Origin of the sequence: Sphingomonas sp. PP-CC-1A-547 (assembly GCF_003610375.1) — a bacterium.
GTDB lineage: Bacteria > Pseudomonadota > Alphaproteobacteria > Sphingomonadales > Sphingomonadaceae > Sphingomonas.
In genome coordinates, this window is sequence record NZ_RAPZ01000012.1 from 57672 (window position 1) to 114545 (window position 56874).

At 65.6% G+C, this 56874-nt stretch carries 53 protein-coding genes and 1 tRNA gene (2 of these 54 running past the window's edge); 26 read left to right on the plus strand and 28 right to left on the minus strand.

Annotated elements, in window-relative coordinates:
• Window positions 1-69: the start of a hypothetical protein gene (locus tag C8J39_RS11225; protein WP_120300588.1), read on the minus strand. The gene continues 909 nt to the left of window position 1, outside the view; the window shows 69 of its 978 coding nt (coding positions 1-69); the start codon lies at window positions 67-69; its stop codon lies beyond the left edge, outside the window.
• A gap of 359 nt (window positions 70-428) precedes the next feature.
• Window positions 429-1442 carry a zinc-binding alcohol dehydrogenase family protein gene (locus C8J39_RS11230; RefSeq protein ID WP_120300589.1) on the minus strand — a complete coding sequence of 338 codons (1014 nt, stop codon included), beginning with the start codon at window positions 1440-1442 and terminating at the stop codon, window positions 429-431.
• A 152-nt stretch (window positions 1443-1594) separates the two neighbouring features.
• On the opposite strand from C8J39_RS11230, the gene C8J39_RS11235 reads away from it, so the two are divergent.
• From C8J39_RS11235 to C8J39_RS11245, 4 genes are all read left to right on the plus strand, one after another.
• A complete protein-coding gene (locus C8J39_RS11235; RefSeq protein ID WP_056066683.1) occupies window positions 1595-2806 on the plus strand; it encodes a toxic anion resistance protein in 1212 nt (403 codons plus the stop codon).
• Window positions 2807-2811: 5 nt separating this feature from the next.
• Window positions 2812-3519, plus strand: coding sequence for a hypothetical protein (locus C8J39_RS11240; protein ID WP_243650058.1), 708 nt, complete (start codon window positions 2812-2814; stop codon window positions 3517-3519).
• 4 nt (window positions 3520-3523) lie between these two features.
• Entirely contained in the window at window positions 3524-3694 is a 171-nt protein-coding gene (locus C8J39_RS18770; RefSeq protein ID WP_165895237.1) for a hypothetical protein, read from the plus strand.
• A gap of 230 nt (window positions 3695-3924) precedes the next feature.
• Window positions 3925-5058 (plus strand): hypothetical protein, encoded by a 1134-nt coding sequence (locus C8J39_RS11245; protein WP_243650057.1) that lies wholly within the window; start codon window positions 3925-3927, stop codon window positions 5056-5058.
• Between the two features lie 6 nt (window positions 5059-5064).
• On the opposite strand, the gene C8J39_RS11250 is transcribed toward C8J39_RS11245, so the two are convergent.
• The 3 genes from C8J39_RS11250 to ubiA are packed head-to-tail and all read right to left on the minus strand — an operon-like array spanning window position 5065 to window position 8170.
• Window positions 5065-5829, minus strand: a complete 765-nt coding sequence (locus C8J39_RS11250) for a 3'(2'),5'-bisphosphate nucleotidase CysQ (RefSeq protein ID WP_120300590.1) — start codon at window positions 5827-5829, stop codon at window positions 5065-5067.
• A gap of 43 nt (window positions 5830-5872) precedes the next feature.
• On the minus strand, window positions 5873-7219 hold the full coding sequence (locus C8J39_RS11255; RefSeq protein ID WP_120300591.1) for a TldD/PmbA family protein: 1347 nt from the start codon (window positions 7217-7219) through the stop codon (window positions 5873-5875).
• Between the two features lie 9 nt (window positions 7220-7228).
• Window positions 7229-8170: a 4-hydroxybenzoate octaprenyltransferase gene (ubiA, locus tag C8J39_RS11260; protein WP_120300592.1), complete on the minus strand. Its 942-nt coding sequence runs from the start codon at window positions 8168-8170 to the stop codon at window positions 7229-7231.
• Between the two features lie 83 nt (window positions 8171-8253).
• On the opposite strand from ubiA, the gene C8J39_RS18775 reads away from it, so the two are divergent.
• The 3 genes from C8J39_RS18775 (at window position 8254) to C8J39_RS11270 (ending at window position 10973) form a co-directional block, all read left to right on the plus strand.
• Window positions 8254-8415, plus strand: a complete 162-nt coding sequence (locus C8J39_RS18775; RefSeq protein WP_165895236.1) for a hypothetical protein — start codon at window positions 8254-8256, stop codon at window positions 8413-8415.
• Window positions 8416-8776: 361 nt separating this feature from the next.
• Window positions 8777-9526: a 16S rRNA (uracil(1498)-N(3))-methyltransferase gene (locus C8J39_RS11265; protein ID WP_120300593.1), complete on the plus strand. Its 750-nt coding sequence runs from the start codon at window positions 8777-8779 to the stop codon at window positions 9524-9526.
• A 73-nt stretch (window positions 9527-9599) separates the two neighbouring features.
• On the plus strand, window positions 9600-10973 hold the full coding sequence (locus tag C8J39_RS11270; RefSeq protein WP_120300594.1) for a glutamate--cysteine ligase: 1374 nt from the start codon (window positions 9600-9602) through the stop codon (window positions 10971-10973).
• 113 nt (window positions 10974-11086) lie between these two features.
• Here the strand turns inward: C8J39_RS11270 and C8J39_RS11275 are convergent, their stop codons facing one another.
• Window positions 11087-12361: an isoprenylcysteine carboxylmethyltransferase family protein gene (locus C8J39_RS11275; RefSeq protein WP_120300595.1), complete on the minus strand. Its 1275-nt coding sequence runs from the start codon at window positions 12359-12361 to the stop codon at window positions 11087-11089.
• A 592-nt stretch (window positions 12362-12953) separates the two neighbouring features.
• Window positions 12954-13703 (minus strand): RMD1 family protein, encoded by a 750-nt coding sequence (locus C8J39_RS11280; protein WP_243650056.1) that lies wholly within the window; start codon window positions 13701-13703, stop codon window positions 12954-12956.
• Window positions 13704-13974: 271 nt separating this feature from the next.
• Here C8J39_RS11280 and C8J39_RS11285 point away from each other — a divergent pair, with 271 nt between their 5' ends.
• The 3 genes from C8J39_RS11285 (at window position 13975) to C8J39_RS11295 (ending at window position 16205) form a co-directional block, all read left to right on the plus strand.
• Complete coding sequence (locus C8J39_RS11285; RefSeq protein WP_120300597.1) at window positions 13975-14664, plus strand: DUF2490 domain-containing protein; 690 nt, start codon at window positions 13975-13977, stop codon at window positions 14662-14664.
• Window positions 14665-14794: 130 nt separating this feature from the next.
• Complete coding sequence (locus C8J39_RS11290; protein ID WP_120300598.1) at window positions 14795-15892, plus strand: alpha/beta fold hydrolase; 1098 nt, start codon at window positions 14795-14797, stop codon at window positions 15890-15892.
• A gap of 94 nt (window positions 15893-15986) precedes the next feature.
• Entirely contained in the window at window positions 15987-16205 is a 219-nt protein-coding gene (locus C8J39_RS11295) for a hypothetical protein (RefSeq protein ID WP_120300599.1), read from the plus strand.
• Between the two features lie 103 nt (window positions 16206-16308).
• On the opposite strand, the gene C8J39_RS11300 is transcribed toward C8J39_RS11295, so the two are convergent.
• Together C8J39_RS11300 and C8J39_RS11305 are read right to left on the minus strand one after the other, a co-directional pair.
• On the minus strand, window positions 16309-16812 hold the full coding sequence (locus C8J39_RS11300; protein ID WP_120300600.1) for a TIGR02594 family protein: 504 nt from the start codon (window positions 16810-16812) through the stop codon (window positions 16309-16311).
• 61 nt (window positions 16813-16873) lie between these two features.
• Window positions 16874-17434 (minus strand): GDSL-type esterase/lipase family protein, encoded by a 561-nt coding sequence (locus C8J39_RS11305; RefSeq protein WP_165895235.1) that lies wholly within the window; start codon window positions 17432-17434, stop codon window positions 16874-16876.
• A gap of 147 nt (window positions 17435-17581) precedes the next feature.
• On the opposite strand from C8J39_RS11305, the gene C8J39_RS11310 reads away from it, so the two are divergent.
• The gene (locus C8J39_RS11310; RefSeq protein ID WP_120300602.1) at window positions 17582-18070 is read left to right on the plus strand and encodes a metallophosphoesterase family protein; all 489 of its coding nucleotides are present in this window, start codon (window positions 17582-17584) and stop codon (window positions 18068-18070) included.
• 53 nt (window positions 18071-18123) lie between these two features.
• On the opposite strand, the gene C8J39_RS11315 is transcribed toward C8J39_RS11310, so the two are convergent.
• Window positions 18124-19011 carry a LysR family transcriptional regulator gene (locus C8J39_RS11315; RefSeq protein WP_120300603.1) on the minus strand — a complete coding sequence of 296 codons (888 nt, stop codon included), beginning with the start codon at window positions 19009-19011 and terminating at the stop codon, window positions 18124-18126.
• Window positions 19012-19106: 95 nt separating this feature from the next.
• On the opposite strand from C8J39_RS11315, the gene C8J39_RS11320 reads away from it, so the two are divergent.
• Complete coding sequence (locus C8J39_RS11320) at window positions 19107-20210, plus strand: aldo/keto reductase (RefSeq protein ID WP_120300918.1); 1104 nt, start codon at window positions 19107-19109, stop codon at window positions 20208-20210.
• Window positions 20211-20337: 127 nt separating this feature from the next.
• On the plus strand, window positions 20338-21279 hold the full coding sequence (locus C8J39_RS11325; RefSeq protein WP_120300604.1) for an NAD(P)/FAD-dependent oxidoreductase: 942 nt from the start codon (window positions 20338-20340) through the stop codon (window positions 21277-21279).
• Window positions 21280-21396: 117 nt separating this feature from the next.
• Here C8J39_RS11325 and C8J39_RS11330 read toward each other — a convergent pair whose 3' ends face one another.
• Window positions 21397-21765, minus strand: a complete 369-nt coding sequence (locus C8J39_RS11330) for a MerC domain-containing protein (RefSeq protein WP_165895234.1) — start codon at window positions 21763-21765, stop codon at window positions 21397-21399.
• A 110-nt stretch (window positions 21766-21875) separates the two neighbouring features.
• Here C8J39_RS11330 and C8J39_RS11335 point away from each other — a divergent pair, with 110 nt between their 5' ends.
• From C8J39_RS11335 to C8J39_RS11365, 7 genes are all read left to right on the plus strand, one after another.
• On the plus strand, window positions 21876-23093 hold the full coding sequence (locus C8J39_RS11335) for a GTP-binding protein (RefSeq protein ID WP_183037986.1): 1218 nt from the start codon (window positions 21876-21878) through the stop codon (window positions 23091-23093).
• Window positions 23093-23734, plus strand: a complete 642-nt coding sequence (locus tag C8J39_RS11340) for a DUF1826 domain-containing protein (RefSeq protein WP_120300606.1) — start codon at window positions 23093-23095, stop codon at window positions 23732-23734. The genes C8J39_RS11335 and C8J39_RS11340 overlap by 1 nt, the downstream gene beginning before the upstream one ends.
• Before the next feature lie 84 nt (window positions 23735-23818).
• The gene (locus C8J39_RS11345; protein WP_120300607.1) at window positions 23819-24607 is read left to right on the plus strand and encodes a phosphatase PAP2 family protein; all 789 of its coding nucleotides are present in this window, start codon (window positions 23819-23821) and stop codon (window positions 24605-24607) included.
• Window positions 24608-24617: 10 nt separating this feature from the next.
• Window positions 24618-26189 carry an alkaline phosphatase gene (locus tag C8J39_RS11350; RefSeq protein WP_120300608.1) on the plus strand — a complete coding sequence of 524 codons (1572 nt, stop codon included), beginning with the start codon at window positions 24618-24620 and terminating at the stop codon, window positions 26187-26189.
• A 195-nt stretch (window positions 26190-26384) separates the two neighbouring features.
• On the plus strand, window positions 26385-28667 hold the full coding sequence (locus tag C8J39_RS11355; protein WP_183037987.1) for a TonB-dependent receptor: 2283 nt from the start codon (window positions 26385-26387) through the stop codon (window positions 28665-28667).
• Window positions 28668-29144: 477 nt separating this feature from the next.
• Window positions 29145-31859: a PAS domain S-box protein gene (locus C8J39_RS19220; protein WP_310793831.1), complete on the plus strand. Its 2715-nt coding sequence runs from the start codon at window positions 29145-29147 to the stop codon at window positions 31857-31859.
• A 212-nt stretch (window positions 31860-32071) separates the two neighbouring features.
• Window positions 32072-34561: a PAS domain S-box protein gene (locus tag C8J39_RS11365; protein ID WP_404969338.1), complete on the plus strand. Its 2490-nt coding sequence runs from the start codon at window positions 32072-32074 to the stop codon at window positions 34559-34561.
• 18 nt (window positions 34562-34579) lie between these two features.
• Here C8J39_RS11365 and C8J39_RS11370 read toward each other — a convergent pair whose 3' ends face one another.
• Entirely contained in the window at window positions 34580-35260 is a 681-nt protein-coding gene (locus C8J39_RS11370; protein WP_120300610.1) for a haloacid dehalogenase type II, read from the minus strand.
• A gap of 196 nt (window positions 35261-35456) precedes the next feature.
• Here C8J39_RS11370 and C8J39_RS11375 point away from each other — a divergent pair, with 196 nt between their 5' ends.
• Window positions 35457-36161: an SDR family NAD(P)-dependent oxidoreductase gene (locus C8J39_RS11375; RefSeq protein ID WP_120300611.1), complete on the plus strand. Its 705-nt coding sequence runs from the start codon at window positions 35457-35459 to the stop codon at window positions 36159-36161.
• 62 nt (window positions 36162-36223) lie between these two features.
• Entirely contained in the window at window positions 36224-36406 is a 183-nt protein-coding gene (locus C8J39_RS11380) for a hypothetical protein (RefSeq protein ID WP_259457538.1), read from the plus strand.
• A 56-nt stretch (window positions 36407-36462) separates the two neighbouring features.
• Here the strand turns inward: C8J39_RS11380 and C8J39_RS11385 are convergent, their stop codons facing one another.
• Window positions 36463-37284, minus strand: coding sequence for a DUF4198 domain-containing protein (locus tag C8J39_RS11385; RefSeq protein ID WP_120300612.1), 822 nt, complete (start codon window positions 37282-37284; stop codon window positions 36463-36465).
• A gap of 79 nt (window positions 37285-37363) precedes the next feature.
• On the opposite strand from C8J39_RS11385, the gene C8J39_RS11390 reads away from it, so the two are divergent.
• Window positions 37364-39652 (plus strand): TonB-dependent hemoglobin/transferrin/lactoferrin family receptor, encoded by a 2289-nt coding sequence (locus tag C8J39_RS11390; protein WP_243650052.1) that lies wholly within the window; start codon window positions 37364-37366, stop codon window positions 39650-39652.
• Window positions 39653-39660: 8 nt separating this feature from the next.
• Window positions 39661-40626 (plus strand): DUF6607 family protein, encoded by a 966-nt coding sequence (locus C8J39_RS11395; RefSeq protein WP_120300613.1) that lies wholly within the window; start codon window positions 39661-39663, stop codon window positions 40624-40626.
• Between the two features lie 153 nt (window positions 40627-40779).
• Here C8J39_RS11395 and C8J39_RS11400 read toward each other — a convergent pair whose 3' ends face one another.
• The 3 genes from C8J39_RS11400 to C8J39_RS11410 all read right to left on the minus strand — a co-directional run bounded on the left by C8J39_RS11400 (window position 40780) and on the right by C8J39_RS11410 (window position 43454).
• A complete protein-coding gene (locus C8J39_RS11400) occupies window positions 40780-42066 on the minus strand; it encodes a glycoside hydrolase family 130 protein (RefSeq protein WP_120300923.1) in 1287 nt (428 codons plus the stop codon).
• Between the two features lie 177 nt (window positions 42067-42243).
• The gene (locus tag C8J39_RS11405; protein WP_120300614.1) at window positions 42244-43044 is read right to left on the minus strand and encodes a class I SAM-dependent methyltransferase; all 801 of its coding nucleotides are present in this window, start codon (window positions 43042-43044) and stop codon (window positions 42244-42246) included.
• A gap of 319 nt (window positions 43045-43363) precedes the next feature.
• A tRNA-Ser gene (locus tag C8J39_RS11410) sits at window positions 43364-43454 on the minus strand.
• A gap of 88 nt (window positions 43455-43542) precedes the next feature.
• Between C8J39_RS11410 and C8J39_RS11415 the strand changes: the two genes are divergently transcribed.
• Window positions 43543-44400: a peptidylprolyl isomerase gene (locus C8J39_RS11415; RefSeq protein WP_120300615.1), complete on the plus strand. Its 858-nt coding sequence runs from the start codon at window positions 43543-43545 to the stop codon at window positions 44398-44400.
• Here C8J39_RS11415 and C8J39_RS11420 read toward each other — a convergent pair.
• From C8J39_RS11420 to C8J39_RS11470, 11 genes are all read right to left on the minus strand, one after another.
• Window positions 44397-45251, minus strand: coding sequence for a pirin family protein (locus C8J39_RS11420; protein WP_120300616.1), 855 nt, complete (start codon window positions 45249-45251; stop codon window positions 44397-44399). The genes C8J39_RS11415 and C8J39_RS11420 overlap by 4 nt on opposite strands.
• A gap of 1 nt (window position 45252) precedes the next feature.
• Window positions 45253-45825 (minus strand): NADPH-dependent FMN reductase, encoded by a 573-nt coding sequence (locus C8J39_RS11425; RefSeq protein ID WP_120300617.1) that lies wholly within the window; start codon window positions 45823-45825, stop codon window positions 45253-45255.
• Window positions 45826-45835: 10 nt separating this feature from the next.
• Window positions 45836-46630: a class III extradiol ring-cleavage dioxygenase gene (locus C8J39_RS11430; RefSeq protein WP_120300618.1), complete on the minus strand. Its 795-nt coding sequence runs from the start codon at window positions 46628-46630 to the stop codon at window positions 45836-45838.
• A gap of 76 nt (window positions 46631-46706) precedes the next feature.
• Entirely contained in the window at window positions 46707-47765 is a 1059-nt protein-coding gene (locus tag C8J39_RS11435) for a spore photoproduct lyase family protein (protein WP_120300619.1), read from the minus strand.
• Between the two features lie 36 nt (window positions 47766-47801).
• Window positions 47802-48335 carry a response regulator transcription factor gene (locus tag C8J39_RS11440; protein WP_056490014.1) on the minus strand — a complete coding sequence of 178 codons (534 nt, stop codon included), beginning with the start codon at window positions 48333-48335 and terminating at the stop codon, window positions 47802-47804.
• A gap of 8 nt (window positions 48336-48343) precedes the next feature.
• A complete protein-coding gene (locus C8J39_RS11445) occupies window positions 48344-49657 on the minus strand; it encodes an ATP-binding protein (RefSeq protein WP_120300620.1) in 1314 nt (437 codons plus the stop codon).
• Entirely contained in the window at window positions 49654-50370 is a 717-nt protein-coding gene (locus C8J39_RS11450) for an SURF1 family protein (protein ID WP_120300621.1), read from the minus strand. The genes C8J39_RS11445 and C8J39_RS11450 overlap by 4 nt, the downstream gene beginning before the upstream one ends.
• Window positions 50370-50753, minus strand: a complete 384-nt coding sequence (cyoD, locus tag C8J39_RS11455) for a cytochrome o ubiquinol oxidase subunit IV (RefSeq protein ID WP_056063531.1) — start codon at window positions 50751-50753, stop codon at window positions 50370-50372. The genes C8J39_RS11450 and cyoD overlap by 1 nt, the downstream gene beginning before the upstream one ends.
• Window positions 50750-51388, minus strand: coding sequence for a cytochrome o ubiquinol oxidase subunit III (gene cyoC, locus C8J39_RS11460; RefSeq protein ID WP_243650051.1), 639 nt, complete (start codon window positions 51386-51388; stop codon window positions 50750-50752). Before cyoC ends, cyoD begins: the two co-directional genes overlap by 4 nt.
• A gap of 4 nt (window positions 51389-51392) precedes the next feature.
• On the minus strand, window positions 51393-53393 hold the full coding sequence (gene cyoB, locus C8J39_RS11465) for a cytochrome o ubiquinol oxidase subunit I (protein ID WP_120300623.1): 2001 nt from the start codon (window positions 53391-53393) through the stop codon (window positions 51393-51395).
• 10 nt (window positions 53394-53403) lie between these two features.
• The gene (locus C8J39_RS11470) at window positions 53404-54630 is read right to left on the minus strand and encodes a ubiquinol oxidase subunit II (protein WP_120300624.1); all 1227 of its coding nucleotides are present in this window, start codon (window positions 54628-54630) and stop codon (window positions 53404-53406) included.
• 213 nt (window positions 54631-54843) lie between these two features.
• Here C8J39_RS11470 and C8J39_RS11475 point away from each other — a divergent pair, with 213 nt between their 5' ends.
• A complete protein-coding gene (locus tag C8J39_RS11475) occupies window positions 54844-56175 on the plus strand; it encodes an MFS transporter (protein ID WP_120300625.1) in 1332 nt (443 codons plus the stop codon).
• A gap of 295 nt (window positions 56176-56470) precedes the next feature.
• Here C8J39_RS11475 and C8J39_RS11480 read toward each other — a convergent pair whose 3' ends face one another.
• A protein-coding gene (locus tag C8J39_RS11480) for an MFS transporter (protein WP_120300626.1) crosses the window boundary here: on the minus strand, window positions 56471-56874 show its 3' portion. 772 nt of this gene lie beyond the right edge of the window; only the last 404 of its 1176 coding nucleotides appear in the window; the start codon falls outside the window, past its right edge; it ends in the stop codon at window positions 56471-56473.

Here is a 56874-nt window from a genome sequence, read left to right on the forward strand (position 1 = left end):
GGCTGGTGGGGGACGATTCGTCGCTGCCGCGGGGAGGAGGGCGAGCGCGAGGATCAGCGGGCGGAGCATGGTGAGCAGCGTATCGCGTGTTTGCCGGGGCGCCAGAGCGGATATTGCAATCCTCCCCCGCCAGGGGGAGGTGTCGCCGAAGGGGACGGAGGGGGAGGACACGAATCCGGCGTGGTCGCTTGCCGCCCCCTCCGTCAGGCTACGCCTGCCACCTCCCCCTTGCGGGGGAGGATCGTTAGGTGGCGGCGACCTGCAACGCTCCACCTTCTATTCTACCCACCCCGGCGGAGGCCGGGGCCCAGTTGAAAAGGTGGCAATAACGAGGTGCCGCCATCCGTTAGCAACGTCCCCCAACTGGGCCCCGGCCTTCGCCGGGGGGGTGGCCTAGGTTAACGGAACGCTCTGGAAAGTCGGAAGGCTCAGAACCCCTCCAGCACGATTTTCCCCTTGGCCGTATGGCTCTCGATCCGCTCATGCGCCTTCCGCAAATTCGCCGCGTCGATCCGCCCGAAATTCTCCGCGAGCGTCGTCCGGATCGTCCCCGCATCCACCAGCCGCGCGACCTCGTCGAGCAACACCCCCTGCTCGCCCATGTCCGCGGTCTGGAACAGCGAGCGCGTGTACATCAGCTCCCAGTGCACCGAGATCGACTTCTGCTTGAGCGGGACGATGTCGAGCGTCTTCGGATCGTCGATCAGCGCCAGCCGGCCCTGCGGCGCCAGCAGCTCGCCGATCTCGGCGATGTGTTCGTCGGTATGCGTCGTGGAGAACACGAACCCCGGCGTTCCCAGCCCGAGCGCCTCGACCTGCGCGGCGAGCGGCTTACGGTGGTCGATCACATGATGCGCGCCGAGCTCCTCGACCCAGCCACGCGTCTCGTCGCGCGAGGCGGTGGCGATCACGGTCAGGTCGGTGAGCTGCCGCGCGAGCTGGATCGTGATCGAGCCGACCCCGCCTGCCCCGCCGATGATCAGAATCGCGTTCGCCGCACCGGGAACGGGTTTGCGCACATCGAGCCGGTCGAACAGCGTCTCCCACGCGGTGACCGAGGTCAGCGGCAGCGCCGCCGCCTGCGCCCAGTCGAGCGACGTCGGCTTGTGGCCGACGATACGCTCGTCGACGAGGTGATACTCCGAATTGGTACCCGGCCGGTCGATCGCGCCTGCGTAGAACACGTCATCGCCGATTTTGAACCCGGTCACGTCCGGACCGATCGCGACGACGACGCCCGATGCGTCCCAGCCGAGCACCTGCGGCTTGCCGTCGGGATCTTCGCGACGCTGGCGGATCTTGGTGTCGACCGGGTTGACCGACACCGCCTTCACTTCGACCAGCAGGTCGCGGCCGGTCGCCTCGGGCTTGGGGAGATCGAATTCGACGAGCGACTGCGGATCGTCGATCGGGAGCGACTTGGTATAGCCGATGGCGCGCATGCTGGAACTCCTGTGATGTCACCGACAAGCTGTCCACGCGGCCGCCCGGTTTCAAGGAGAACTGTTGGCAAGCCTGAGTGTATTATCTATATACGCCACTTGAACGCGGGGCGGGTTGCAGCCACGATGCCCCACCGAACGGAGACACGAGCATGGCGACGACCCCGAACACGCTGACGGAAGAGCCGGGCCTGGTGCTGACCCCGCCCGATCCGGTGCCCACGGTCGCGGCCGCGAAGGCATCCGGCCTCGTGCCCGTCGATGCCGGCGTGAAATCGCAGCTGGAGGAGCGCGTGTCGGGCTTCGTCACCGATCTCGTCGCGCAGGACGTCAATTCGCCCGAATTCGGCAAGCGCGTCGACGCGATCACTGCGATGGGCGCGAAGGAAATCCGCGACGCCGCCGGCCAGTCGAACCGCTTCCTCGATCGCCCGGTCAAGGCGATGGATCAGGAGACCGGCGTCGGCAAGGACCTGGCCGAGCTGCGCCGGGTCGTCGAGGATCTCGATCCCGGCAAGAAGGGCAACCTCACCGCGCCGCAGAAGCTGTTCGGGATCATCCCGTTCGGTGGCAAGATGCGCAATTATTTCGACGGCTATAAGTCGTCGCAGACGCACATCGCGCAGATCCTGAAGAGCCTCGGTTCGGGCAAGGACGAGTTGCTGATGGACAATGCCGCGATCGATACCGAGCGCGCGAACCTGTGGGCGGCGATGGGGCGGCTTGAGCAGATGATCCATCTGTCGAAGACGATGGACGCCAAGCTGGAGGACGTCGCCAACGACCTCGACCACAGCGATCCCGCCAAGGCGAAGGCGATCCGCGAGACCGCGCTGTTCTACACGCGCCAGCGCACGCAGGACCTGCTGACGCAGATGGCGGTCACCGTGCAGGGCTATCTCGCGCTCGACCTGGTCAAGAAGAACAATGTCGAGCTGGTGAAGGGCGTAGATCGCGCCTCGACCACGACCGTGTCCGCGCTGCGCACCGCGGTGACGGTGGCGCAGGCGCTGACCAACCAGAAGCTGGTGCTGGAGCAGATCACCGCGCTCAACACGACCACCGCGAACATCATCGATTCGACCGGCAAGCTGCTCAAATCGCAGACCGCGCAGATCCATGAGCAGGCGGCGTCGGCGACGATCCCGCTGGAGACGCTGCAGCGCGCGTTTCAGAATATCTACGACACGATGGACGCGATCGACGTGTTCAAGCTGAAGGCGCTCGATTCGATGAAGGTCACCGTCGGCGCGCTGTCGAACGAGGTCGACAAGTCGCGTGGCTATATCGCGCGGGCTGAAGGGGCGACGCAGGGGCAACTTGGCGGACCGTCCGCCAGCCCGTTCAAGCTGGAGGCGATGTAACCCTCGTGAGCGAAGTCGACGACGCCATCGCCAGCGCCCGCGCCTCCTGGTCGCGCATTTCCGACGACCGGACGGGCACCGTCATCGCACGCTCGCCATCGCGGGGGCGGGCACGGCAGACGCAGGCGATCGGCAAGCGACTGACCCGGATCGCGGTCGCTGACGTCGCGATCCTGATCGCGGCGATGGTGATCGGCTGGATCGTGCCGCTCGGGATCGGCGGCGCGATGCTGGTGATGGCGCTGCTGGTCGCGGCCACGGTGTTGTTCGCGGTCTGGCCGGCGGAACGCGCACCCACACCCGAGCGGCTCGCGGCAGTCGACATCCGTGCCCTCCCCGCGCAGACCGAACGCTGGCTCGAAGCACAGCGCCCCGCCCTCCCCGCACCCGCGATGACGCTGGTCGACCGGATCGGCCTGCGCCTCGAAACACTGACCCCGCAACTCGCGACGCTCGACGCGAACACGCAGGAAGCGGTCGATGTGCGGAAGCTGATCGGTGAGCAGCTCCCCGCCTTCGTCAAGGATTACGAGAAGGTGCCGGCGTCGCTCCGCACCACCCCGCGCAACGGCCGCACGCCCGACGCCGAACTGGTCGACGGCCTGAAGCTGATCGAACAGGAAATCGGCGAAATGACCGCCCGCCTCGCGCAGAGCGACCTCGACAACCTGTCGACCCGCGGCCGCTTCCTGGAGATGAAATACAAGGATTGAGGCGGTGAAGCGCACGCGGCTCAGCGTCTGCCGCAGGAAGGCACGCTTCGTCTCCGAAGCCGACGCGCTCGTCGTGGCGCAGACCGGACGCGTACCGCTCAGGGCCTATCGGTGCGACCGCTGCCTACAGTTCCACCTGACCAGTCGAACGAAGGGCAAGCGCATGCTCGGGTAGCTGGCAATTCGCGGATCGAGCGGTGTTTCAATGAGAAGCGCTCGTCTGGCTTGCAGCGACCTCGACAATCTCACGACGCGCGCGTTTCGGAAATAAGATCGAATACGAGAAAGACGGCGCGCAGTAGCGCAAGCGCGTGCCATGAACTGCAATCAGACCCGATGAATTTAGACTTTGATCGTTGATCCGAATCATGCACGATGTCGCCGGATAGATCCGGAGGCTGGACCATGATCGGGTTGCTTTTCGTGCTGGCGATGCAGGCTGCTACACCCGACATCATCGTGTCGGGCAAACGTCTGGACGAAGCATACCAGGTCTGCGTCGAGCAAGGCTGCCCGCCGCTTCGCGATGCGCAGGTCTCGATCGCGTTTGCCGAACAGCAATTCCGCCAAGGCGCCTATCAGCGGGCCAGGCGGACACTCGCTGCCGCGGTTGCGCGCAACAAGCAAAATGCCGCGATCGCGCCAAAGCCGGTTGCGGCGCTATATGAAGCCTATGCGACGGTGTCGCTGCACGACGGCGAAATGGATGTCTTCAAGAAAGCGGTAGGTGGCCAAGTTCGCACGCTGCGCGAGAATTTACCGCGCGACGATCCCGCGGTGACTGCCGCCGCGTTCGCCACCGGCGACATGTGGCTGGCACTGCGCGACGGACGCACGGCCGAGCTTTCCTATCGCGCGGTCGAACGGCAGGCGCTTGCCGACGGCAACGCGACGTTGGCGATGCTGGCGACATTGCGTCGCGCCGAACTGGCCAACGCGCGGAACGATCCCGCCGGGGCCGCCCGCCTTCTCGCCGAAGCCGAGGCAAGACCCGCCGCGACCGACCCCGCGCTTCGATCGGTGTCGCGGGTGGTCCGCTTGCGACTGGCAGCGCAACGTGCCGATGATGGTCAAGTCGACCGGTTGGTGCGGGAGATCGGCCACGACACGACGACCCGACCGGTGCTGATCTGGGGCCCTCCCTATGAACCAACGGCAGAGGCGGCGGCACGGGACGCCGCCGCCAAATTCGACCTCAGGAACCCGGTGCCGGCCAGCTCGTCCGATGTCGGCTCGATCCAGTGGGTCGATATCGGGTTCTGGATCAAGCCCGATGGCAAGACCGACGATGCCGAGATCCTACGCGGATCGCGGTCGACGGGGTGGGCGGGGTATCTGGTCAAGCAGGTATCCGCGCGCCGCTATACGGGTACGGACGGAGCGGCGGGCGCGCGCGGCGTCTACAGGGTCGAGCGGTTCTCGCTGCGCGGCACGTATCAAACGCCTACCGGCAGTCTGATCAATAGACGGGCCGGCCCCGGCGAACTGGAGGTGCTCGACCTGACGCTGCCGGATACGACGATAACGGCAAGTCGCTGACCGGCACTAGCCGTTGATCGCGCGGGCCCGGTCCGCCAGGCGCTGGACTGCCGATGCATGTATTCCCGGCGTCGAGACAAGTACGCCGAACGCCTGCGGGCGCGGCTTGTTGAACACCAGCGGTGCACCGAGTGCATCGGTCACCACCGCACCCGCTTCGCTCGCGACGAGGATAGCGGCGGCGATGTCCCATTCGTTGCCCCAGCGCAGCGTGGCGACGAGGTCGGCTTCGTTGGCGGCTACCATGGCTATGCGCAGGGCGATCGAGTTGGGTTTGTGGACCATGACGAGGTCTCGGTCGGCTTTGGGGAGGGCGTCGACGGGCGTGCGGCTGCCGGGGAAGTCGGTGCGGTTGCCGGCTTTCAGCGTGACGCCGTTGCGGGTAGCGCCCTGCCCTATGACCGCGTGCCAGCGTTCGTCGCGGGAGGGGGCTTCGAGGATGCCGATCACGGGCTTGCCGCGGTCGACCAGCGCGACCGAGACGCACCAGCCGGGACGGGCGCGGATATAGTCTCGCGTTCCGTCGATCGGGTCGACCACCCAGAGCAGGTCGTGGGCGAGGCGGTCGGCGTTGTCGGCGGTTTCTTCGGACAGCCAGCCGGCCTCGGGGAGCAAAGTCGACAGGCGCGCCTTGAGCATCCGGTCGATTGCGATGTCGAGTTCGCAGACCGGGCTGCCGGGGGTCTTTTCCCAGCGCTGGAAATCAGTGTCGAAGCGGTCGAGCGCCATCGCGCCAGCCTCCGCGGCGATACTCGCGACGGCGTCAGCCATCGCGCGCAGCCACTCAGGGGACCGCTCGGGCGCGCGCCGCCGGTCAGCCACTCGCCACCGTCATGCCCTCCACGCGCAGCGTCGGCACGTTGACGCCGTAGCGGAATTCGAGGTCGTTGGCGGGGGTCATCGCGAGGAACATGTCCTTGACGTTGCCGGCGATCGTGAACTCGGCGACCGGCGTGGTGATCTGGCCGTTCTCGATGCGGAAGCCGGCGGCGCCACGGCTGTAATCGCCGGTCACGCCGTTCGCCCCGCCGCCCATCAATTCGGTGACGTAGACGCCCGACTCAATGTCCGCGATGAGCGTTTCGAGCGGCACATGGCCCGGCTCCATGAAGACGTTGCTGGTCGATACGCCGGGGCCGCCGCCGACACCGCGCGCGGCATGGCCGGTAGGTTCGAGGCCGAGTTGCCGCGCCGAGGCGGAGTCGAGCAGCCAGCGTTCGAGCATGCCGTCCTCGATGATGTCGCTTGGCGAGACAGGCAGGCCTTCGCCGTCGAATGGGCGCGAGCGCAGGCCGTGCGGGCGGTGCGGATCGTCGCGGATCGTGATGCCGTGCGCGAAGACCTGGCTGCCGAGCGAATCGAGCAGGAAGCTAGTCTTCCGCGTGATCGCCTGGCCGGAGATCGCGCCGAGCATGTGGCCGACCAGCGATCCGCCGACGCGGCGGTCGTAGACGATCGTCGTGGCGCCGCTGACGAGGCGACCGGGGTTGAGGCGCGCGACGGCTTGTTCGCCGGCGCGGCGGCCGATCGCTTCGGGCGATTCGAGATGCGCGCGGAGGCGGGCGCTGCTGTGCGCGTAATCGCGCTGCATGCCGCCGCCCTCGCCCGCGAGCACGCTGGCCGACACGCCATAGCCGGTCGCGGCGTAGGCGCCGGCGAAACCGTGGCTGGTGGCCAATGCCCAGACGCTGCGCGAGGCGCTGGCGCCGCCGCCTTCGCTGTTCGAAACGCCGGGGACCGCTCGGGCGGCGTCTTCGGCTTCGAGCGCTGCATCGCGGAGTTGCTCGGGGCTGGCTTCGCCGCCGTCGTCGAGGCCTAGCATTGGGGTGATGCCGTGGAGGAGGCGGTCGGCGGGGGCCAGGCCGGCCCAAGGATCTTCCGGCGCCTCGCGTGCCATCGCCACCGCGCGTTCGACCAACGCGTCCATCGCCGCGGCCGAGAGGTCGGAGGTGGAGACGCTGGCGGAACGCTGGCCGACGAACACGCGCAGGCCGAGATCCTCGCTTTCGGAGCGGCCGATATCCTCGAGCTTGCCGAGGCGCATCGACACGTCGAGCGCGGCATCGGCGGCGAAGACCGCGTCGGCGGCGTCGGCACCCGCCGCCCTCGCGCGCTGGACGATGTCGTGGGCGCGGTCGCGGGCTTGGTCTGGGGTCAGCATATCAGCGAGTTAGGGATGCAGGCTCGTGCCGACAACCACGCAGGCGAGGAACATGAGCAGTCCGGCGAAACGGTTCGCGCGGAAGCGAGCGAGTGCGGCGGTGCCGGCGCCTTCGTGCGTGTCGGGTTTGAGCGTGACGACCTGCCATGCAAGGTGGAGTGCGACGGGAACGAGCGCGGCGATCGCGAGCGGGTCGGGGCGGACTTGCCAGAACGCTGCGGCCCATAACGCGACAGCAGCGACGTAGAAGATGCCGACGCCGGCCTTTACGTGGCTGCCCATGCGGAGCGCGGAAGAGCGGATGCCGATCATCGCATCGTCCTCACGGTCCTGCAGCGCGTAGATCGTGTCGTAGCCGATCACCCACGCGATCGAGCCGGCGTAGAGCAGCCACATCGGCGTATCGAGCGCCCCCGCGATATCGCTCCAGCCGACCAGCAGTGCCCAGGAGAAGACGATGCCGAGCCACGCCTGCGGCCACCAGGTGATGCGCTTCATGAACGGATAGGCGGCGACGGGGGCGAGGCTGGTGAGGGCGACGATCGCGGCGAAGAAGGTGAGTTGCAGGAGGACCGCAAAGCCGATCAGGCAGAGCGCGACGAGCCAGATCCAGGCGAGCTTGATCGAAACGAGTCCGCTCGGGATCGGCCGGGCGCGGGTGCGGGCGACCTGCGCGTCGAGGTCGCGGTCGACGATGTCGTTGAACACGCAGCCTGCGCCGCGCATCGCGATGCTGCCGAGGAGGAGCCAGAGGATCAGGTCCCAGCGCTGCACCGCGCCACCGGCGAGCGCGACTCCCCAGGCGCCTGGCCAGAACAGCAGCCACCAGCCGATCGGCCTGTCGAAGCGGGCGAGGAGCGCGAGGCCGCGGAGCGTCGGCGGGAGGCGACCGACCAAGCCCTTATGTTCGCTGTCGGGGACGATTTCAGCGTGGCTCGGCTTGGTCTGCATGATGGGGGGCGTAGGAAGACGGGGTTTGGCGCGCAAGCCTTTGCCGGGTACCGGTGGGGCGTGACGCGTTCGGACCCTCTCGCATGATCGGCCTTTCGGTCGCGGTCGGCCGCTTCGTCGAGGCGTTGTTCTGGGGGATTTTCCGGGTCGCAGGGGCGGTCGCGGGGGTGTTGATCCTTGGGGTTGTGGTCCTGGTTGTGGCTTGGGTGATCGCGCGAAAAATGTGGGCGCGGCGGAGACGCTGAACTGAGTTTTTGCGTGGGCCGGAAGCGCTAATCTTCTCCCCTCCCTGGAAGGGAGGGGTCGGGGGTGGGTCGGCTGCTTGGCGGACGTGCCGGCAATTCCGAGCCAACCCACCCCCAGCCCCTCCCTTCCAGGGAGGGGAGCGAGAAGTGCCATCCTCCCCGGCACGGGGAGGGGACCGTTCGCCATCGGCGACGGGTGGAGGGGGATCGCCGCGAGCGCTTCGCTGGCGGAGGGCGAGGCACGCGCCCCAACCCTTGTGGAAGACGCTGAACGCTAGCGTGACGCCTGTGGAAGCCCCCCCTCCACCAGCTTCGCTGGTCCCCCTCCCCGTGCCGGGGAGGATTTGCTAGAGCGACGCTTATGCCTGCAACTCCTGCCTGGCCGCCGCAATCCACGCCGCGCCTGTTCATCGATACGCCGCTCGCGGCCGGTCCGCTTCACGTCGACGGGTCGGCGGCGCATTATCTCGCAGGCGTAATGCGGATGAAGATCGGCGATCCGGTCAAGCTGTTCGACGACCGGACCGGCGAATGGCTCGGCGTCGCTTCGAGCGTCGGCAAGCGCGACTTGATGCTCGACGTCACCGAATTGCTGCGCCCGCGCGAAGATGTGCCCGATCTGTGGCTGTGTGCCGCGCCGCTCAAGAAGGGTCGGGTCGACTGGATGGCGGAAAAGGCGTGCGAGCTCGGCGTCGCTAGGCTGCAGCCGGTGGTCACCCGGCGAACGATCGTCGACAAGCCCAATACCGAGCGGCTGCGCACGCAGATGATCGAGGCGGCCGAGCAATGCGGGCGCACCGCGCTGCCCGAGGTCGCCGAACCGGTGAAGCTCGCCGCGCTGCTCCGCGACTGGCCCGTTGATCGCGCGCTGTTCTTTGCCGACGAGACCGGCGGCGTGCCGGCGCTGGAGGCGATGCGGTCGCGGCCGGGACCAGCGGCGATCCTGATCGGGCCCGAGGGCGGCTTCGATGCCGATGAACGCGAGGCGATTCGCGCGCATCCGAACGCGGTCGGCATCGGGCTGGGGCCGCGGATTCTTCGCGCCGAAACCGCGGCAGGGGCGGCCGTTGCCTTGTGGATGGCAGCGGCGGGAGATTGGCGCGGCGAATGATCGATACGACATTGCTACCGATTGGTCCGAATCCCCTCTAGCACCCTCGTTCATCGACGCGTAAGGCGCGGCGATGACGACGATTCCCGCTCCGAAAAAGACCAGCCCGACGATCGAGTCGCGCGACCAGTTGATCGCCAGCTTCGCGGGCGGCGAAAAGCCAAAGGATGCGTGGCGGATCGGCACCGAGCACGAGAAGTTCGTCTATGCGAACGGCGATCACCATGCGCCGTCCTATGACGAACCAAGCGGCATCCGCGCGTTGCTTGGCGAGCTGGAGCAATATGGCTGGAAGCCGGTCATGGAGGGCGGAAACGCCATCGCCATGTCGGGGCCCGACGGCAGCATCAGCCTGGAGCCCGCGGGCCAGTTCGAACTGTCGGGCGCGCCGCTCGACAGTTTGCACGAGACCTGCGCCGAGACCGGCCGCCATCTGGAACAGGTGAAGGCGGCGGGTGAAAAGCTCGGCATCGGCTTCCTTGGACTCGGCATGTGGCCGGACAAGACGCGCGCCGAACTACCTACGATGCCCAAGGGGCGCTATGCGATCATGTTGCGGCACATGCCGCGCGTCGGCAGCATGGGGCTCGACATGATGCTGCGGACCTGCACGATTCAGGTGAACCTGGATTACGCGTCCGAGGCGGACATGGTGAAGAAATTCCGCGTCGGGCTGGCGCTCCAGCCGCTGGCGACCGCGCTGTTCGCGAACTCGCCGTTCACCGAGGGCAAGCCCAACGGCATGCTGTCGTATCGCAGCCATATCTGGTCCGACACCGATCCGCATCGCACGGGCATGCTGCCGTTCGTGTTCGAGGATGGCTTCGGCTATGAGCGCTACGCCGAGTATGCGCTCGATGTGCCGATGTACTTCGTCTACCGCGAGGGCAAGTATATCGACGCCGCCGGCCTCTCGTTCCGCGATTTCCTGAAGGGCGAATTGTCGGTGCTGCCGGGCGAGAAGCCTACGCTCGACGACTGGACCGATCATCTGTCGACCGCCTTCCCCGAGGTCCGGCTGAAGACGTTCCTCGAGATGCGCGGCGCCGATGGGGGGCCGTGGAACCGGATCTGCGCGCTGCCGGCCTTGTGGGTCGGGCTGTTGTACGATCAGGGTGCGCTCGATGCGGCGTGGGACCTGGTCAAGGACTGGACGATCGACGAGCGCCAGGCGTTGCGCGATGCGGTGCCGAAGCTCGGGCTGAACGCGCCGATCGCAGGCGGTGGCACGCTGCGCGACATTGCGGGCGACGTGCTCGACATCGCCGGGGCCGGACTGTCGGCACGCGCGCGGTTCAACCGCGCGGGCGACAACGAGACCGGCTTCCTCGATCCGCTGCGCGAGATCGTCCGGAGCGGCAAGGTGCCCGCCGAAGTGTTGCTGGACCGCTATAACGGCATCTGGGGTGGCGACGTGTCGAAGGTGTACGACGAAGCCAGCTTCTGACTGCTCCCCTCCCGTTTACGGGAGGGGCCGGGGAAGGGCTTGGCCGCGGATGTCGTGCTACAGGCGTAGAACAGCCCCTCCCCTAACCCCTCCCGCAAGCGCGGGGGGGGGGATCAGCCGCGCAGCTTCGCGAACAACCGCGGCACCAGCCCGTTTCGCGACATCCAGTCGAAATAAACGCGATAGTCCGGGTCGAGCTTCAGATGCCGCTCCTCGGTCTTCGCGCGCCAGTAATACACGCCGCTGACCGCCGCCATCAGCAGCGTCGCACGCGCCGCATCGACCATGCTGCCGAGCGTCAGCACCGGGATCGTCGAAATCCACCAGAACAGGTTCTTCGACAGATACGCCGGATGCCGCGACACCGCGTACGGGCCATGCGTCAGGATCCCCCGGTTGGTGAGGTTCGAGAAGCGGAAGCCGAACGCCATCGTCGCCCAGGCGTAGATCGCGGTCAGCCCGACCAGCACCGTGCCGATCAGCGCGAGCAGGATCGGATGCCCCTGGAACCAGTACGCCCAGTCCGACGTGCCCGGATGATAATCGAGCGGGCCGCCTGTCGTCATCAGGATGAACGGCGGATAGCACATCAGCGCGGGCATCCAGGCTGCGGCGAACGGATTGGCGCTGCGGATGTGTGAATCGAGCAGGCGGAACGTGAGTAGATAGCCGACCGTCGCGAACGCCACGTCGATCAGGAACATCAACGTCACCAGCCAGCCCGACAGCGCGACCGGATCACGCAACACCGACGCGACGTCGCCGCGGACGAAATTGCCGAAGCCCGGCGGGACGATCGCGAGCATGAAGGCGAGGAAGAACGTCTTCACCCCCCATGTGCGCAAATGGCCATAGATCACCTCGCGGTCGACGCCCGCCTGCCCGGTCAGCCACGCGCCAAGGTGCCAGGCGCCGTCGCGCGGCTCGACGAGATAGCGGTCGATCCAAAGGACATAGGGAACCGACGCGACGAACAGGATCGGTGCGGCATTGGTGAAGCACCACATCGCAAACGCGAAATTGCCTTCCCAATAAAATCGCCCGGCACCGTAGATCACCGCGATCCCCGCCCACGTCGCCCACAGCCCGGCGAGCTTCGTCAGGCTCAGGTCCAGCGTTTCGCGCCAGAGCCTGGCGGCCGACCAGTCGATCCCGGTACTGGGATTGCGATGAACCTTGTCGACCAGCAACGACCAGACGATCATCGGCAGTCCGCAGGCGCCGACGTTGACGAGCGCGGAATATGGCCCGTCCATGCCGTAATGTCGCGCGACCCCGATCCAGACAAGCACCCCGACGAGTCCCGACAGACCCGCGCCGTGACTGACCGCCGACTGCGGGCGAGGGTCGGTCTCGGCCGTACCGGCAAGCTGAGCGTCGTGATCCATGGCAGTGATCCGTAGCGCGGATTGGTAAGCAAGCCATGAAGCATGTTTGGCCGCCCAGTCCGAAGCAAGGTCATCCCCGTCGATTTGGGATGATCGGCAATGGCAGCATCGGATCCGAAATCAGAGAACGGAGCGCTCGGGGCGAGCCGGATGGGAGATGAAATATCCCCAGGTGGCGGAATAACGCGGGGCGTCTGGGCTCGTCGTTGCCTGTGGATCACGAGCGCGAATGTTCTATTTCGGGACCTGGATGACCGCGAATTTAATCGCGGGCGTCCCGTCGGGCGTTACGTTGCGATCAAGGAGATCGCGATGTTTCAGAGACTTATCGGACGTGCCAAATGCATGATCGGCATACATCGTCGGTCTCGCAGACACACCGTCTTCAAGGGTCGCGGCGCGGATACCAGCATCTGCCGCTACTGCAAGACGTCGATGCGGAGTACGCCGGCGGGCTGGGTCGTCGAACACTCGAGCTGAACCGATCGTCTGAATGCGAGGCGGTGCCACAGCTTCTGTGGTACTCGTCGCGCTATCGCCCGTTTGGTGGTGCGATGAACGGACTAAAGCCCGGTCTGACAGCGCGTCGTCGTCAGTGACGCCACAATTCGTATATGTTGAGGCTGACCTCGAACGCGATCAGCCCGATTACGGCAAGCTCGAGCCGCAACGAGCGCTTGTCCTGGACCAGGTCGAGCAGCCATTCGGCAGCGTCGCCGATCACCTCAAGCTTGCGTTCCATGGCGCGTGCGCGGTCGCCCAGTTCGAACTCGGCTTCGAGACGCCCGTAAAGCCGGTCGAGTTCGGGATGATCCCAGAGCAGGTCCGGCTTCTCGGAGATTTGCGCCCGGCCGACGACGCGGTGCTGCGCCGCAAGAACGTCACCGATGCTCTGCATGACGCGTCGGATCGGCATCACCGCACGACCGTGGATGCGCAGTTCGTTGATGAGCGGCTCCACGCGATCGAACGCTTCGGCAATACGGCCTTCATCCCGCGCGAGGACGACGCTCCGGGCGACGACGGTGGCCGTCAGCAACAAGCGTTCCCGTGACGCCTCCCTCAATCGTATGTGTCCGTCTGCACTGACCGTTTCCTCGCGGTCCGCGGAAATCTCGATCCAGGCGGTTTCGGTTTCGGGCGTGGCCAGCGGATCGATGATGTGCTCGGACAGGGTTTCGATGAACCGACGCTCGGTTTCGACCGCCGCCCCGATCAGCACCAGGACACCGTAGCGAAAGACGAACGCGGCCCCGACCCCCGACAGGTTGAGGGTTTCGGGCTCCGCAAAGTCCTGCAAATTGCGGGTATCGATACGCGTACCCAGCAGAAGGGCTCGCACGTCGCCCCTGGCGGGTTCGCCAGGCAGGGGTGCACCCAGCACCTCCCTGATCCCGACGCTTACCGTTCGCAGCGATCCGCCCTCAACCATGTCGCGTCACAACCATGGGACCGGCCTTATCAGTTTCAGACACATCGTCTCGCGACCGATTTAGCGGCTGGCGAGCTACACGTAGCGTCACACGATTGTTGCCAGGCATGCAATCGATGAAAAGGACCGAGGCGACGCCAGTCCATTGCCTGCATCGGCAGAGCCGTGCCAACACCATGCGATGTATCGCGCTTCACCCCTGGCAGTTTTGCCGCTGTTGCTGGTTGCCGCCCCCGCCTGGGCACAGCAACAGGATACGCAGGCGTGGGAGCAGCTCAACGTGGTCGTTCCCATCGCACCAAAATTGCGGGTAACGCTGGAAGAGATTGCGCGGACCAGCGACCGCCAGGACGGGATCTACACCACCGAATTCGGTGCGCTCCTCGGCTGGCAGTTGGCCAAGGGCGTCGAACTCGGATTCGGATACCGCCATGTCGGCTTTCACAGTCGCAACCTCGCGCCGGACGAGGACCGGCTCCGCCAGCAGATCGTGGTCACCAGCGGGCGCTTCGCCGGGCGATTGCGACTCGACGAACGCTTCAACCCCGACGGTAGCGAGATCGGCTTCCGGATCCGGCCGTTGCTGCGGTACAATTTGCCGCTCGGACCCAAGCGATTGGCCTTGTTCGTCAGCCACGAGAGCTTTTTCCTGCCGAACAGTACGACCTGGGGCCAGCGCGCCGGGTATGAGCGGATGCGCAACATCGTCGGGCTGGCCTTCCCGATCGGCAAGGCGGTGACGGCCGATGTCGGCTATCTCAACCAGTACCGGTTCGGGCGCGGTGGCGCACGCGCCCAGATGGACAATGCGCTGAACCTGCAGCTTACCTTGAACCTGGGGACACTTGGCGTGGCAGGCCTTCACGACTGAAGTCCTCGCGTTGGAATCCGGATTCCGAACTCCAATTGCCGCGTCCTTGTCGAAGCCCTGCCTCCGAACGTTAACCCCTGTGTATCGGGACACCACTTGCGCGCGATCCGCTTAGACGCAACGATAGGTCATGTCGTTCCTGCTCTCGCTCCTGCTTCTCCAGGCCGCCGCCCCCCAGACGCCGCCGCTTACGCCCGCGGTCAAGACCGCCCCGTCCATGTCGAAATGGCCGGCACGCGACGCGCAGTTCACGGTCCGCCGCTTTCGCTTCCGCTCGGGCGAGACCCTGCCGGAACTGCGCCTCAACTATACGATGCTGGGGCAGCCGCACTGGAATGCGCGGGGTGAAATCGACAACGCGGTGATGGTCCTGCACGGTACGGGTGGAACAGGCCGCCAGTTCCTCAGCCCGCAGTTCGCCGACGAACTCTACGGCCCTGGTCAGCCGCTGGACATCACGCGCTACTGGATCATCCTTCCCGACGGGATCGGGCACGGCAAATCCTCGAAACCGTCCGACGGGCTGCACATGCGGTTCCCGCACTATGATTACGACGACATGGTCGAGGCGCAGTACCGGCTGCTCCACGACGGCCTGGGCATCCGCCGCATGCGGCTGATCATGGGAACGTCGATGGGCTGCATGCACAGTCTGATCTGGGGCGAGACGCACCCCGAATTCGCCCGCGCGCTCATGCCGCTCGCTTGCGAGCCTGTCGAGATCGCGGGGCTGAACCGCATGTGGCGCAAGCTCGCGATCGACGGGATCAAGGCCGATCCGGCCTGGGCAGGCGGCGAGTACCGGACGCCACCGGTGCAGGGCCTGCGCACCGCCGCCAGCCTGCTGTTCGTCGCTGGTGGTGCGCCGCTCTTCTTCCAGAAACAATATCCCGGGCGCGATGCCGCCGAGGCCTTTGCCGAGCAACGGGTCGCAGCGTCGATCGACGGGACGGATGCCAATGACCTCGTGTATCAACTCGATGCCTCGCGGACCTATGCGCCCCGGTCGCGGCTGGAGGCGATCACCGCGCCGACGACCTGGATCAACTCGGCCGACGATTTCATCAACCCACGCAATCTCGATTACCCGCAACGCGCCGTTGCCCGCATGAAAAGCGCGCGATTTCGCATGATTCCGGAGAGCACCGACACGCGCGGCCACGGCACCCACACTGCGGCCCGGTTCTGGAAGCAGGATCTGGCCGACCTGCTGCAACGCACCGAATAGATCTCGGAGGACGCAGAGACAAAAATTGCGTAGTTCAGTCGTGCGTTATCGCCTGCGTGGCAATCGAGCCGTCAGACGCAAGATGGGAAATGACATGCGATTTGTTCAGATCGAGATCTTGCCGCAGGGCAAGGCGCTGGTAGATATCGACAAGCTGACCCACGCGGTACCCGAGGGCGATGGATCACGCCTGTTCCTTGGCGCGCAGCACATCGACGTGCCGCATTCGCTCGCCGAACTCGAGAACGTCCTGGCTGGTCGCGAGCGAACCGACGATGGCGCGAACAGCACGGCGGGGTTCGGCGTCCGGTAGGCTAACGCGACGGCGCGCGCTGGTGCAGATTCGATCTGCCGGCGCGGTCGTCATCGGTCGCATTGCGACCAGATGGCTGCGCGTCAGGCCGGCGCCAAACGCATCAGGCCTCGTCGGTGGAGATTGGCTTCCTCGCCGCCATCTGGACCGGCTTGCCGATGACGGGACGGCCAGATGGCCAACGCCGCGCGATGCAGCGGTCCTTGGCAATCCGGGCTACGCTGACGGTATCGCCCTGGTTGCCGCCAAGGACGTGATACGCGGTTGGGTCTTCGCCGACATAGAACCCGACATGACCACCACCCGGACGCTCGAACACCAGCACCGCACCGGGCGCCAACCGCTCCGGCCGCAGCGCCGATCCCCATGTCGACCATGACGTTGCGCGCACCGCGATAGCGACCGGCTCGATACCGTCTTCCTGAAGGCAATAGGCAACGAACACCCCACACCACGGGACGCTGTCGGCGTTGTAAACCATCCCGAGGACCTTCGTCCCCAGCCGCTTCGCCCAACCCAAGATCGTCGCGCTGTTGGCCGATCCGGCAGCTTCCTTCGTGCCCAGCTTCGCGCGCGCGGCTTTCAACCATTTGGGCTCCGTCACCATGACTCACTCGGCCTCATAGCTGAAATCCGGGAACGCCCGTGGTTGCGCTTGAATACAGGCACTACAGCATACCCTTAACGGTCGGCAGCATCGCCGCGACCACCGCTGCGATCGCCGCAGCGTTGGGATGCACCCGATCCGCCAGTACCATCTCGGAATGTCCCAACACGCCGGGCGGAAAGAATGGCCAGACGGTCGCGCCATGCTCGGCAGCCAACCCCGCGTGGATGCCCAGATACGCCGCGGCGCGGTCACGGATGAACGCCGGGGGGTCGACGGTGGTCAGCAACACGGGAATGCCACAGCTACCCAGGCTCAGCAGAATCTGCTCGAGGTTCGCCCGCGTACGCGCCACCGGAATCTGCCGCAGGACATCGTTCGGTCCCACCTGAACGATCGCGAGTACGGGCCGCTGGTCGAGCGAGGACAGCAAGCGGGGCAGGCGCCGCAGCACGTCGGCAGTGGTATCGCCCGACACCCCGGCGTTCACCACGCGGGCGCCGGGACATGCCGTCTGCAGCGATGCCTGCAATCGTGCGGGAAAACTATCGGCAGCCTGCAGGCCGTAACCGGCAATCAGGCTGTCACCTATTGCCAGGATCAAGGGTCGGTCGGTCGTCATGCGTTGCCGCGAGATAGTCCACGTTCGACGCATTGTAAGACGTTCAGGTAAGACGCCCGGGTCCGGCGTCACCCCGCTATCGCGCCGAACCTTTGACGCTGGTGCTCGTTCCTACGTGATGACAGACGAACGGACGTTGCGGCACTCATGAGCGTATTCTTCACGGCCGACACGCATTTCGGCGACCATCGCACGATCAACATCTCGCGACGACCGTTTGCCAACACCGCCGAAATGGATGCGGCGTTGGTCGAGCGCTGGAACGCGGTCGTCGGCCCCGATGACGTGGTGTGGCACCTGGGCGACGTGGCACGTCGCCCGACGGATGTCGCCGAACTGCTCGCCCGACTGAACGGGAGCAAGCACCTGCTGCGTGGCAATAACGATCCGGATGCGACGCTGGCGGCGCACGGGTGGACGAGCGTCGGCGACTATGCGGAAATCGAGCTGGATGGCCGACAGCTCGTTCTCTGTCATTATCCGTTCCGAAGTTGGAATGGGCAGCACCGTGGTGCGCTGAACCTGCACGGGCACAGCCACGGCCGGCTGAAACCGATGCCGCGCCAGTTCGACGTCGGCGTCGATGGCCACGACTTCGCACCGATCCTGCTCGACAGCCTGATCGAAGCGCGCTGATACACGTGCATCCGACGTCCCGTCGCTCCGGGAGCCGGCCTTAGCGCGCGCGATCAGGCGCGCATTGCCGTCACGAAGGCCTGGAACGCGGCGGTGGGCTGGCGTCGGCTGGGATAATAGAGATGGTTCGGCGCCAGCGTGGGTGCCCAGCCGGTGAGCACCTCGACCAGCGTGCCGTCGGCCAGCTGTAGCGCAGCATGCGGCAGCGGCAGGCAGGTTACGCCTAGCCCCGACACCGCGGCGTCGCGCATCACGTCGATGTCGTTGGTCGTGAAGTCGCCGCGGACCGATCGTTCCAACGTCCGGCCATCCCGTTCGAATTCCCAGCGGTGGACCACGCCGGACGACGTGTACCTGTAACACAGGCAACGATGCGCCGAGAGATCGTCGGGATCGACCGGTGGGGCACGCCCGGCGAGATAGGACGGTGCTGCAACGAAGACGAGCGGCACCGGCGCGCTGATCCGGACCGATATCATGTCGGCTTGCAAGCTCTGCGCGTGACGGACTCCGCAATCGAAGCGGTCCGCGACGATGTCGACGAACCCGTCGTTGACCACCAGTTCGACGGCGATGTCGGGATAGGCCTGCGCAAAGTCGGCCAGCCGCGGCAGGATGGCGTAGATGGCGGCAACCCGGTGCGCGCTGACGCGAATCCGTCCCGCCGGCCGTTCGCGGGCATTGTCGAGATCGGCCAGCGCGCTCGCGACCGAGGCGATCGCCGGCCTCAACCGTGCCAGCAGTTCCTCGCCTGCGGGTGTCGGCGCCAGCGACCGGGTGGTGCGATCGAGCAGTCGAACGCCCAGTTTCGTCTCCAGCGATCGCATCGCGTGGCTGAGCGCGGAGGCGGACAACCCCAGGCGCGTCGCCGCCCGTGCGAAACTGCCAGCCTCGACGATTGTCTCGAACACCGCGAGACCGGACCAGAGATCGCGATCCATTCGTGAACATCCTTCAGCAACCCATGCGCCGCAGACGATCTAATCCTCGGGCGGTCCGGCGTCCATCTGGAGGCGACACAGTGCAGGATGCCATCATGAACCTCGACACCTACCGTCCGCTCGGCCGCTCCGGCTTGCTCGTCAGCCCGCTGGCGCTCGGCACGATGACCTTCGGCACGCCGCGATGGGGGCTGGACGAGCGCGGCAGCCGCGCGGTGTTCGATCGCTACACCGATCTCGGCGGCAATTTCGTGGATACCGCCGACGTCTATGCGGGGGGCCGATCCGAAGAGATGGTCGGCGCGTTCGTCGCCGCGCAATCGTCGCGCGACCGGATCGTCATCGCGACGAAATCCGGGTTCGCTACCGGCCGTGGCTATCATGCGGGCGGCAATGGCGCACGCCACATTATGGCGTCGGTCGAGGGTTCGCTCCGCCGGCTCAAGACGGATTTCATCGACCTGTACTGGGTGCATGTCTGGGACGGCGTCACCCCCGCCGAAGAATTGCTGCGGACGATGACCGCGCTCGTCGCAGCGGGCAAGATCCGCTATTGGGGCATATCCAATACGCCTGCGTGGTATGTCGCCGAACTCGCCACCCTGGCCCGCGTCCAGGGTCATCCGGCGCCGATCGGCCTGCAATATTTCTACTCGCTGGTCGAGCGTGGGGTCGAGGCCGAGCACCTGCCGCTCGCGCGGTCGGCGGGCATGGGCCTCGTTCCCTGGAGCCCCCTCGCCTATGGCTTGCTGACCGGCAAGTACGACCGCGCCACCGTCGAGGCGGGACCGAAGCGGGCGGGTGGCGTCCCCAACCAGGCCGGGCCGGACGATACCGCGCGGCCCGCGGACGACAAGCGGCTCGACGGCGACAATCCCTTCGGCGGCACGCTGTTCACCGAACGCAACTGGCAGATCCTCGAAATACTCAAGCGCATCGCGGGCGAGGTCGGCGAAACGCCGGCACGCGTCGCGCTGTCCTGGGTGGTCGGGCAGCCGGGGGTCGCATCGACGTTGATGGGCGTGAGCCGGCCCGAACAAGTGACCGACAATGTCGCCGCACTCGGCCTTCGCCTGCCGCCGGAACACCGTGCCGCGCTCGATGCGGTGAGCGGCGGCAACCTGCCGTTCCTTTACGGCCTGTTCCAACCTGCCGTGCGCAACCAGGTCGTCTTCGGTGGCGGAGACGTTCGAAGCTGACGCTTCATCCTCAAGCCGGCAACGTGGGACGAAATCTGCGCTGGTCCGGCTCCAATCGACAATCTTCGCGTTTGAGGATGTCCGGTCCGTTGCACGCTTGAGTGTTGCACGCCGGCACGGGGGTATCATGCGGATTGGGATCATCGGCGCGGGGATGGCGGGCCTGTCTTGTGCGCATGCGCTATGCGGCATGGGTCATCACCCCGTCCTGTTCGACAAGGGCCGCGGGCCCGGCGGCAGGATGTCGACGCGCCGGATCGACACGCCGCTGGGCGAGGCTGCGTTCGATCACGGCGCGCAATATCTCACGGCGCGCGATCCCGCCTTCGTCGCGCAGGTCGATCGTTGGGCGCAGGCGGGCCACGTCGCGCGCTGGTCGCCTGCTGGCCCGGATGCCTGGGTCGGGACGCCGACGATGAATGCGCCGGTCCGCGCGATGGCGGGCGACCTGGATGTTCGATGGAATACGGCGATCGACAGCGTCTCGCATGACGGCGACTGGCGGATCGGCGACGAACGGTTCGATGCGGCGATCGTCGCGGTACCTGCAGAACAGGTCGCGCCCCTGATCGCGGCGCATGACAATGCGCTCGCCGATGCGGCCCGCTCCGCGGTGTCCGATCCGTGTTGGACCGTCATGGCGGCGTTCGATGGTCCGGTGCCGCTCGAATACGACCGGGTGACGAATTTGGGAGCGATCGGGTCCGCCGTCCGCAACTCGGCCAAGCCCGGGCGGACCGGACCGGAGGCGTGGGTACTTCAGGCCAGTGCCGACTGGTCGCGCGCGCATCTCGAAGATACGCCGGAGATAGTCGAACAGGCATTGCTCGCAGCATTCGCGGACCACATCGGCGCCGCGTCGCCTGCTATCATCGCGACCAGCGCCCATCGCTGGCGGTATGCGAAGACCAACGCGCTGGACCGCGGTGCGTTCTGGAACGCGGACATCCAACTGGGCGCATGCGGCGACTGGCTCCTCGGACCCCGGATCGAGGCCGCTTGGCTATCCGGGCAGCGGCTTGCGTCGCTCATTGGTCCGACCGGATCAACTGCCGCTGAAGGAGACTGAGACCTACCTTGCGCCCTTCCCCGCCTGAATCATGTCGATCTGTGCGGGCTGAAGAAGCCGACCGAAATTGCGACACTGCCGCCACTATCGGGGTTCACGAATTACGGCCTGTGATCTTTACCTCGGTATGCCGGGTATTGGATCCGGGCCGCCGCAGCTATGCCGCAACCGCAGATTGGTCACATGCGCTAGCGCCACGAGGATGCCGCCAGTCACCGTGACGGCAATTTCGACGCCGCCTTCCCGCAGTACGAAGGCTCCTATCGTCATCAGACCCAGCCCGGCGGCGCCAAGGAACAGCGGCCACGACGCCGCGTGACGCGCGCGTCCGCCGACCAGTGCGATCACCGCCATTGGTGCCGCGAACAGCAGCACCCAGCGGTGGAAGCTCTCGGGTATGACGATGAACGCGGACACCGTCGGCACTGCCGCCAACAGGAGCGGCAGCGCGAGGCAGTGAACCATGCACGCCGCCGATCCCGCCATGGCTACACGATCGAGCCAATCCATTCCGCACGTCCGCATCGTTCTCATCTTGCCACAACCACTATCACCATCGTAATGATATATAATATCATAACATATGGGGTTGGTCGATGGTGCAAGATGCAAAGCCGCTGTTACCCGTGACGGTCCTGTCCGGGTTCCTGGGTGCCGGAAAGACGACGCTCCTCAATCACATCCTCGCCAACCGGGAAGGCCGGCGCGTAGCGGTGATCGTCAACGACATGTCGGAGGTGAACATCGACGCCGACCTGGTACGCAGCGGCGATACGGCCTTGTCGCGCGGCGAGGACACGCTGGTCGAGATGACCAATGGCTGCATCTGCTGCACGCTGCGCGAGGACCTGCTGGTCGAAGTGCGCGCGCTGGCCGATGCCGGGCGGTTCGACTGCCTGGTGATCGAAAGCACCGGTATCTCAGAGCCGCTGCCGGTCGCCGCGACCTTCTCGTTCGAGGACGAGCAGGGCGACAGCCTGTCGGACGTCGCGCGGCTCGACACGATGGTGACGGTGGTCGACGCCGCCAATCTGCTCCGCGACTATGCCAGCACCGACTTCCTCGCCGACCGAGGCGAGGCGCTCGGCGACGACGATCGCCGCAGCCTAGTCGGGCTGCTCGTCGAGCAGATCGAGTTTGCGGACGTGATCGTCATCACCAAGACCGATCTCGTCGACGCCACGCAATTGGCAACCGTCCGCAAGCTGGTGGCGTCGCTCAACGCCGATGCCCGCATCGTCGAGGCACGCCACGGACACGTACCGCTCGACTCGGTGATCGAGACCGGGCTGTTCGACGACGAGAAGGCGGAACTGCATCCGCTCTGGGCCAAGGAACTCTACGGCCATGCCGATCATCGTCCCGAGAGCGAGGAATACGGCGTCGAGAGCTTCGTCTACCGCGCTCGCGCGCCATTCGACCCGGTCAAGTTCCACGCCTTCGCACGCGGCGGCTGGCCGGGCGTGGTCCGCGCGAAGGGGCATTTCTGGCTGGCGACCCGTCCAGACTGGTGCGGCGAACTTGCGCAGGCCGGAGCGCAGTCGGCGACGGAGGCGCTGGGCCGCTGGTGGGCGTGCGTACCGGAAACGAAGCGCCCGAGCGGCGAAGCGTGGGACCGGATGGTCGCGGCGAAATGGTCGCCGATCTGGGGCGACCGACGGCAGGAACTGGTCTTCATCGGCATCGACATGGACGAGGCCGAGATCAGGCGTCGCCTCGATGCGTGCCTCGTCCCCGCAGCCGCGTTCACGCCCCGGCTGTGGGAGGAGCTGCCCGATCCGTTCCCCGCCTGGGGCGTGCGGGAGATGGCCTGATGAACGGAGCATCGATACTCGCCGGGTGCCACTCGCACGTTCACCGCGCGCGGACCGTCGAGGCTTTCGCGGCGATCCTCGACCCCGACGTCAATCTCGCAATCTGGGAGCGCCCTTCGATGCCGTCGGTCGGATCGCTGGACGGTTTCAGCACGATCCAGATCACGGCAACGGTCGATCGCGCGCATGCCGCACTGATCGATGCGTTCGCGCAGCAGCCGCCCGCCGCCTGGCATGCGGACATCGCCGCGGACATCGCTGCATTGGCTCAGTCCTTCGCGGCGATCATGAACCTGTCGCACGTCGTGATCCGGCTGGAGCGCGTGGTGGGCGACGCCTGCAAACGCTGGCATGCGGATTACGTGTCCGTCCGGCTGATCTGCACCTATCGCGGGTCGGGGACGCAGTGGATCGAACGATCGGTAGAGACCGCCGATGCGCCGGCTGTCGAGACATCGCGATCGCTCGCTCCCGGCGCGGTCGGCCTGTTCAAGGGCCGTATCCTCGCCGGCGAACAGGCGATCGTCCACCGTTCGCCGCCGATCGCGGGTACCGGCGAGGAGCGGTTGCTGCTCGTGATCGACGGTCCGCCGCCAGCGGAGACCGCTGCGCTGTGGGAGCGGGCGATGCAACGTGACTGACATATTCGCGGCCCATCATCGTCACGCGATCGGTGGGCGCTTTCTCACGACTCCCATGATCCAAGCCATCAGGATGCCGACCGCATGACTCGTTTGCCGCTTATCCTCGCCGTCACGCTGGCTGGCCTCGGTGCCGTCGCCGGTGCGCAGCAGGTACTCGGGCCGTCGGGGTATCTAAAGCCGGACGCGTTCGATGTGTTGGCCATCCTGCCGCCTGCGCCGAAGTCGACCGATCCTCGCGGTCTCGCCGACCGCGCGATCTTCAAGGCGACGCGGGCTTTGCAGGGCAGTCCGCGCTGGGCGATGGCCACCAGCGACGTGAAGTCCGCGCCCGTCGACCTGTTCCGCGACTTCAGTTGCGCCATGGGGATCGCGATGACGCCTGAAAATGCGCCGCGGACCGCCGCGCTGCTGCGGCGCGCCATGTTCGACACTGGGCGCCAGACCGGCATCGCCAAGACCTTCTACAAGCGGCAGCGGCCGTTCCTGATCGACCGCGGACCGATCTGCCAGCCCGCGGCCGAAGTTGCGGACAGCTATGATTATCCGTCGGGCCATACGACCGCCGGCTGGACGATGGCGACGGTGCTCGCGCAAATCGCGCCCGATCGTGCAACCGCGCTTCTCGCGCGCGGTCGGGCGTACGGCGAAAGCCGGATCGTGTGCGGCGTCCACAATGCCAGCGCGGTCGATGCGGGGCGACTGTCGGCCTCGTCCACGCTGACCGCCATGCAGGGCGATCCGGCCTTCACCACCGATCTCGCCGCAGCCAGACAGGAAATCGCGGCGCTCCGACAGCCCGGCGGCGCGGCGAAACCCGATACCGCCCAGTGTACACGCGAAGCGGCACTCGTCGCCCAGCCCCTCTACTGACGAGACACTCATGACCGACACGACCGGCTCGCGCCTGCTGCTCAATCGTCGCACCATGATCGGTGCCACTGCCGCGATGATCGGCGCCCCTGCGATCCTGCGTGCGCAGCAGCTGTTTTCCGCCTACCCGTTTCGCCTCGGCATCGCGGCGGGCGATCCGGCTGCGGACGGCTTCGTCATCTGGACCCGGCTCGCCCCCGATCCGCTGGCCGAGCATGGCGGCATGCCGATGCAGCCGGTCGAGGTGGAGTGGCAGGTCGCGATCGATCCGCGCTTTGCGACCCCGGTGGCCGGCGGCAAAGCGCTGGCGCGTCCCGAACTCGCGCACTCGGTCCATGTCGAAGTTGCCGGACTGCTACCCGATCGGCCGTATTGGTATCGGTTCACGGTCGGCAACGAGCGTTCGACCGCGGGATGCGCGCGCACCCTGCCGATCGCCGGCGCGTCGCTCGACCGGCTGCGTTTCGCGGTCGCCGGCTGCCAGAACTACGAAGACGGGCTGTATACCGCCTATCGTCACCTGGCGGCTGAGGAGCCGGCGTTCGTCTTCCACTATGGCGACTATATCTACGAAGGCCGGAGCGCGCCGATGCCGGTCGGCTATGACGGCAAGCCGCGCACCTTCGTCCGCGAGCATGCCGGGCAAAAGCTGTTCGACCTCGCTGATTATCGCCGCCGCTACGCCCAGTACAAGACCGACCCCGACTTGCAGGCCGCGCATGCCGCAGCCGCATGGTTCGTGACATTCGACGATCACGAGATCGAGAACAACTGGGTGGGCGAGATCGACCAGGAGAAGGACCCGCCCGAAGTGTTCGCGCTGCGCCGGGCCGCCGCGTTCCAGGCCTATTACGAGCACATGCCGCTGCGCCGCTCGGCCTTCCCGGGCCCCGCCGGCATGCAGATCTATCGCCGGGCGACGATCGGCAATCTGCTCGACCTGCATCTGCTCGACACCCGGCAGTTCCGGACCGACCAGCCGTGCGACGACGGCTTCAAGACCCGCTGTGCCGGTTGGGCCGACCCCGCCGCCCAGGTGATGGGACGGACCCAGGAGGCATGGCTCGCCACCGCCCTGAAGCAGAAGAAGGCTCGCTGGAACGCGCTGGCGCAACAGGTGATGATGATGCCGCTCGACCGGCGGACCGGCGACGAACCCGCACCGATCCGCAACATGGACAGCTGGGGCGGCTACGACGCCCCGCGCGAACGCGTGCTGAAGATGGTCGAGGGGCTCGGCAACATGGTCGTGCTGACCGGCGACGAGCATCAGAATTATGCAGGCGTCCTGCGTACCGAAGGCGGCCAGGGGGATGCCGTCGCGGTCGAGTTCGTCGGCACGTCGATCACCTCGGGCGGCGACGGCGCGGACCGGCGGGTTGGCGAGGCTCGTATCCGCACCCGCAACCCGTTCCTCGCCTGGACCAACGACCGGCGCGGATATCTGCTGTGCGATGTGAATGCCGACCAGTGGAAGACCGAATTCCGCACCGTCGATACCGTCACGCGGCCCGACGGCGTGATCAAGACGTCCGGTACGGCGATCGTCGAGCACGGTCGTGCCGCCGTGACGATGACCTGAGCGCACCTCGATAGGATAACCTGAACCTCGGCCCGCGGCGCCGACTGGGGCAAAGATGTCGCGGTGTCCGGCAAAAACGCATCGGGCTTAACCCCGCCTATTGCCGCGCGTTACAGCGGTGTTACCGATTGGCGACGGATCCGGGTCACACGGATCGACGCAGGAGGATGTTCGAAACCCAAGGGGGGACCATCCATGATTCGCTTGCCCGTTCGTACGTCTGCCATCGCCCGCCTGCTCGCCGCCAGCGCACCGCTGCTCGTTTTCGCCGTGCCCGCCATCGCACAGGAACAAGTGCCGGCTGCACAAGCCGTGAGCGATCCGGCGAGCGACCAAGGCGTCGGTGAGATCGTCGTCACCGCGACCCGCCGCCGGGAATCGTCGAAGGACGTACCGCTCGCGGTCACCGCTATCAGCGGCGAGAAGCTCGACGTGCTCAATTCGAGCGGCCTCGACATTCGCTTCCTCGCCGGCCGCACGCCGAGCCTCCAGGTCGAGTCGTCGTTCGGTCGCACCTTCCCGCGCTTCTACATTCGCGGCCTCGGCAACACCGATTTCGATCCGAACGCCGCGCAGCCGGTGTCGGTCGTCTATGACGACGTCGCACTCGAAAACCCGATGCTGAAGTCGTTCCCGGTCTTCGATCTGCAGAGCGTCGAAGTGCTGCGCGGGCCGCAGGGTACGTTGTTCGGGCGCAACACGCCCGCGGGCGTCGTGAAGATCGATTCTGCCAAGCCGAACCCGGACAAGGTCTCGGGCTATGCGACCGGATCCTGGGCGACCTACAACACGATCAACGGCGAGGCGGCGATCAACCTGCCGATCGGCAACGGCTTCGCCTTCCGCGCGTCGGGCATCATCCAGTCGCGCGACGATTGGGTTAAGAACGACTCCACGACGGGCAATGCGGATCGCAAGCTCGAAGGCTATCGCGACGTCGCCGGCCGCTTCCAGCTCGGCTATACCAGCAGCGACTTCAACGCCTTGCTCAACGTCCATGTCCGCGACCTGACGGGCTCACCGCGCATCTTCCGCGCCGGGCTGTTCAAGCCGGGGACCAACGACTTCAACGCCGGCTTCGACCCCAAGCACGTCACGCTCGACGGTTACACCAGCCAGAGCCTGACGCAGTGGGGTACCAACCTCCGCCTCGACTATCACCTCGACGGCATCGGGACGTTCTACTCGGTCACCGGATACGAGCAGGCCAAGGTCGAGAGCACCGGCGATGTCGACGGCGGCAACAACTACACGTTCCTCGGCGGCACGATCGGCGCGATCGGCGTCGGACTGTTCCCGTCGAACACCGGCGGCCTCACCAAGCCCAAGGAGTTCAGCCAGGAGCTTCGGTATGCCAGCGAGGACATGAACGGCATCCGCCTCCAGGGCGGTCTGTATTATTTCCACCAGACGCTGCGGTATCACCAGTACGACTATGCGTTCGGCGGTACCGGTTCGCGCGCGACCGACCTCGACCAGGACATCTACCACGACAACCGCAACGAGAATTACGGCGCCTTCGCCTCGATCGAGGCCAAGCCCGTCGACCTGCTGACGTTGCGCGCGGGCGTCCGCTATTCGCACGACTATCGCAACGACCTCGTCACCGCGCCGATCCCCGGCACCGGGATCAGCGACACGCTGCCGGCGCGTGCGATCGTCCGTGGCTCGAACGTGACCTGGGATGCGAGCGCGACCTACGAACTGACGCCCGCGATCAACGTCTATTCGCGGCTCGCGACCGGCTATCAGGGCCCCGCGATCCAGGACCGCGTGACCTTTGGCAGCGTCCAGAGCACCGCGCCGAAGCAGACGACCTTCTCGGGTGAGAGCGGCTTCAAGGGCACGCTGCTCGACCGGAAAGTGAACTTCTCGCTCGACGCCTATTGGTACAGCACCAAAGACCTGCAGATCACCGCGGTCGGCGGCAGCAGCAATTCGGCACGCCTGATCAGCGCGAACAAGGCGATCGGCTACGGCGTCGAGGGCGAATTCGAGGCGCGGCCGCTCCCCGAACTGACGCTGACCGCGAGCGGCAGCTACAACTTTACCGAGATCCGCGATCGGAACATCGGGGTGGGGGTGTGCGCGACCTGCACCGTGCTCGATCCGATCGTCAACGGGTTCGCGGTGATCGACGGTAACGATCTTCCCCAGGCGCCGCGCTGGATCGCCAACTGGACCGCACGCTACGGCATCCCGCTCGCCAACGGGGGCGAGGTCTACGCGTACACCGACTGGGTCTATCGCAGCCGCATCAACTTTTTCCTGTACGAAGCGGCCGAGTTCACCGGCAAGTCTTCGCTCGAAGGCGGCCTCAAGGTCGGCTATAAATCGCCCCAGGGGTATGAGGTCGGCGCGTTCGTCCGCAACATCACCAACCAGTATCGCAGCATCAGCGCGATCGACTTCAACAACCTCACGGGCATGATCAACGAACCGCGGATCATCGGCGGTCAGTTCAAGGTCGCATTTTGAGATAAGACGCCGGACTGGGCGCCTTACGGGCGATTTCGATGCACAAGCGAGCCAGGGCACCGTCGCCTGACGTAACACTACGGTGGGCCGGTGCTTTGCCTCGCGGAGCGCTCCGGAGCGTGCTGCGCTGAGCAAGCCGGTGATCGTCGCATAGGGCCCAGTAGCGGGCGCTTCGGAGTGGTTTCCGGTTCCTAGGTTTTTCATCCGCCTCGTGAGTTGGGAATGGCAGCATGACAGCTGTCACCATCTCCACTGGGATGGGTTCAGGAGGGCGGGAGGTTCGGGGGCCGATTTGCCGCGCCGAGCGATCTGAGCCCCGTCGAGACGGTGTTCGAATTCCTCCTGTTCTTTGTTTTCACGCAGGTAGCCGAGCGGTAGACAGTCGCCATGAGCCCGCCCCCTGCGACCGACCTGCGTGACCGATATGCCGACCAGGAAGCGAAGCTAACCCTTCTTCGGACGGTGCTGGCCAGCGAGATGGGTGGCCAATTCGGACCTCGCAAGGATGTCTTGTTTTCAGCCATCCAGACATCGCAGATGCCGATGATCCTCACCGATCCGCATCAGCCGGATAACCCGATCATCTTCGCCAATCGTGCCTTTGCGTCACTGTCGGGCTACTCGGCCGACGAACTGATCGGCAAGAACTGCCGCTTTCTGCAGGGTACCGACACGGATCCGGAGAATGTCGCCAGGTTACGCGACGCCATAGCCGCGCGCGAACCGATCGCGGTCGACATCGTCAATTACCGGCGAGACGGGTCTGAGTTCATCAACGAGCTGTACGTAAGCCCCGTCAACGATCCGGACGGAAACCTGCTGTATTTCTTCGGCAGTCAGGTCGACGTCACGGCCTTCAGGTCGGCAAGCCAGCAGCTACTGTTGAGCGGTGAGAAATATCGCTCGATCTTCGAGGCCATTGATGAGGGCTTCTGCGTCATCGAATTCATCGACGGCCCGCACGGTCCGTTGAGCGATTATGTCCATCTCGAAGCCAATGAGGCCTACGCACGCAATGCAGGAATCACCGACGTCGTGGGTCGGAACGTTCGCGATCTATTTCCGGACGAGGCGGATAGCTGGGTCGCCGTCTTTGGCGAGGTGCTGCGGACTGGCGAGCCGGCTCGCTTCGAACGCGAACTTGACGCTACCGGGCGCCATCTGGAACTGTCGGCTTTCCGCATCGAGCCTGCCGGCAACAACCAGGTCGCCGTCCTGTTCAAGGACGTCACCGCGCGCCGCCAGACGGAGAACGAACTCCGTGAATTGACCATACGCCTCGACGCGCTGGTCCGATCATCGACCGAGGTCCGCTATCTCATCAACGCGGACTGGACCGAGCTGGCAGAATTGTCCGGCGGCGGCTTCCTGGCGGATACGCCCGCCGCAAACGCCAACTGGCTCAACGACTATGTCCCGCCGGAAGGCCGGGATGCCGTGCGGGCCGAGTTCGAGCGTGCGATCGAGGCTCGCGATACATACAGGATCGAACATCCGGTCTACCTGGCCGACGGATCGCTCGGATGGGCCCAGGTTCAGGCCGTGCCGCTGTTCGACGATCATGGTGAAATCACCCATTGGTACGGCGCGGCATCCGACATCACCGACCGTCGCAAGGCGGAAGCCGAGCTTCATGAACTGGCAATCGAACTCAGCCATCTCAACGGCACACTCGAAGCGCAGGTTGCCGAGCGTACAGCCGAACGCGACCGCGTATGGCGTCTGTCGCGCGACATGTTGGGCGTTGCCGATACGCAAGGACGCTGGACGAGCATCAACCCGGCATGGTCGCGTATCCTTGGCTGGAGCGAGGACATGTTCATCGGACGGACGTCCGAGTGGCTCGAGCATCCCGACGATCATGAAAAGACTCGCGCCGAGATAGCGCGGCTCGCGGCCGGCCTGGAGACTGCGGCGTTCGAGAACCGCTTCCGGCACCGGGACGGGACCTATCTTTGGCTATCCTGGACCGCGGCGCCGGAGAACGGTCTCCTCTATTGCGCGGGGCGTGATGTCACCGCCGAAAAGGAGCGTCAGATCGAGCTCGACGCGGCGCAGGATCAGCTTCGCCAAGCGCAGAAGGTCGAGGCGGTGGGGCACCTAACGGGCGGCGTGGCGCATGACTTCAACAACCTCCTCACCGTCATCCGTGGGTCGGTCGATCTTCTGCGCCGGCCCAACCTGACGGACGAACGCCGCGAACGCTACATTCAGGCGATCGCGGAGACCGCTGATCGCGCGGCCAAATTGACGAACCAGCTGCTCGCCTTCGCGCGACGCCAGGCCCTGCTGCCCGAATCCTTCGACGCCCAGGAAAGCGTTCGGGTGCTGGCGGACATGGTGCGAACGCTTGCCGGTTCGCTCATAGAGGTCGCGTTGGAGTCGGCGTTCTGCCCCTGCCATATCCACGCCGATCGCAACCAGTTTGACACCGCGATCATCAACATGGCGGTAAACGCGCGCGATGCGATGAATGGCGACGGGCGTCTTACCATCCGTGTCGAGTCGGTCGACGGCATGCCGTCCGTGCGGTCGCACCCAGCCGTTGCCGGTGACTTCATCGCGATCTCGCTCACCGATACGGGCGAAGGCATTTCCGCCGATCGTATCGATCATATCTTCGAGCCGTTCTTCACGACCAAGGATGTCGGGAAAGGAACCGGGCTTGGGCTCAGCCAGGTGTTCGGCTTTGCCAAGCAATCGGGCGGCGAGGTCATGGTCGAAAGCGAGGTCGGCACCGGCACGACCTTCACGCTGTACCTGCCGCGCATGATGGGAGAGCAGACCGCGATCGTTCGCGACGACACCCCCCGGCAGGTCGCGTCGGGTGATGGCGCCTGCATTCTCGTCGTCGAAGACAACCCACAGGTTGGCGAATTTGCCCGGTCGGCCTTGGCCGAACTCGGCTACACCACGGTGCTGGCCAAGGACGCCGCCCATGCGCTCGGCGAACTGGAAGCCGCGGCCGACCGGTTCGACGCCGTCTTCTCCGATGTCGTCATGCCCGGAATGTCAGGCATCGAATTGGGTCAGGCGATACGGATCCGATATCCCGGCCTGCCGGTGGTACTGACCAGCGGATACAGCAACGTGCTCGCGCAGGACAGCAGCCACGGGTTCGAACTGATCCATAAGCCCTACTCGATCGACCAGTTATCGAGTGTGCTACACCGGGTCATCGCGATGCGGTGATGCGATCATCTGACGGGGACTTGCACCGAGCGGGACGTGGACTTGCCTGTCTCGTTGCTACCGACAGTGCGCCGTACTGCCGATATTCACCACCGCATTGAGTCATATATTGGACAAGAGGTTCGGATAGCAGGCAAAAATCTGCGCGTTGCCTGTCGTTAGAGAGGTGGTAGTGGACCACTGGCGCACCTCCCAAGACAGAAACCGGACCATTGGCAAACCTCGACGAGTTCAACGATTCCGAGCAGCACCGGCTGGCGGCGTTGGCGTGCTACGGCGTGATGGACTCGCCACGCGAACGATCGTTCGACGAACTGGCGGCGCTAACTGCCAAGCTCTGCGATGCCCCCATTGCCGTCGTGAACCTGGTCGGGGACGGCCGGCAGTTCTTCAAGGCGGAAGTCGGCCTCGGCGTGCGCGAGACGCCGCTCGAAAGTTCGTTCTGCGTCAAGGCGCTGCTGGAAGACGATCTCCTCGTCGTTCCCGACCTGACCAAGGATCGCCGGTTCGACTGCAATCCCCTGGTCACCGGGGCCCCGCACATCCGTGCCTATGCCGGCGCGTTGCTCAAGACCGCGGACGGACTGGCGATCGGGACGCTCTGCGTCCTGGATCACCGAGCGCGGGAATTTACCGAACTCCAGCAGGAGACTCTGCTCGTCCTGGCGCGGCAGGTCATGGCACAGCTCGATCTGCGGCGCACCGTCGCGGACCGTGATCGCCGTTACGACGAGCTTCAGGTCAGCCGGGAGCAATTGACCCACAGCGACGCGCGCTATCGTACGCTGTTCATCGAATCCGGGTTCTGCATCGTCGAGGTCGACCTTGGCGATGCAACAGCACCGATCGACTACCGCGTCATCGAGGCGAACCCGGCCTTCTATCGCCAGACCGGCTTCGTCGAGGCGGTCCGGGGCCGTTGGTTGCGCGACGCGGTCCCCGATCTGGAGGAGCATTTCTACGAGATCTACGGACGGGTCGCGCGGACCGGCGAACCGGTTCGCTTCGAGGAGGGCTCCGCGACGCTCGGTCGCTGGTTCGACGTCTACGCCTTTCGCGTTGGCGATGCGACGGATCGTCGGGTCGCGATCCTGTTCAACGACATCTCCGCCCGCCGTGCGGCGGAGGAGGCATTGCGCGACCTCAACGAAACGCTCGAGGATCAGATCGACAAGCGAACCGCCGAACGCGATCGGATGTGGGATACCTCGCCCGACCTGATGCTGATCATCGATTTCGACGGCGTCTTCCGTCGGGTGAATCCTGCGTGGGCGACGGTGCTTGGCTATAAGCACGACGAGCTGGTCGGACGTCATGTCAACGAGTTCGTCCTTCCAGACGATCATCAGGACACGGTCGACGCCTATCAGGCCGCGAAGGCTGGCGAGCAGCCCCATATCCAGAACCGCTATCGCCACAAGGACGGCTCGTTCCGATGGATCGCGTGGGTTGCCGCGCCCGCCGGCGACCTGACCTATGCGACGGGTCGGGATATCACCGCGGAGAAAGCGCGCGAGGCGGAACTCGCGCATACCCAGGATCAACTTCGCCAGGCGCAGAAGATGGAGGCGGTCGGGCAGCTTACCGGCGGGCTCGCGCATGATTTCAACAATCTGCTGACCGGCATGATGGGCAATCTCGAGTTGCTCCAGATGCGTGTCGCACGCGGGCGGCTCGACGATCTCGACCGCTTCGTGCTGGCGGCGCAGGGCGCAGGACGGCGCGCGGCATCGCTGACACAGCGCCTGCTGGCGTTCTCGCGACGCCAGACGCTCGATCCGAAGCCCACCGAGGTGAACCGGTTGATCGCCGGCATGGAAGATCTGCTCCGCCGGACGGTCGGGCCCGCGATCGATATTGAGGTCGTCGGTGCGGGCGGCCTCTGGCCTGCGTGCATCGATGCGGGCCAGTTGGAAAACGCTCTCCTCAACCTCAGCATCAATGCCCGCGACGCCATGCCCGACGGTGGGCGGCTGACGATCGAGACCGCCAACAAATGGCTCGACGATCGCTCGGGCCGCGAACGCGATCTGCCGCCCGGCCAATATCTGTCGATCTGCGTCACCGACACCGGCACCGGGATGAGTGCGGAAACCATCGAACGCGCGTTCGAACCGTTCTTCACGACCAAGCCGCTCGGCGAGGGTACTGGTCTGGGCTTGTCGATGATCTACGGCTTTGCCCGCCAGTCCGAGGGCCAGGTCCGGATCTATTCCGAGCTGGGAATCGGAACGACGATCTGCATCTACCTGCCGCGCCACCACGGCGATGCCGGTCTGCCTGAGCAGGAAGCCGCGATCGCTACCGCGACGACTGTGGGCAGAGGAACCGTTTTGGTCGTCGACGACGAAGCGACCATCCGTCATCTGATCGACGAGGTTCTTAGCGAAGCGGGCTACACCGTGATCGGTGCGGGCGATGGTGCAGCCGGGCTCAAGATGCTGCAGGCAGGCACCCAGGTCGAACTCCTCATCACCGACGTTGGGCTGCCCAACGGCATGAACGGACGCCAGGTCGCCGATGCCGCGCGATCGTTGCGGCCGGGTCTGAAGGTGCTCTTCATCACCGGCTATGCCGAGAACGCCGCGGTCGGAAACGGCCATCTCGAACCCGGCATGGAGCTGTTGACGAAGCCGTTCACGCTGGAAGCGCTGACGGCCAAGGTCGCCGGGATGATGAAAGACGCCGCACGCTCTAGCTAGGATCGTGCGGGCATGCCGCTATCGTCCGGCTGCGATCGCGCGTGCCACCTCACCGACGTCGCTCGCAACCAGCGTCGGCTGCGGAATGCCGTCCAGGACGAGGGGCGCGTTCACGCCGCGCGTGACCAAGGCGGCCTTCCATCCGAACGCCTGTGCACCGATCGTGTCCCATGTGTGTGCCGCGATCAGCCAGGTCGTGTCCGGTGTTGCCGCCATGGTATCCTGTACCAGTTGGTACGTTGCCGGCGTCGGCTTGAAGCGCTGCACGGTATCGACCGTAAACCGCTGGTCGAACATCGACCCCAGACCGGCCCGGTCGAGCACATCGGGCCCGGCACTTTTCGGCGAGTTGGTAAGCGTGACGATCGAGAACCCCGCGTCTTTCAACATGGCCAGACCGGCAGCGACATCGGCATGTACCGGCATATCCGTCATCAGCGCACCAAGCTGACGCACATGATCGTCCGTCACCGCAACGCCGTGGATCTGGCCAAGCATGCGCAAGACACCGCCGCCCAGCTTGCCGAACGGGACGTAAGGCCCGGCCAGCGACAGCGCCTCCGAATACAGGATTAGCTGCGCAAACCATTCCCGCATTCGGCCAGGGGCTGCGAAAATGTCGGCGAAGAGAGGCTCGAGAATGTTTATATCGAGCAACGTCTCATTGACGTCGAATACGATCAAAGGTCGATCGGTCATTTTGCGTCGGTCCCTGGGAAAACAATTCAGCATGCACCCTCACCCAACGATCGTCGGACGTGTCCCGATCCATGATCCACGGTCGATCGACATCGCAACATCCTGATCTTGTGGCACAATCTGCAAAGTTCGGTGTTAGACCCCTGCGTGTCGAATGCATCGACCCGCCCGTTCAACGCCGAACACAGGAACTGCTATGTCGGGCAAGGTCGTCATCGTCACGGGGGCATCGCAAGGGTTGGGAGAAGGCATCGCCCGCGGCTACCGCGAGCGCGGCTGGCGCGTCGTCGGCGTGTCGCGCAGCATCGCCCCCGCGGACGAGCCCGATTGGCTCACCGTGGCAGGCGACGTCGGTGATCCGGCGGCTGCGGAAGCGGTAGCGGCCCGAACACTCGACCGGTTCGGCAGGATCGACACGCTGGTCAACAATGCCGGCGTATTCATCGGCGAGGCGTTCACCGACTATTCCGATGAGCAGTATCGACAGATTCTCGCGACCAACCTCGATGGCTTCTTCCACATGACGCGGCACGCGCTGCCTGCGATGGTGCGCAATGGCGGCGGTCACGTCGTCCAGATCGTTACGACGCTTGCCGAGCACGCCAATGCAGAGTTTCCTTCGGTCCTCGCCTCGCTGACCAAAGGTGGCCTTGCCGCTGCAACGCGCAGCCTGGCGATCGAATATGCCGCGCGCGGTATCCGCGCGAACGCGATTTCGCCCGGGATCATGGAGACGCCGATGCATCCAGCCGAGACGCGTGCCAAGCTCGGCAAATATCACCCGCTTGGCCGAATGGGCACCGTCGCCGACGTGGTGCAGGCCATTCTCTACCTGGAGGACGCCAAGTTCGTGACTGGTGAAATCCTGCACGTGGACGGTGGGCAGGTTGCGGGCCACTAGGACGCCGGCAAGAGACCGTCAGGTTGCCGCTAGCTAGCACGACGCCCGCGATCCTCGACGAGGTGGCTCGGATCAAGATCATCGCGGATCGTCACGGTGTGAGCATGAAGGCCGCCGGTCTCCGGTTTCCGCTGGCGAACCCGGCGGTGGCGGCCGTCATTCCCGGTGCCAGCCAGCCGAGCAGGCTCGCCGAGGATCGGGCAGCTCCCCGAGATCATACCCCGCGCATTCTCGCAGGACGTTAGTCATGCTGGTCTGGTCGATCCTGGCTAGGACGTGGCGTCGCGCGCATCAGATCCGATCAGATCGCCTCGAACGCCAGCGTCACCGTGAAGCTCGAATACGCATCCGCCGCGCCCGGCGTAGCTGCGCGGTGCCGCACGAGCATCAGGTACCGCCCGGCATCGGACGGGGTCAGCGTCACCTTGCCGGCCTTGTCGCTGTTCACAGTCGCGACCTGCTTGCGTCCGTCATAGAACCCCGCCTCGCGGAACAGCGTCACGGGTTCGCCGGCGAGCGGCTTGCCCTCGTACAGGATTTCGAACGTGGCCGCTGAACCCGGCGCATAGCTGCTCGGATCGCCGAGCGGGTGGATTTCCAGCGCTTTGCCGCGCGCCGCCAGCGCACCCGAGGCGCCGGGCTTGCCGCGCACCACATAGGCGTCGGCCAGCGTCGTGCTGCGCACGTCGACTGACGTCGCGCCGGGCGGAGGCGTCTTGCCTTCGCCGACGATCGTCCAGGCCTCGCCGATCCGGTACATCTTGCTCAGACGGCCGATCCGCTGCCCCGACGACAGCCGGTACACGCCGTCCGCCGGTAGCACGGCCTCGACGATCGCCTGGTCCGTGGTCAGCGTCGGTGCGGCCAGCTTGGCGGTCTTTCCATCGGGCCCGGTGATCTCGAACGGCGCGTCCTTCATCGCAATCTCAGGCCGGAAGGCGTCTTCGGTGAACGATGCTTGGAGCGTGACGCGATCACGTCCCGCCGCGTCGAATACGCTCGGCAGCACATACGGCATATGCGCCGCCGACGGCCCCGACACGAGGGCAAGTGCGGTAGCGATAGCAGGAGCCAGAGCCCCGGTCGCTCGCGCCGTCCGCCAATTTCCCCTGGTCTTCGTCATCACGATGCTCCTTTTCGATGGCACTTGATAACGAGAATGATTCTCACTAGCAAGCCGGCAGACCGTGGGGACAACGAACATGACATTGACCAAATTACTGGCGGGCATCTCGCCGATCGCCCTGATGATCGGCGCCGCCGGCCCTGCCGCTGCAGAGCCCGCTCTCGCAGAAGCTGCGCCTGCTTCGGCGGCCGACAAGCCGACTGCCACCGCGCCTGCCGCCGATCCGGAGGGCCAGGACCAGGTCATCACCGTCACCGCGACGCGCACCGAAAAGGCGGTGGAGGACGTGCCCGCGACCGTGTCGGTGATCGACGCGAAGACGATCGAGGATCGCTTCATCTCCGACATCAAGGATCTGGTGCGCTACGAGCCCGGCGTCACCGTCCGCCGCGCGCCGTCGCGCTTCACCGCCGCCGGATCCTCGACCGGGCGCGACCGCGACAGTGGGTTCAACATCCGCGGGCTCGAGGGCAACCGCGTGCTGATCACCGTCGACGGCGTCCGCGTCCCCGACGCGTTCAGCTTCGGCGCGCAATCGGTCGGTCGCGGCGATTACGTCGATCTCGACCTGCTCAAGTCGGTCGAGATTTTGCGCGGCCCCGCCTCCGCGCTCTACGGCAGCGACGGCGTCGCGGGCGCGGTCAGCTTCATTACCAAGGACCCACGCGATTTCCTGACCGATGGCAAGCTGGTCGGCGGCGGACTGCGCTCCAGCTATGATTCCTCGGACGACAGCTGGACCAACGGCTTCGTGGTCGCGGGCAAGACCGGCGATATCGAGGCGATGGTCGCCTATACCCGCCGCGACGGGCACGAAACCGAGACCAAGGGCAGCAACGACACCGCAACCACCGATCGCACGACGGCAAACCCGCAGGACATCGAGTCCAACGCGCTGCTCGGCCGCCTCGTCTGGGCACCCAACGATGCCAGCCGGTTGCGCCTCACCTATGAGCATTTCTCGTCGGTGGTCGACACCGACGTGCTCAGCGCGATCGCCAAGCCCCCGCTCGCGGCGACATCGGTGATCGGGCTCACCGCGCACGACACGACCGAGCGCAACCGCGGCACGCTCGACTATCGCTACATCGGCGCCCCCCTGATCGGCGGCATCGTCAGCGGTATCCGCGCCGCCGGCTATTACCAGAAGAGCCTCACGCTCCAGGCCGCGGCGGAGAACCGCAACACCGCTGCCGATCGCACGCGCATCAACCGCTTCGACAACGAAGTGTACGGCGGCACGCTGCAGCTCGAAAGCCGCGCCGCGACCGGGCCGTTGACGCACCTGTTCGCCTATGGCGCCGACTACTCGCACACCCGCCAGACGGGTGTGCGAGACGGCACCGTCGCGCCTGCGGGCGAAGTCTATCCGACCCGTGCCTTCCCGACGACCGACTACACGCTGGTCGGCGTGTTCGCGCAGGACGAGATTGCCATCGCCGATGGGCTGCTCACGCTGTTCCCGTCGATCCGCTACGATCACTACAAGCTGAACCCACAGAACGATCCGCTGTTCACGACCTTCGTACCGCGCGAGCAGAGCGGATCGAAGGTTACGCCGCGGATCGGCGCCGTCGCCAAGCTGACCGAGGGTGTCCGGCTGTTCGCCAACTACGCACAAGGCTTCAAGCCGCCTGAGCCGAACCAGATCAACAACGGCTTTGCCAATCTCACGCAGAATTACCGCTCGGTCCCCAATCCCGACCTCAAGCCCGAGACGAGCAACAGCGTCGAGGGCGGCATCCGGTTGAGCGGCACGGGCTGGTCGCTGAGTGGAACCGCGTTCAGCAGCCGCTTCCGCAACTTCATCGATCAGGTCCAGGTCAGCGGCGCCTTCACCGCGGCCGACCCGGCGGTGTACCAGTATATCAACCGCGGCCGCGTCAAGATCGAGGGACTGGAAGCCCGCGGCGAGGCGCGCCTGCCGATCGGGGTCGGCGTCCGCGGCGCGGCGTCCTACGCCAAGGGCACGATGCGGACGACCGGCGTCGCCGGCACGCAGCCGCTCGACAGCATCGAGCCCGTCAAGGTCGTCGCAGGCTTGTTCTACCAACCCGACGCCGGACCGTTCCGCGCCGAGGTCATCGCCACGCACTCCGCGGGCAAGAAGGTCGGCGATACCAACAACAGCTGCAACACCGCGGCCACCAGTTGCTTCACGCCGTCGGGGTTCTGGATCCTCGACGCCACCGCGTCGCTACGCGTGTTGGATCATGCGACGCTGCGCGCGGGGATCTTCAACATCACCGACAAGAAGTATTTCTGGTGGAGCGACGTCCGCGGACTGACCTCGACCTCGGTCGTCCGCGACGCCTATTCGCAACCCGGCCGCAACGCCGGGCTCTCCTTCTCGCTCAACCTGTGAGGCCTTTGATGTTCCGCTCCCTTCTCCTCGCGACCGGGCTGACGCTGGCCACTCTCCCCGTCGCGCCGACGATCGCTTTCGCGCAAACGCAGGCCGTCTACGGCGACCAGGCGCGCGATCACGCGTCGATCATGGCGATGGCCGGCACCTTCAAAGTGACGTTCGACATGCGCGAGACGACGCCGCTGGTCGCGGGCTACACGCCCTACCCGGCCAAGCTCAGCGGCGGGCACGAGGTCGTCCGCGCAATCGTTGACACGCCCGACCACGTCGTGCTCCAGCATCTGCTGGTCGTCACCGACGGCAACGCCAAGACGATGGTGATCAAGCACTGGCGACAGGACTGGACGTGGCAGCCGTCGACCGTGCTCGTCTACACCGCGGCAGGCCGCTGGACACTCAGGCCGCTTGCGGAAGCCGAACGACGCGGCGCGTGGTCGCAGACGGTGTGGCAGACCGACGATTCCCCGCGCTATGGCGGGATCGGTCGCTGGCGCTACGACGACGGCGCGACCCGCTGGACCAGTGACGAGACCCGCCGCCCGCTCGCGCGCCGCGACGCGACCCGGAACCCACCCTATGATCACTATATCGGCAGCAACCGTCACGTCCTGACCCCCGCCGGCTGGGTGCACGAGCAGGACAATGCCAAGATCGGCATGAAGGACGGCAAGCCCGCCACCTACGTCCACGAATACGTCATCAACACCTACACCCCAGCGACCGACTTCGCGGTGGTGGCGGCGGACGCGTATTGGGCGAAGACGAAGGACTATTGGGCTGCGGTCCGCACCCACTGGGACAGCGCAATCGCGAAGCGCTCGGGCGTGCATGTTGCAGAGGACGCCTCGAACGGATCGGCTACGGGTCACCAGTTGATGCTGCTCGCCGATGATATCGCCGCAGGCGACACCGCTCAGGAATCCGGAAAGGCGGAGGCCGAAGCATTGGTAAAGCGCGAGACCGGGACATAATCCAGGCTTCCACGACACCGGAGCGTCTGCCAACGCCTACGACGCCCCTCAGGCGGCCATTCGCAGCCTGTATCCAGCGCTCCAACTTCGCACTCACCGATGATATATCGGCATGCCAACGTGACGGGCCGACCACGTTGGCACACCGACATATCAGTCGGCTGTCATCACGGACAGCAGGTCATCCACGTCTCCCACGGCAAACGCCGAATACTCGTCGCCGATCGCGTAGGGCAGCAAGATGCGGCGATCCCGGATCAGCGCACCGCAGCTATAGGTCACGTTCGGCACATAGCCCCCGCGTTGTTCCGCGCTGGGAAACAGCAACGGCGACGCCGTGCGGGCGAGCACCTTCGACGGATCGTCCTTGTCGAGCAGGCAGGCACCGATGCAATATCCCCGGACCATGCCGACGCCGTGCGTGAACACCAGCCAGCCCTCGTCGATCTCGATCGGCGATCCGCAATTGCCCAGCTGCACGAACTCCCAGGGGTATTTCGGCGCCATGATCGGCGCTCCGGTCTCCCACGTGTAGAGATCATCCGATCGCAGCAGCCAGATATTCTCGCTGTCCTGGCGGCCCAGCATTACGAACTGGTTGTTGATCCGTCGCGGGAACAGCGCCATTCCCTTGTAGCCGGTCATGGCGCCGGCAAGCGCCCTCATCTCGACCCGGCGCAGGTCGACCCCGCGCAGGATTTCCTGACGCGCGTCCTTGCCGTCGAACGCGGTGTACGTGCCGATGACGCTGCGGACCCCGTCGTGATCGGTGAAGTTGACCAGCCGCAGATCCTCGATGCCCTGTCGCTGGCTCGGCAAGACCGGGAAGATGACGGTCTCGGACGCATCCCGGCTGTCTTCGCAGAGCAGGCGGACCCACCCGTTATCCTGCCGCTCGATGCGCGGCGGGACACCGTGTGCGCTGGCCGGATCGATCACCAGCCGATCGCCCGGTCCCCACTCGCCGGTGCGGAACGTGATCGACGAGATATGACCCTCGCCGATGCCTCGCAGCGACATGACGAAGCGAACCGCGCCCGGCACGGACGGCTCTTCATCCGTCAGTGAAACGATGCTGGGGTTGAAGAGCGCGGCGGACTCGAACGCGTATTCCTGGCTGAAATAGGCGCCGATGATCAGCCGTTCGTCCTCGTTGAAGTCGCCGTCCCCTATATCCTGCCGTACCTCATCGAAACGACGCAGCAGGACCTGCTCGGCGTTGCGATGGCGCTCGCGCATGGGGGTCAGCAGCAGGTCGCGCATCCTTTGGCGCATCGTATCGTCCAGCGCCTGGACGCGGTCCACGACGACCTGGCTGCGTGGCGGGCGGTCCGCCTCGAACGCTTTCGGATAGCCGAAGTTGAACGGCCGGATCACGGTGCGCGACGGATCGGGCTTTAACTCGACGTCCAGCGTCGTGAAGACATCGGCAGCGTTCATCGGCATCGGCATCGGCCCTTCAGTCATGCTCGCGAGAGGACGCTCGCGGGCATAGCTGAGGTAACGATGCCGAGCCGCACCCGATCCCAGGCGGGCATGCATAAGCTGACCTTCGCCGCTTCCCGCTGATTCAAGACGCCTTCGGCACGCCGGCTGTCGACCCGCGAGCCAGTGCTATCATCGCGCCTTTACGAACCGTAGCGTGAACCGGTCGCTCTCGCCGATCGCCGCATATTTGGCGTGATCGACGTCCTTCAATCGATAGCTCGGCGGCAGCGTCCAGACGCCTTCCGGATGATCGTGGGTATCCTTGGGGTTGGCGTTGATCCGCGATTCTGCTGCAAGCGCGAAGCCGGCCTCCTGCGCCAGCCGAACGACCGTCGATCGCTTTATGTAGCCGCTCGTCTTCTCGCGCGCCGTGTCCATTTCCTCCGGCAGGCGATGATCGACGACGCCGAGCACACCGCCCGGCTTGAGCGCCGTATAGAACGCCTTGAACACGCGGCCCGCGACGGCGGGGTCGTCCTGCATCAAGAGGTTGTGGACGTTGCGGAACGTCAGGAGCACATCCGCGCTTCCCGCCGGGATCGAGGACGCTCCGGTCTTGAAGTCGATCGTCGCGACCTGCGTCACGCCGTACTCCGCGGTCTTCGCGGCAAAGGCGCTGCGGGTGCGCTCAGCCTGCGTGATCGGCACCAGCGCGACATAGTGCCCCCGACCCTTCACCAGCGGCGCGAGGATCTCGGCATACCAGCCGCCCGCCGGCAGGAATTCGACGATCGTCTGCGTCGGCTTGACGCCGAAAAAGGCCAAAGTCTGCGCCGGGTGACGATAGCGATCGCGCGCACGGTTCGCCGGCGTCCGCGTCGGCGATGCGACCACGGCAGCGATGTCCTTCGAGGGGGCGACGGATTGTGCCCCCACCCCGGTAGCGCCAAACGCGACGATACAGGTCAAGGCGGCGAGCAGTCGGTTCATAGCGTTACACTCCCTGAGCGATTCTTCCGCGACAATGCCCCGCACGAGCCGATCACACAATCTCAAGAGCCTTTGCCCGGGACACCCTGCATCGCCCAACGCCTTTTGTAAGCGACATTTTTAATGGCAGATCCAAGCTGTGGTTATCACTTTAACGTCCCCCGTACTGGGCGGCCCGGATGGCTGGTGGGCATGCCAACTGCGGACATTCGATAAGCAGACGCAAACGTACCGCTCGTCCCACAGCCATGCGAAACCGACAGAAAACCGCCGCTAATCAAGCCCGGAGGCCGGGAGCGAACGGGAAAAACAAGGGTGGTGGCGGAGCGGGTGGGATTCGAACCCACGATACGCTTTTGACGTATACTCACTTTCCAGGCGAGCGCCTTCGACCACTCGGCCACCGCTCCGCATTGCTCTGGAAGCGGGTCTGCTAGTGCGGGTTTCGCGCGCGCGCAAGCGATTGCGTGCGGGGACGGCCTCGGGCAGTCTGCGGGGATGTTGAATCTTCTTCTCGCTGCCATGCTTGCGCAGGCCGTTCCGGCCGCCGCGACGCTCCCGTCCGATCCGGTTGCGGCGGACTGGGTTGCGGTGCCGGACGACGAACTGGTGGTGTTCACGCTGGCCAATGGGCACCGGTTCACGGTGCGGCTCGCGCCTCGCTATGCGCCGGTGCACGTCGCGAACATACGCAAGTTGGCGCGGGCGCATTGGTGGGATGCGGGGACGAGCGTGTACCGGGTGCAGGACAATTACGTCGCGCAATGGGGTGATGCGACGGAGAAGAAGGCGCTGGTCGGGGGTGTGGTCGCGAATCCACCGGCGGAATATTCGCATGCCGGGTCGACGACGGTGGCGCGGCTTTCGCAGCGCGATCCTTATGCGGAATGGGCGGGGTATAGTCGCGACGGGTGGCCGCTCGCGGGCAATGGCGCGACCGAGTGGGTGCCGCATTGCTATGGCATGGTCGGCGTCGCGCGCGATCTGGCGCCGAGCACGGGGAGCGGCGCCGAGCTTTATGCCGTCATCGGGCATTCGCCGCGTGCGCTGGATCGGAACATCGCGGTGGTCGGACGGGTGATCGACGGCGTCGAGTGGCTGTCGTCCCTGCCGCGCGGGACGGGGGATTTGGGGTTCTACAAGACCGAGGGGGAGCGTAGCCCGATCGTGTCCGCACGCCTCGCAAGCGAACTGCCCGCCGCTGAGCGACCGCATTTCGAATATCGCGCGGCGGACAATCCGCGGTTCGCGGCGTGGATCGCCTCGCGGGAGAACCGGGCGGGGCCGTTCTTTACCGTGCCTGCCGGGGGTGCCGACATCTGTGCCGCGCTGCCCCCGGTGCGTAAAGCGCCTTAGCGGATGACGGGCGGCTTGCCGAACAGGCCGGCATTATAGTCCTCGATCGCGCGGACGATCTCTTCGCGGGTGTTCATGACGAAGGGGCCGTGGGAGACGACGGGTTCACCGATCGGGTCGGCGTGGCCGTAGAGGATCGTGGCGGGGGCTTCGGTCGTGACGGTGATGGTGTCGCCCTCGTTGCCAAACGTGGCGAGGTGGTGCGGCTTGATCTGCGTGCCGTTGGCCGTGGGGGCGCCGGCGACGACGTAGAAGAAGACCGCGCGGCCGGTTGGGGCTGGCAGGTCGAGCTTGGCGCCGGCTTCGAGTTCGATCGTCATCATCGCGACGTCGGTCAGGGATTCGATCGGGCCGCGCTGGTCTCCGAAGCTGCCGGAGATCAGGTTCACGGTGCCACCCTCGACCAGGATCGCGGGAATGTCCTCGCGCTGGAGGCCGGTATAGGCGGGCTTGGTCATCTTGAGCCGGCCGGGGAGATTGACCCAGAGTTGCAGGATCTCGAGCGGGCCGCCGTCGCGCTTGAACGATGCTGGTGAGATTTCCGCGTGGATCAGGCCCGAGCCGGCCGTCATCCACTGGACGCCGCCGGCGCGGATGACGCTCTCGTGGCCACCGCTGTCGAGATGCGCCATCTCGCCCTCGATGATGAAGCTGACCGTCTCGAACCCGCGGTGCGGGTGCGGGCCGAACGGGAGGCCGCTGTTGCCGGGGCGGTAGGTCTGCGGGCCGTGATGGTTGAGGAACAGGAACGGATCGACCTGTGTCAGGCCGGGGGCGGGTAGCGGGCGTCGTGTCACCAGGTCGGCGATATCGTCGCGCTGGGCGGGATACTGGTTGAGGACGTGGCGCATGTCAGGATGCCTCGCGGTCGGCGGTGGTGGGCCGCGCGATGTCGGCGAGCAGGTCGTCGATGCCCCCGACGAGGAAGTCGAGCGTGCGCTGGTCGGTCAGGCGACCATCGGCGATCTTCTCGTGGACCGCGCCGACGACGGCTTGTGGGCGCAACACGGTGCGCGCGCCGATCGAGGCCAGCGTCTCGTTCAGTTGCGCGTGCGCACGCGCGCCGCCGACGGCGCCGGGTGACGAGGTGAGCGTGAAGACCGGCTTGCCCGTGAGCGTCGCCTTGCCGTGCGGGCGCGAGGCCCAGTCGAGCGCGTTCTTCAGGACGCCGGAGATGCCGTGGTTATATTCGGGGGTGGCGATGACGATCCCGTCGGCCGCGCCGATTGCCGCGCGCAGGGCTGCGACGGCGGCGGGGGGCGTGTCGGTGTCGGCGTCCTGATCGTAGAGCGGGACGTCGTTCAGCGCGAAGACCGTCAGCGCGGCCTTGTCGGCGATAGCGTCGCCTAGCGTGGTCAGGATCGCCGTATTGTACGAGCCGCGGCGCAGGCTGCCGGAGATTGCCAGCAAAACGGGGAGGGCCATGGAAATTCCTTTAGTTGAAGCGGTAACCGGAGATCGCGGTTTGCAGGACGTGTTGGCTGTAGACCTGCTTACCGGGTTGGTCGGAGGCACCGGCGGCGACCATCAGCGGGAGGAGATGCTCTTCGCGGGGGTGCGAGAGGCGGCCGGCGGGGGCTTCGGCCCAACGGGCTAGCGCCTCCGCTCGCGCGGCTGGTTCGGCCTCGACCGCGGCGGTCAGCCATTGGTCGAAGGCTTCGGACGGCGCGGTGAAACGCGGGTCGCCGTAGCCGCGCATGTTGTGGAAGCTCATGCCCGAGCCGACGATCAGGACGCCTTCGTCGCGCAGTGGGGCGAGTGCGCGGCCGGCGGCGGCGTGCAACGTAGGGTCGAGATCGCGGTCGACCGACATCTCGACGACCGGGATGTCGGCGTCGGGGAACGCGACCTTCATCGGGATGAAGACGCCGTGATCGAGGCCGCGGGTCGGGTCGACATTGGCGGTCAGGCCGGCGCCGCGGAGCAGGTCGGCGGCGCGGGCAGCCAAGACGGGATCGCCGGGCGCGTCGTAGCGCAACTCGTAGGTATGCGCCGGGAAGCCGCCGTAATCGTAGATCAGTGGCGGTGTGGCGGCACCGGAGAAGGCGAAGCCGCGCGTTTCCCAGTGGCCGGATACGACGAGGATCGCCTTGGGCTTTTCGGGCAGCGAGGCGGCGATCGACCGGAGGTACGCGGCCATGCCGGTCCAGTTCCCGGCAGGGTCGTCCATGAAGAAGCAGGGTCCGCCCCCGTGCGGGATGAAGAGCGTGGGCTGGCGGGTAATTGTCATGATTCCGAGGTAGGCGGCGATGGCGGCGACCGGAAGGCCGCGAATGGCAACGCTGCGTTGCCGGTTGGCGCGGCGGTTACGTCCAGTAGAGGATACGGGCCTGCGGGAGTTTGGCCGCGATCTCATCCTGGAAGAAGGTGCGGAGCGCGCGCATCGTGTCGGCGTCGTAGACATATTTGACCGAGCCGAACTTGGTGCGTTTCTCGGTGCGGTTGGCCATGCTGAGGTCGAGCGACGATCCGGGATACCAGGTTTCCAGCACCGCCTTCGAGCCCGGCGTGTAGCGATGCGTGATCAGTTCGATCGTCACGTCGAGAACGTCGGCGAGCACCCTGCCCGCCTTCGCCAGCAAGTCACCATACGCCTCGCGCCAACCCTCAGCGGCGATGATCGGCGCGACCGTCAGGCCGATCTTGTAGCCCGCGTCCGCCATTCGACGTAGCGCGAGCAGGCGGGCTGCGACCGGGCTGGTGCCGCCCTCGAAGCGCGCATAGGCGGCGGGGTTGATCGAGGCGCGCATCCGGGTGCGGCCACGGTGGTCGAGCGTCAGCAATGGCTCGACGGCGTCGAACTTGGTGGTGAAGCGCAGTTGCACGTCCGCCTCCCACGCGCCGAAATGCGCGATCAGCGCGGAGAGCGATCCGGTGACGTGCTCGATGCCGAGCGGGTCGGTGTAGCAGGACGCCTCGAACGTCGTGCCTTCATGCGCGCGGGCGGTCGAGCGCGACGTGACCGTGCCTTGGCCAAGGTGCGCGGGGAGTTCGGCGAGGATCTCGGGCAGGTTCGCGTAGACGCGGGTGATCGGCGGGCCTTTGAGCGAGCCGGCGAGGTAGCAATAGCCGCAATGTGCAGGGCAGCCCTCGGCGAGGTCGATCCGCCAGTCCGCGCTGGGGGCGATCGGCTGGAGCTTGCGCTTCGAGGGTGGCGCGACGACGAGCGCGAGCGTTGCCTTGGCTTCGGCATAGGCGCGACGAGAGTCTTCGGGGAAATCGAGCTTGAGACGGTCGCTTGGCAGCGTCGTGACGGGTACGCCGAGCGCGGTTGCGCGCGCGACAATCTCGGCACCGTGCTCCCAGGTCAGTGCGGACGGAGTCGCCAGCAGGCGGCGAGGTTGCCAGAGTTTTTGCGAACGCATCGGAGGACAACGCCGGCCCTCCCCTATGCGTTGCCGCTATTTTACCGGGCGCTTCTCGAGCTTTCGCGCGAGCGTACGGCGGTGCATGCCGAGGCGGCGCGCGGTCTCCGAAATGTTGAAGTCGGTTTCGGCGAGCGTGGTGTGGATACGCTCCCATTCGAGCGTCTTGATCGAGGTCGGGCGCTCGGACAATTCGGTGTCGACGCTGCCCTCCGTACGGTCGAACGCGGCTTCGATGTCGTCGGTGTTCGAGGGTTTGACGAGATAGTGCGACGCGCCGAGCTTGATCGCCTCGACCGCGGTGGCGATGCTGGCGAAACCGGTGAGGACGACGACGAGGATCTCGGGGTCGTGCGCATGGAGCGTCTGGACGCAGACCAGGCCGGACGCGCCGCCCAGCTTCAGGTCGACGACCGCGTAGCGCGGGGTCCGCTCGGCCAGTTGCTCGACGAGTTCCTCGTGGCTGGCGGCCTGCATCACCTCGTAGCCGCGGCGTTCGAACGAGCGGCGGAGCGTACGGGCGAAGGTCTCGTCGTCCTCGACGATCGCCAGGAGTTTGGGTTCGGTCATGGCCTCGGTCATGACAGGGCGATCGCGGAGAGGGGCATGGTAATCGTGACTTCGGCGCCGCCGCCTTCGCAGTTTACCACCGACACGCCGCCACCGAGCTTGCGCATGACGTTGACGGCGAGGAACAGGCCAAGGCCGTGGCCGGGTTCGCGCTTGCTCGACTGATAGGGTTTGCCGAAGCTGGCGAGGCGTTCGTCGCTGAAGCCGGGGCCGCGGTCTCGGACGATCAGCGCGAGGTCGCCGTCGGTGCGTTCGCCGCGGAAGGCGACCCAGTGCGGCGAGGCTTCGGCGGCGTTGTCGAGCACGTTGGCGATCACCTGTTTGAGCGCGGGGTCCGACACGACCTGCGGATCGTCGCCGACTCGCGTGGTATAATCAAAATCGACCGATGGGTGCACCGCGCGCCATTCGTCGACGATCCCGTCGAGGAGCTGGTGGAGCGGCATGATCTCAGGCGCCTCGCCGCGCGCTTCGCCGGCCGAGAGCAAGATGCCGGTGACGATCGCCTTGCAGCGCTGGACCTCGGATTGCATCTCGACGATCTCGGCCTGGAGGTCGGCGTCCTGCGCGAGCGTCGGCATGCGGCGCCAGTCTGCCAGGATCACGGCGATCGATGCGAGTGGCGTGCCGAGCTCGTGCGCGGCGCCCGACGCCAGCAGACCCATGCGGACGATGTGGTCCTCCTCCGCGGCCTGCTGGCGTAGGTCGGCAAGGCGCGTGTCGCGGGCGCGCAGATTGCCGGTGATGCGCGTCATGAAGAGCATCAACAGCGTCGCGATCAGCATGAAGCAGAGCAGCGAGCCGATCGTGTAGAGCAGGAAATACTCGCCGCTGTAATCGGGGGGCAGGATCAACGGGCGGTAATAGAGCGTGAGCACGCCGAAACAGGCGGCGGTGACGGCGACGATCGCCCAGCTCGACCAGCGATCGAGCAACACGGCGCCGAGCACGACGTGGAGCAGGTAGAGCGAGATGAACGGGTTGGTCGCGCCGCCGGCGAGATACAGCTGCGTGGTAAGCAGGCCGACGTCGAACAGAAGGGCAAGCAGCAGCTGGATGTTCGCGCCCTTGCGCCAGCCGTACAGCGGCATACTCGCGAGGTTGAGGCCCACGGCGGCGGCGAGCGCGGCCATCATGGGGACGAGCGGAAGGTCGAAACCAAGGCCGAAGCGCGCGAACAGGATGGTGACGAACTGGCCGGCGACCGCGATCCAGCGGAGCGTCACGAGCTGGCGCATGTTGGCGTTGCCGGTCGCGTCGGTGCGTGCGGTCGCGAGCGCGAGCCAGCGCTGCCATCCCTGGCGTGCCGCCTCCGAGGTCATTCCGCACCCCGCCGCTTCCGCGCGTCCTGGCGGACGAACACGACGAACGCGCCGATCGTCATCGCAGCGAGCGCGAACCAAGTCAGCATGTAGACAAGGTGGTTGTTGGGGAAGGCGATGATCGTCAGGCCGCCGACCGGGGCGGCGGTGCCGGACTTGTCCGCGTCGACGAAATAGGGGGCGACGTTCGACAGGCCACGCGCGCTGGCGATCGCAGCGACATCGCGCGAATACCATTTGCCGGTGGCGGGGTCGTTATGACGCAGGAAGCCGCCGCCGGGCTCGGTGATGCGGAGATAGCCGGTGATCGTGACCGAGCCGGTGGGCTTGGTATGCGCGACGCGCTGTTCGGACGAGACGTAGCCGCGGTTGACGAGGACAGTAAAGCCCTGTGCGGTCCGCAAAGGCGTGACGACCCAATAGCCGCTGCCAAGCGCAGTGGCGGCGCGGACCAGCGTTTCGCGAGTATTGTCGAGGGTCCCGTCGAGCCGGATGCGGCGATAGGCATCCGTGGTGGCGGTAATCGCATTCCAGGAGGCTGGTCCGGGCGGGGCGACCGGCGCGGCGTGAGAGCGCGCCGCGACCTGTGCGATCAGGTTGAGCTTCCAGGTACGGCGCTCGACTTGCCAGATGCCGAGCGCCATGAACCCGGCGAACAGCAGCAGCGCGACCAGACCTGCGACATAGACGGCAGGGCCCGGTCGCATCCTCATCACATGTCCGCCGCGGCCTGCATCGGCATCATGTTCGTGTTCATGTGGTACATCACCCAGATCGATCCGCTGAGCGTGATAACGACGAGGATGATCGTGAAGATCAGCGCCATCATCGTCCAGCCGCCCTCCGACTTGCCGCTCATGTGCAGGAAGTAGATCATGTGGACGACGATCTGCGCGACCGCGAAGACCATCACGACGAGCGCGGCGGTCGAGGGATCCTTGAACGCGCCGGTCATGACTGCCCAGAACGGGATCGCGGTCAGGATGACCGAGAGGAAGAACCCCTTGAGGTAGCTGCCTCGCGTGCCGTGTGCTGCGCCATTGTCATGGTCGTGATCGGCGTGCGGATTGTTCGCCGGTGCTTGGGGATCGCTCATCGCAGGGTGCCCATCAGATAGACGAAGGTAAAGACGCCGATCCAGATGACGTCGAGGAAATGCCAGAACATGCTGAGGCACATCAGGCGGCGCTTGTTGGCAGCGATCAGGCCGTGCTTCTGGACCTGGACCATCAGCGTGACGAGCCAGATCAGGCCCATCGTGACGTGAAGGCCGTGCGTGCCGACCAGCGTGAAGAACGACGACAGGAACGCGCTGCGGGTCGGGCCCGCACCCTCATGGATGAGGTTGGCGAACTCGTACATTTCGATCGACAGGAACGCGAGGCCGAACAGGCCGGTGAAGACCAGCCACATCTGCATGACGCGCTGGCGACCTTCCTCCATCGACAGCATCGCGAAGCCGTAGGTGATCGACGAGAACAGCAGCATCGCGGTGTTCACCGCCACCAGCGGCAGCTCGAAGATTTCCTTCGGGCTGGGGCCGCCGGCATAGCTGTTGCCGAGCACGGCATAGGCCGCGAACAGCACCGCGAAGATGAGGCAATCGCTCATCAGGTACATCCAGAAGCCCAGCATCGTGCTGCTGCCTTCCGGATGTTCGTGCTCCTCGATGTCGTAGAACGAGACCTTCTCGGTCTCGTTCAGGCCATCCTTCATGGGTATTGCGGACATCGCGTCAGGCTCCCTGGGTCGCGAGCTGGCGGGTGCGCGCGTTCTCGGTGGCGATCACGTCCTCGACCGGGATGTGGAAGTCGCGCTTATAGTTGAAGGTGTGGAAGATCGTCGTCGCGAAGATGCCGACCAGCGTGAGCCCTGCGAGCCACCAGATGTACCAGATCATCGCAAACCCGAACGCCACGCTGAGGCCGGCGAGCACGACACCCGTGCCGGTGCCGCTCGGCATGTGGATCGACTTGAAGCCGGTCACAGGCCGCTCGTGCTTGCGATCCTTCATGTCGTACCAAGCGTCCAGGTCGTGGACGATCGGCGTGAACGCGAAGTTGTACTCCGGCGGCGGCGACGAGGTGGCCCACTCCAGCGTGCGACCGTTCCACGGATCGCCGCTGTGATCGGCCAGCGCTTCGCGGTTGCGAATGCTGACGAAGATCTGGAGCAGGAAGGCACCGATGCCGGCTGCGATCAGGGCTGCACCGAAGGCGGCGATGACGAACCAGATCTGCAGGTTCGGATCATCGAAATAGCGCATCCGGCGAGTCACGCCCATCAGGCCGAGCACGTAGAGCGGCATGAACGCGAAGTAGAAGCCGACCACCCAGCACCAGAACGACACCGTACCCCACTTTTTGTCCAGCTTGAAGCCGAACGCCTTCGGGAACCAGTAGTTGATGCCTGCGAACATGCCGAACAGCGTCCCGCCGATGATCACGTTATGGAAATGCGCGACCAGGAACAGCGAGTTGTGCAGCACGAAATCGGCTGGTGGGACGGCAAGGAGGACGCCGGTCATGCCGCCGATCGTGAAGGTCACCATGAAGGCGATCGTCCACATCATCGGCAGTTCGAACCGGATCCGGCCCTTGTACATCGTGAACAGCCAGTTGAAGATCTTGGCCCCGGTCGGGATCGAGATGATCATCGTGGTGATGCCGAAGAACGAGTTCACGCTCGCGCCCGACCCCATCGTGAAGAAGTGGTGCAGCCAGACGAGGTAGGCGAGGATCGTGATGACGAGCGTCGCATAGACCATCGAGCTGTAGCCGAAGAGGCGCTTGCCCGAGAAGGTCGAAGTGACTTCCGAGAAGATGCCGAATGCCGGCAGGACCAGGATGTAGACCTCGGGGTGACCCCAGATCCAGATCAGGTTGACGTACATCATCGGGTTGCCGCCCGAGTCGTTCGTGAAGAACGCGGTGCCGATGTAGCGATCGAGCGACAGCATCGCGAGAACCGCGGTCAGCACCGGGAAGGCGGCGACGATCAGGATGTTGGTGCAGAGCGACGTCCAGGTGAAGATCGGCATCTTCATCATGGTCATGCCGGGTGCGCGCATCTTGACGATGGTCGCGACCAGATTGACGCCGGACAAAAGTGTCCCGATGCCCGCGATCTGCAGTGCCCAGATATAGTAATCGACACCGACGTCGGGCGAGTAGGCCAGTCCCGAGAGGGGCGGCATCGCGAGCCAACCGGTCCGCGCGAACTCACCGATGAACAGCGACATCATGACGATCACGGCACCGGCCGTGGTCATCCAGAAGCTGAAATTGTTGAGGAACGGGAACGACACGTCGCGCGCACCGATCTGGAGCGGGACGACGTAGTTCATCAGACCCGTGACCATCGGCATCGCCACGAAGAAGATCATAATCACGCCGTGCGCGGTGAAGACCTGGTCGTAGTGATGCGCGGTCAGGTAGCCTTCGGACCCGTTGAACGCCATCGCCTGCTGCGCACGCATCATGATCGCGTCGGAGAACCCGCGCAGCAGCATGACGATCGCCAAGATCATGTACATGATCCCGATCTTCTTGTGGTCCACGCTCGTGAACCACTGGTTCCAAAGATAGCCCCAGACCTTGAAATAGGTCAGCGCGGCGACGAGCCCGAGCCCGCCGATCGCCACCATCGCGAAGGTGGCGACGACGATCGGTTCGTGCAGCGGCAGCGACTCCAGGGTCAGGCGGCCGAAGATAGTCTTCAACAGGGTGTCGTTCATGATGGTTTCTCTAGCCGTTCGCGACGGGGCGCGTGCCCGGCATGGTGGAGGGGGTCAGCATCGTGTGATTGCGGTTGGACTGCGAGCCGGGGGCGCTGTTTGCACCATCCTTTTTGATGTCAGCCGGCGCGGTCCAATGGTTGCCGCTTCCCTTTTCGTCCGCGTCCTTCATCAACGCGCCTTCGGGATGACCGGTGTCCTGCGGGCCCTTGCCGCCATTGACTCCGGGCATCGCCATGCCGGCGTGCGAGTCCCCCCCGCCTTTGCCGCCGTGCATCATCTGCGACATGCAGACCTTGCCGGGCTGGACGCACTGCTCGACGACCAGCTTGAACATGTTCGCCTCGACCGCATTGTAATAGCGGACCGGGACCTTCTCGCTCGGCTTCTCCAGCTGGAGATAGCTTGCACGATTGAGGCCGCCCCCCCGCTGCTTGACCTGGTTGATCCAGGCATCGAAGCCCGCGTCGCTGACGCCGTGGAAGCGGAAGCGCATCCCCGAGAAGCCTGCGCCGCTATAGTTGGACGAGAAGCCCTCGTAGTTGCCGGGCTTGTTGATCACCGCGTTCAGCGTCGTCTGCATGCCGGGCATCGTGTATATCATGCCGGCAAGCGCAGGGATGTAGAACGCGTTCATCACCGACGACGAAGTCATCTGGAAACGGATCGGGCGATCGACCGGCGCGGCCAGTTCGTTGACCGTGGCAATGCCGTATTCCGGATAGATGAAAAGCCACTTCCAATCGAGCGCGACGACCTGAACCTCGATCGGCTTGCCGGCGCCATTGGCGCCGTTGCCGGCCTGCTGCTTGTCGACCAGGTTGCCGACCGGCACGTTGTTCGCGAGCGTCGGCGCATCGGGCTTGATCCGGCCGAGCGGACGGTACGGATCGAGCAGATGCGTGCTGGTCCACGTCAGCGCGCCGAGCGCGATGATGATCAGCAGCGGAATGCCCCAGATCAGCAGCTCGAGGCCGACGGAGTGATCCCAGTTGGGCTCGTACTTGGCGGTCTTGTTCGACTGGCGATAGCGGAACGCGAACAGCAGCGTGAGGATGATCACCGGCACGATGATCAACAGCATCAGCCCGGTCGCGATCAGCACGAGATCGCGCTGTTGCACTGCGATATCGCCCGAAGGCGACATCACGACCCAGTTGCAGCCGCTGGTGAGCAGCGCAAGCGGCAGCACTGCCAGCCATTTTTTCGCGCGGGAAACGGTTTTCTCAACGATCATGCGGTTCCCCTACGCCTCGCTTTCGCCGCGCTACAGTGGACAATTTGTCCAATGGGCGCTGCACTGCAACATCGGCATGGCTTTATCGTCGCCCGGAGTAGCATAGATCACCCCTGCCCGCATTGGGCGCGGGAGATTGGCGCGGAATATATCTGCCCGCATCCGCCGGAACAGCGTATCATCGGGTTCGCGCCCTGAAGAGCGAGTTGAAGAATGAGTGCAAATACAGTCCCCGAGACGAGCTTCGAAGCCGATGCTCGCAGTATCCACAGCGACGGCGAGCACGTCACGCCGGGCGTGATCGCGATCGGCGTGGTGATCGGCCGCACCTCGGAATTCTTCGACTTCTTCGTGTTCGCGATCGCTTCGGTGCTGGTGTTCCCGACGCTGGTGTTTCCGTACGTCGACCGGTTGCAGGGCACGCTCTACTCGTTCGCGGTGTTCGCGCTGGCATTCTTCGCCCGGCCGATCGGCACGATCATCTTCATCGCGGTCGATCGCGCCTATGGCCGCAGCGTCAAGCTGACGATCTCGATCTTCCTGCTCGGCACCTCGACGGTCGCGATGGGGTTCATCCCCGGCTATGACCAAGTCGGCAACTGGTCGGTCGCGATCCTCGCGCTGCTGCGTATCGGCCAGGGCGTCGCGCTTGGCGGCGCGTGGGATGGTCTCGCCTCGCTACTGTCGCTGAACTCGCCGGAAAAGCATCGCGGCTGGTACGCGATGCTGCCGCAGCTGGGTGCGCCGATCGGCCTGCTGGTCGCCAGCGGTCTGTTCGCATTCTTCGTCGCTGCGTTGCCGACCGAGGATTTCTTCTCGTGGGGCTGGCGCTATCCGTTCTTCGTGGCGTTCGCGATCAACGTCGTCGCGCTGTTCGCGCGTCTTCGCCTGGTGGTGACGCCCGAGTTCGAAGAGATGTACGCCAAGCGCGAGCTCGAGCCGGCACCGGTCGTCGACACCGTGCAGTCGCAGTGGAAGGCGATCTGGCTCGGCTCGTTCGTGCCGCTCGCGAGCTTCGCGCTGTTCCACATGGTGACGGTGTTCCCGCTGTCGTGGGTCGTGCTGTTCACGCGCGAATCGGCGGGTCGTTTCCTCGTGGTCGAGGTGATCGGCGCGATCATCGGGATTGGCGCGATGCTGGTGTCGGGGCTGCTTGCGGACCGGTTCGGACGTCGCACGATGCTCGGCACGATCGCAGTGCTGATCGCGCTGTTCGCGATCGCCGCCCCGTCGCTGCTCGACGGCGGCGAGATCGGTGAGCGCCTGTTCATGGGTATCGGCTTCCTGCTGTTCGGCCTGTCGTTTGGCCAGTCATCGGGCGCGATCGCCTCGAGCCTGTCGCCGCAGCATCGCTATACGGGGTCGGCGCTGACGACCGATCTGGCGTGGCTGTTCGGTGCCGGGTTCGCTCCGTTGGCGGCACTGCTGCTGACGAGCAAGCTGGGGCTGGCGGCGAGTGGCGCGTACCTGTTCTCGGGCGCGGTGTTCACGCTGATCGCACTGGGGCTGAACAAGCAGCTCGCCAAGCGCGACATCGCGCGGTGATTGGTCGGGGCTGACGCACTTACCGAATGGCCCCTTTCCGCACCCACGAACATCACACGAACTGAAGAGTACCACCCCGGCGAAGGCCGGGGCCCAATTGGCAAGCCTGCAGTAACGGAGCGCTGCCGCTAGTTAGCACCGTCCCCCAATTGGGCCCCGGCCTTCGCCGGGGTGGTAATGGTTAGGAAGGCGCGGGCGCCCCACAAGAACCGTTCCCCCGCGAAGGCGGGGGTCCAGGAGTCACCAGCGCCACCGCCTGTAACCCTGGACTCCTGCCTTCGCAGGAGAACAGTGCTTAGCGGGTCATCACTGAAACCCGCCGGCGATCCAATCCCCAGGACACCGCCCAGATTACAAACCCGCCGAGCGCCAGCGCGGTCCCGACCCAGCCGGTCGATGGCAACCCATACCCACCCGCAATCGCCAGCCCACCCAGCCAAGGCCCAAGCGCATTGGCCGTATTGAACGCAGAATGGTTGAGCGCCGCAGCCAACGTCTGCGCCTCTTCCGCGACATCCATCAGCCGCGTCTGCAGGATCGTCGACAACCCGCCCCCGCAGCCGATCAGCACCACCACCGGCAGCATCGCCCACAGGTGCGGCGTCGCCGGCGCGTAGAGCGCAAGCGCCCCTGCCCCGAACAGCAAGGTGATCCCCGCCGCCGGCATCAGCGCCACGTCCGCAGCCTTGGCGCAGACTA

What these genes read in the sequence shown, in the direction of transcription:
- C8J39_RS11420 (WP_120300616.1), bottom strand. Translation starts at nt 45,251, where the DNA reads ATGCGCCACGTCCTCAACCAGTATCCCGCCCAGCGCGACGATATCGCC.
- C8J39_RS11340 (WP_120300606.1), top strand. Translation starts at nt 23,093, where the DNA reads ATGAACGGAGCATCGATACTCGCCGGGTGCCACTCGCACGTTCACCGC.
- C8J39_RS11390 (WP_243650052.1), top strand. Translation starts at nt 37,364, where the DNA reads ATGACATTGACCAAATTACTGGCGGGCATCTCGCCGATCGCCCTGATG.
- C8J39_RS11445 (WP_120300620.1), bottom strand. Translation starts at nt 49,657, where the DNA reads ATGACCTCGGAGGCGGCACGCCAGGGATGGCAGCGCTGGCTCGCGCTC.
- C8J39_RS11475 (WP_120300625.1), top strand. Translation starts at nt 54,844, where the DNA reads ATGAGTGCAAATACAGTCCCCGAGACGAGCTTCGAAGCCGATGCTCGC.
- C8J39_RS11355 (WP_183037987.1), top strand. Translation starts at nt 26,385, where the DNA reads ATGATTCGCTTGCCCGTTCGTACGTCTGCCATCGCCCGCCTGCTCGCC.
- C8J39_RS11385 (WP_120300612.1), bottom strand. Translation starts at nt 37,284, where the DNA reads ATGACGAAGACCAGGGGAAATTGGCGGACGGCGCGAGCGACCGGGGCT.
- C8J39_RS11310 (WP_120300602.1), top strand. Translation starts at nt 17,582, where the DNA reads ATGAGCGTATTCTTCACGGCCGACACGCATTTCGGCGACCATCGCACG.
- C8J39_RS11255 (WP_120300591.1), bottom strand. Translation starts at nt 7,219, where the DNA reads ATGCTGACCCCAGACCAAGCCCGCGACCGCGCCCACGACATCGTCCAG.
- C8J39_RS11285 (WP_120300597.1), top strand. Translation starts at nt 13,975, where the DNA reads ATGTATCGCGCTTCACCCCTGGCAGTTTTGCCGCTGTTGCTGGTTGCC.
- cyoD (WP_056063531.1), bottom strand. Translation starts at nt 50,753, where the DNA reads ATGAGCGATCCCCAAGCACCGGCGAACAATCCGCACGCCGATCACGAC.
- C8J39_RS11290 (WP_120300598.1), top strand. Translation starts at nt 14,795, where the DNA reads ATGTCGTTCCTGCTCTCGCTCCTGCTTCTCCAGGCCGCCGCCCCCCAG.
- cyoB (WP_120300623.1), bottom strand. Translation starts at nt 53,393, where the DNA reads ATGAACGACACCCTGTTGAAGACTATCTTCGGCCGCCTGACCCTGGAG.
- C8J39_RS11235 (WP_056066683.1), top strand. Translation starts at nt 1,595, where the DNA reads ATGGCGACGACCCCGAACACGCTGACGGAAGAGCCGGGCCTGGTGCTG.
- C8J39_RS11330 (WP_165895234.1), bottom strand. Translation starts at nt 21,765, where the DNA reads ATGGCGGGATCGGCGGCGTGCATGGTTCACTGCCTCGCGCTGCCGCTC.
- C8J39_RS11270 (WP_120300594.1), top strand. Translation starts at nt 9,600, where the DNA reads ATGACGACGATTCCCGCTCCGAAAAAGACCAGCCCGACGATCGAGTCG.
- C8J39_RS11275 (WP_120300595.1), bottom strand. Translation starts at nt 12,361, where the DNA reads ATGGATCACGACGCTCAGCTTGCCGGTACGGCCGAGACCGACCCTCGC.
- C8J39_RS18775 (WP_165895236.1), top strand. Translation starts at nt 8,254, where the DNA reads ATGATCGGCCTTTCGGTCGCGGTCGGCCGCTTCGTCGAGGCGTTGTTC.
- C8J39_RS11300 (WP_120300600.1), bottom strand. Translation starts at nt 16,812, where the DNA reads ATGGTGACGGAGCCCAAATGGTTGAAAGCCGCGCGCGCGAAGCTGGGC.
- C8J39_RS11295 (WP_120300599.1), top strand. Translation starts at nt 15,987, where the DNA reads ATGCGATTTGTTCAGATCGAGATCTTGCCGCAGGGCAAGGCGCTGGTA.
- C8J39_RS19220 (WP_310793831.1), top strand. Translation starts at nt 29,145, where the DNA reads ATGGGTGGCCAATTCGGACCTCGCAAGGATGTCTTGTTTTCAGCCATC.
- C8J39_RS11470 (WP_120300624.1), bottom strand. Translation starts at nt 54,630, where the DNA reads ATGATCGTTGAGAAAACCGTTTCCCGCGCGAAAAAATGGCTGGCAGTG.
- C8J39_RS11345 (WP_120300607.1), top strand. Translation starts at nt 23,819, where the DNA reads ATGACTCGTTTGCCGCTTATCCTCGCCGTCACGCTGGCTGGCCTCGGT.
- C8J39_RS11250 (WP_120300590.1), bottom strand. Translation starts at nt 5,829, where the DNA reads ATGGCTGACGCCGTCGCGAGTATCGCCGCGGAGGCTGGCGCGATGGCG.
- C8J39_RS11320 (WP_120300918.1), top strand. Translation starts at nt 19,107, where the DNA reads ATGAACCTCGACACCTACCGTCCGCTCGGCCGCTCCGGCTTGCTCGTC.
- C8J39_RS11395 (WP_120300613.1), top strand. Translation starts at nt 39,661, where the DNA reads ATGTTCCGCTCCCTTCTCCTCGCGACCGGGCTGACGCTGGCCACTCTC.
- C8J39_RS11415 (WP_120300615.1), top strand. Translation starts at nt 43,543, where the DNA reads ATGTTGAATCTTCTTCTCGCTGCCATGCTTGCGCAGGCCGTTCCGGCC.
- C8J39_RS11305 (WP_165895235.1), bottom strand. Translation starts at nt 17,434, where the DNA reads ATGACGACCGACCGACCCTTGATCCTGGCAATAGGTGACAGCCTGATT.
- ubiA (WP_120300592.1), bottom strand. Translation starts at nt 8,170, where the DNA reads ATGCAGACCAAGCCGAGCCACGCTGAAATCGTCCCCGACAGCGAACAT.
- C8J39_RS11325 (WP_120300604.1), top strand. Translation starts at nt 20,338, where the DNA reads ATGCGGATTGGGATCATCGGCGCGGGGATGGCGGGCCTGTCTTGTGCG.
- C8J39_RS11450 (WP_120300621.1), bottom strand. Translation starts at nt 50,370, where the DNA reads ATGAGGATGCGACCGGGCCCTGCCGTCTATGTCGCAGGTCTGGTCGCG.
- C8J39_RS11350 (WP_120300608.1), top strand. Translation starts at nt 24,618, where the DNA reads ATGACCGACACGACCGGCTCGCGCCTGCTGCTCAATCGTCGCACCATG.
- cyoC (WP_243650051.1), bottom strand. Translation starts at nt 51,388, where the DNA reads ATGTCCGCAATACCCATGAAGGATGGCCTGAACGAGACCGAGAAGGTC.
- C8J39_RS11440 (WP_056490014.1), bottom strand. Translation starts at nt 48,335, where the DNA reads ATGACCGAACCCAAACTCCTGGCGATCGTCGAGGACGACGAGACCTTC.
- C8J39_RS11265 (WP_120300593.1), top strand. Translation starts at nt 8,777, where the DNA reads ATGCCTGCAACTCCTGCCTGGCCGCCGCAATCCACGCCGCGCCTGTTC.
- C8J39_RS11425 (WP_120300617.1), bottom strand. Translation starts at nt 45,825, where the DNA reads ATGGCCCTCCCCGTTTTGCTGGCAATCTCCGGCAGCCTGCGCCGCGGC.
- C8J39_RS11405 (WP_120300614.1), bottom strand. Translation starts at nt 43,044, where the DNA reads ATGAACCGACTGCTCGCCGCCTTGACCTGTATCGTCGCGTTTGGCGCT.
- C8J39_RS11370 (WP_120300610.1), bottom strand. Translation starts at nt 35,260, where the DNA reads ATGACCGATCGACCTTTGATCGTATTCGACGTCAATGAGACGTTGCTC.
- C8J39_RS11375 (WP_120300611.1), top strand. Translation starts at nt 35,457, where the DNA reads ATGTCGGGCAAGGTCGTCATCGTCACGGGGGCATCGCAAGGGTTGGGA.
- C8J39_RS11245 (WP_243650057.1), top strand. Translation starts at nt 3,925, where the DNA reads ATGATCGGGTTGCTTTTCGTGCTGGCGATGCAGGCTGCTACACCCGAC.
- C8J39_RS11435 (WP_120300619.1), bottom strand. Translation starts at nt 47,765, where the DNA reads ATGCGTTCGCAAAAACTCTGGCAACCTCGCCGCCTGCTGGCGACTCCG.
- C8J39_RS11230 (WP_120300589.1), bottom strand. Translation starts at nt 1,442, where the DNA reads ATGCGCGCCATCGGCTATACCAAGTCGCTCCCGATCGACGATCCGCAG.
- C8J39_RS11430 (WP_120300618.1), bottom strand. Translation starts at nt 46,630, where the DNA reads ATGACAATTACCCGCCAGCCCACGCTCTTCATCCCGCACGGGGGCGGA.
- C8J39_RS11335 (WP_183037986.1), top strand. Translation starts at nt 21,876, where the DNA reads ATGGTGCAAGATGCAAAGCCGCTGTTACCCGTGACGGTCCTGTCCGGG.
- C8J39_RS11400 (WP_120300923.1), bottom strand. Translation starts at nt 42,066, where the DNA reads ATGAACGCTGCCGATGTCTTCACGACGCTGGACGTCGAGTTAAAGCCC.
- C8J39_RS11315 (WP_120300603.1), bottom strand. Translation starts at nt 19,011, where the DNA reads ATGGATCGCGATCTCTGGTCCGGTCTCGCGGTGTTCGAGACAATCGTC.